General features: G+C 67.2%; 54 protein-coding genes and 1 pseudogene. 36 read left to right on the top strand and 19 right to left on the bottom strand.

What is annotated here, in order from left to right:
- Nucleotides 1–1,821, top strand: a 1,821-nt coding sequence (locus B3547_RS20050) for a tetratricopeptide repeat-containing sulfotransferase family protein (protein ID WP_349676509.1), incomplete at its 5' end; no start/stop codon positions are given.
- Nucleotides 1,822–1,827: 6 nt separating this feature from the next.
- On the opposite strand, the gene B3547_RS20045 is transcribed toward B3547_RS20050, so the two are convergent.
- On the bottom strand, nucleotides 1,828–2,787 hold the full coding sequence (locus B3547_RS20045; protein WP_292966373.1) for an alpha/beta fold hydrolase: 960 nt from the start codon (nucleotides 2,785–2,787) through the stop codon (nucleotides 1,828–1,830).
- Between the two features lie 161 nt (nucleotides 2,788–2,948).
- Here B3547_RS20045 and B3547_RS20040 point away from each other — a divergent pair, with 161 nt between their 5' ends.
- The 8 genes from B3547_RS20040 (at nucleotide 2,949) to fghA (ending at nucleotide 10,681) form a co-directional block, all read left to right on the top strand.
- Nucleotides 2,949–3,224: a hypothetical protein gene (locus B3547_RS20040; RefSeq protein ID WP_292966371.1), complete on the top strand. Its 276-nt coding sequence runs from the start codon at nucleotides 2,949–2,951 to the stop codon at nucleotides 3,222–3,224.
- Between the two features lie 141 nt (nucleotides 3,225–3,365).
- Nucleotides 3,366–4,079: a response regulator transcription factor gene (locus tag B3547_RS20035; RefSeq protein WP_124808394.1), complete on the top strand. Its 714-nt coding sequence runs from the start codon at nucleotides 3,366–3,368 to the stop codon at nucleotides 4,077–4,079.
- Nucleotides 4,076–5,410 carry an ATP-binding protein gene (locus B3547_RS20030; protein WP_233497838.1) on the top strand — a complete coding sequence of 445 codons (1,335 nt, stop codon included), beginning with the start codon at nucleotides 4,076–4,078 and terminating at the stop codon, nucleotides 5,408–5,410. The genes B3547_RS20035 and B3547_RS20030 overlap by 4 nt, the downstream gene beginning before the upstream one ends.
- Before the next feature lie 126 nt (nucleotides 5,411–5,536).
- Nucleotides 5,537–6,232, top strand: a complete 696-nt coding sequence (locus B3547_RS20025; protein WP_124808395.1) for a carbonic anhydrase — start codon at nucleotides 5,537–5,539, stop codon at nucleotides 6,230–6,232.
- Nucleotides 6,229–7,764, top strand: a complete 1,536-nt coding sequence (locus B3547_RS20020; RefSeq protein ID WP_124808396.1) for a SulP family inorganic anion transporter — start codon at nucleotides 6,229–6,231, stop codon at nucleotides 7,762–7,764. The genes B3547_RS20025 and B3547_RS20020 overlap by 4 nt, the downstream gene beginning before the upstream one ends.
- A 132-nt stretch (nucleotides 7,765–7,896) precedes the next feature.
- Entirely contained in the window at nucleotides 7,897–9,363 is a 1,467-nt protein-coding gene (gene dacB / locus B3547_RS20015) for a D-alanyl-D-alanine carboxypeptidase/D-alanyl-D-alanine endopeptidase (RefSeq protein WP_292966355.1), read from the top strand.
- A gap of 90 nt (nucleotides 9,364–9,453) precedes the next feature.
- Nucleotides 9,454–9,825, top strand: coding sequence for a VOC family protein (locus B3547_RS20010; protein WP_124808397.1), 372 nt, complete (start codon nucleotides 9,454–9,456; stop codon nucleotides 9,823–9,825).
- Nucleotides 9,826–9,829: 4 nt separating this feature from the next.
- Nucleotides 9,830–10,681 carry an S-formylglutathione hydrolase gene (gene fghA, locus B3547_RS20005; RefSeq protein WP_292966351.1) on the top strand — a complete coding sequence of 284 codons (852 nt, stop codon included), beginning with the start codon at nucleotides 9,830–9,832 and terminating at the stop codon, nucleotides 10,679–10,681.
- Between the two features lie 54 nt (nucleotides 10,682–10,735).
- On the opposite strand, the gene nusB is transcribed toward fghA, so the two are convergent.
- Genes nusB through hisG form a run of 3 tightly spaced genes read right to left on the bottom strand, consistent with a single transcriptional unit; the run spans nucleotide 10,736 to nucleotide 13,166 of the window.
- Nucleotides 10,736–11,197: a transcription antitermination factor NusB gene (gene nusB, locus B3547_RS20000; RefSeq protein ID WP_124808399.1), complete on the bottom strand. Its 462-nt coding sequence runs from the start codon at nucleotides 11,195–11,197 to the stop codon at nucleotides 10,736–10,738.
- Nucleotides 11,194–12,483, bottom strand: a complete 1,290-nt coding sequence (gene hisD, locus B3547_RS19995; RefSeq protein WP_124808400.1) for a histidinol dehydrogenase — start codon at nucleotides 12,481–12,483, stop codon at nucleotides 11,194–11,196. The genes nusB and hisD overlap by 4 nt, the downstream gene beginning before the upstream one ends.
- Nucleotides 12,483–13,166, bottom strand: coding sequence for an ATP phosphoribosyltransferase (hisG, locus tag B3547_RS19990; RefSeq protein WP_292966348.1), 684 nt, complete (start codon nucleotides 13,164–13,166; stop codon nucleotides 12,483–12,485). Before hisG ends, hisD begins: the two co-directional genes overlap by 1 nt.
- Nucleotides 13,167–13,216: 50 nt before the next feature.
- On the opposite strand from hisG, the gene B3547_RS19985 reads away from it, so the two are divergent.
- Complete coding sequence (locus B3547_RS19985; RefSeq protein ID WP_292966345.1) at nucleotides 13,217–14,299, top strand: DUF2332 domain-containing protein; 1,083 nt, start codon at nucleotides 13,217–13,219, stop codon at nucleotides 14,297–14,299.
- 28 nt (nucleotides 14,300–14,327) lie between these two features.
- On the opposite strand, the gene B3547_RS19980 is transcribed toward B3547_RS19985, so the two are convergent.
- Genes B3547_RS19980 through B3547_RS19960 form a run of 5 tightly spaced genes read right to left on the bottom strand, consistent with a single transcriptional unit; the run spans nucleotide 14,328 to nucleotide 18,079 of the window.
- Nucleotides 14,328–15,551, bottom strand: coding sequence for a low temperature requirement protein A (locus tag B3547_RS19980; RefSeq protein WP_292966342.1), 1,224 nt, complete (start codon nucleotides 15,549–15,551; stop codon nucleotides 14,328–14,330).
- Nucleotides 15,544–16,455 carry an alpha/beta fold hydrolase gene (locus tag B3547_RS19975; protein WP_124808404.1) on the bottom strand — a complete coding sequence of 304 codons (912 nt, stop codon included), beginning with the start codon at nucleotides 16,453–16,455 and terminating at the stop codon, nucleotides 15,544–15,546. The genes B3547_RS19980 and B3547_RS19975 overlap by 8 nt, the downstream gene beginning before the upstream one ends.
- 5 nt (nucleotides 16,456–16,460) lie before the next feature.
- Nucleotides 16,461–17,285 carry an SDR family NAD(P)-dependent oxidoreductase gene (locus B3547_RS19970; protein ID WP_292966338.1) on the bottom strand — a complete coding sequence of 275 codons (825 nt, stop codon included), beginning with the start codon at nucleotides 17,283–17,285 and terminating at the stop codon, nucleotides 16,461–16,463.
- Between the two features lie 54 nt (nucleotides 17,286–17,339).
- On the bottom strand, nucleotides 17,340–17,810 hold the full coding sequence (locus tag B3547_RS19965; protein ID WP_124808406.1) for an NUDIX hydrolase: 471 nt from the start codon (nucleotides 17,808–17,810) through the stop codon (nucleotides 17,340–17,342).
- Nucleotides 17,807–18,079, bottom strand: coding sequence for a BolA family protein (locus B3547_RS19960; RefSeq protein ID WP_124808407.1), 273 nt, complete (start codon nucleotides 18,077–18,079; stop codon nucleotides 17,807–17,809). The genes B3547_RS19965 and B3547_RS19960 overlap by 4 nt, the downstream gene beginning before the upstream one ends.
- 40 nt (nucleotides 18,080–18,119) lie before the next feature.
- Here B3547_RS19960 and B3547_RS19955 point away from each other — a divergent pair.
- Nucleotides 18,120–18,648, top strand: a pseudogene (locus B3547_RS19955) (J domain-containing protein).
- A 6-nt stretch (nucleotides 18,649–18,654) separates the two neighbouring features.
- On the opposite strand, the gene B3547_RS19950 reads toward B3547_RS19955, so the two are convergent.
- From B3547_RS19950 to B3547_RS19940, 3 genes are all read right to left on the bottom strand, one after another.
- Nucleotides 18,655–19,704 carry an MlaA family lipoprotein gene (locus B3547_RS19950; protein ID WP_292966332.1) on the bottom strand — a complete coding sequence of 350 codons (1,050 nt, stop codon included), beginning with the start codon at nucleotides 19,702–19,704 and terminating at the stop codon, nucleotides 18,655–18,657.
- A 147-nt stretch (nucleotides 19,705–19,851) separates the two neighbouring features.
- Complete coding sequence (locus B3547_RS19945; protein ID WP_292966329.1) at nucleotides 19,852–20,298, bottom strand: hypothetical protein; 447 nt, start codon at nucleotides 20,296–20,298, stop codon at nucleotides 19,852–19,854.
- Between the two features lie 84 nt (nucleotides 20,299–20,382).
- Nucleotides 20,383–21,999: a phosphoenolpyruvate carboxykinase gene (locus B3547_RS19940; protein WP_292966325.1), complete on the bottom strand. Its 1,617-nt coding sequence runs from the start codon at nucleotides 21,997–21,999 to the stop codon at nucleotides 20,383–20,385.
- Between the two features lie 293 nt (nucleotides 22,000–22,292).
- Here B3547_RS19940 and B3547_RS19935 point away from each other — a divergent pair, with 293 nt between their 5' ends.
- From B3547_RS19935 to B3547_RS19900, 8 genes are all read left to right on the top strand, one after another.
- On the top strand, nucleotides 22,293–23,036 hold the full coding sequence (locus B3547_RS19935; protein ID WP_190287166.1) for a response regulator transcription factor: 744 nt from the start codon (nucleotides 22,293–22,295) through the stop codon (nucleotides 23,034–23,036).
- On the top strand, nucleotides 23,029–24,627 hold the full coding sequence (locus B3547_RS19930) for an ATP-binding protein (protein ID WP_292966322.1): 1,599 nt from the start codon (nucleotides 23,029–23,031) through the stop codon (nucleotides 24,625–24,627). Before B3547_RS19935 ends, B3547_RS19930 begins: the two co-directional genes overlap by 8 nt.
- Nucleotides 24,624–25,061 (top strand): HPr kinase/phosphorylase, encoded by a 438-nt coding sequence (locus B3547_RS19925; RefSeq protein ID WP_194918086.1) that lies wholly within the window; start codon nucleotides 24,624–24,626, stop codon nucleotides 25,059–25,061. Before B3547_RS19930 ends, B3547_RS19925 begins: the two co-directional genes overlap by 4 nt.
- Nucleotides 25,062–25,118: 57 nt before the next feature.
- The gene (gene rapZ, locus B3547_RS19920) at nucleotides 25,119–26,051 is read left to right on the top strand and encodes an RNase adapter RapZ (RefSeq protein WP_125956652.1); all 933 of its coding nucleotides are present in this window, start codon (nucleotides 25,119–25,121) and stop codon (nucleotides 26,049–26,051) included.
- A 123-nt stretch (nucleotides 26,052–26,174) separates the two neighbouring features.
- Nucleotides 26,175–26,579 carry a PTS sugar transporter subunit IIA gene (locus B3547_RS19915; RefSeq protein ID WP_124808415.1) on the top strand — a complete coding sequence of 135 codons (405 nt, stop codon included), beginning with the start codon at nucleotides 26,175–26,177 and terminating at the stop codon, nucleotides 26,577–26,579.
- 3 nt (nucleotides 26,580–26,582) lie between these two features.
- A complete protein-coding gene (locus B3547_RS19910) occupies nucleotides 26,583–26,879 on the top strand; it encodes an HPr family phosphocarrier protein (protein ID WP_124808416.1) in 297 nt (98 codons plus the stop codon).
- A 7-nt stretch (nucleotides 26,880–26,886) separates the two neighbouring features.
- Nucleotides 26,887–27,687 (top strand): TrmH family RNA methyltransferase, encoded by an 801-nt coding sequence (locus tag B3547_RS19905; protein ID WP_292966309.1) that lies wholly within the window; start codon nucleotides 26,887–26,889, stop codon nucleotides 27,685–27,687.
- A 56-nt stretch (nucleotides 27,688–27,743) separates the two neighbouring features.
- Nucleotides 27,744–28,175, top strand: a complete 432-nt coding sequence (locus B3547_RS19900) for an META domain-containing protein (RefSeq protein WP_124808418.1) — start codon at nucleotides 27,744–27,746, stop codon at nucleotides 28,173–28,175.
- Here the strand turns inward: B3547_RS19900 and B3547_RS19895 are convergent.
- The 4 genes from B3547_RS19895 to recR all read right to left on the bottom strand — a co-directional run bounded on the left by B3547_RS19895 (nucleotide 28,172) and on the right by recR (nucleotide 32,273).
- Nucleotides 28,172–28,948: a hypothetical protein gene (locus tag B3547_RS19895; RefSeq protein WP_292966306.1), complete on the bottom strand. Its 777-nt coding sequence runs from the start codon at nucleotides 28,946–28,948 to the stop codon at nucleotides 28,172–28,174. The two genes, B3547_RS19900 and B3547_RS19895, sit on opposite strands and share 4 nt — an antisense overlap.
- Nucleotide 28,949: 1 nt before the next feature.
- Nucleotides 28,950–30,497 (bottom strand): DNA recombination protein RmuC, encoded by a 1,548-nt coding sequence (gene rmuC, locus B3547_RS19890; RefSeq protein WP_292966303.1) that lies wholly within the window; start codon nucleotides 30,495–30,497, stop codon nucleotides 28,950–28,952.
- 501 nt (nucleotides 30,498–30,998) lie between these two features.
- Entirely contained in the window at nucleotides 30,999–31,568 is a 570-nt protein-coding gene (def, locus tag B3547_RS19885) for a peptide deformylase (protein ID WP_125956642.1), read from the bottom strand.
- Nucleotides 31,569–31,676: 108 nt separating this feature from the next.
- Nucleotides 31,677–32,273: a recombination mediator RecR gene (gene recR, locus B3547_RS19880; protein WP_124808422.1), complete on the bottom strand. Its 597-nt coding sequence runs from the start codon at nucleotides 32,271–32,273 to the stop codon at nucleotides 31,677–31,679.
- A 50-nt stretch (nucleotides 32,274–32,323) separates the two neighbouring features.
- On the opposite strand from recR, the gene fmt reads away from it, so the two are divergent.
- The 3 genes from fmt to B3547_RS19865 are packed head-to-tail and all read left to right on the top strand — an operon-like array spanning nucleotide 32,324 to nucleotide 35,134.
- Entirely contained in the window at nucleotides 32,324–33,229 is a 906-nt protein-coding gene (gene fmt / locus B3547_RS19875) for a methionyl-tRNA formyltransferase (RefSeq protein ID WP_292966297.1), read from the top strand.
- A 34-nt stretch (nucleotides 33,230–33,263) separates the two neighbouring features.
- Nucleotides 33,264–34,016 carry a tRNA pseudouridine(38-40) synthase TruA gene (truA, locus tag B3547_RS19870; RefSeq protein ID WP_125956636.1) on the top strand — a complete coding sequence of 251 codons (753 nt, stop codon included), beginning with the start codon at nucleotides 33,264–33,266 and terminating at the stop codon, nucleotides 34,014–34,016.
- Between the two features lie 2 nt (nucleotides 34,017–34,018).
- Nucleotides 34,019–35,134: a zinc-binding dehydrogenase gene (locus tag B3547_RS19865; RefSeq protein ID WP_292966292.1), complete on the top strand. Its 1,116-nt coding sequence runs from the start codon at nucleotides 34,019–34,021 to the stop codon at nucleotides 35,132–35,134.
- Nucleotides 35,135–35,314: 180 nt separating this feature from the next.
- On the opposite strand, the gene cobS is transcribed toward B3547_RS19865, so the two are convergent.
- On the bottom strand, nucleotides 35,315–36,307 hold the full coding sequence (cobS, locus tag B3547_RS19860; protein WP_124808426.1) for a cobaltochelatase subunit CobS: 993 nt from the start codon (nucleotides 36,305–36,307) through the stop codon (nucleotides 35,315–35,317).
- A 97-nt stretch (nucleotides 36,308–36,404) separates the two neighbouring features.
- Here cobS and B3547_RS19855 point away from each other — a divergent pair, with 97 nt between their 5' ends.
- The 9 genes from B3547_RS19855 (at nucleotide 36,405) to B3547_RS19815 (ending at nucleotide 41,568) form a co-directional block, all read left to right on the top strand.
- Nucleotides 36,405–37,046 carry a glutathione S-transferase family protein gene (locus B3547_RS19855; protein ID WP_124808427.1) on the top strand — a complete coding sequence of 214 codons (642 nt, stop codon included), beginning with the start codon at nucleotides 36,405–36,407 and terminating at the stop codon, nucleotides 37,044–37,046.
- Between the two features lie 119 nt (nucleotides 37,047–37,165).
- Nucleotides 37,166–37,813, top strand: coding sequence for a TetR/AcrR family transcriptional regulator (locus B3547_RS19850; RefSeq protein WP_292966288.1), 648 nt, complete (start codon nucleotides 37,166–37,168; stop codon nucleotides 37,811–37,813).
- Nucleotides 37,810–38,229: a VOC family protein gene (locus B3547_RS19845; RefSeq protein ID WP_194918071.1), complete on the top strand. Its 420-nt coding sequence runs from the start codon at nucleotides 37,810–37,812 to the stop codon at nucleotides 38,227–38,229. Before B3547_RS19850 ends, B3547_RS19845 begins: the two co-directional genes overlap by 4 nt.
- Before the next feature lie 48 nt (nucleotides 38,230–38,277).
- A complete protein-coding gene (locus B3547_RS19840; RefSeq protein WP_292966283.1) occupies nucleotides 38,278–38,646 on the top strand; it encodes a DUF1428 domain-containing protein in 369 nt (122 codons plus the stop codon).
- A gap of 2 nt (nucleotides 38,647–38,648) precedes the next feature.
- On the top strand, nucleotides 38,649–39,437 hold the full coding sequence (locus tag B3547_RS19835; protein ID WP_292966280.1) for a VOC family protein: 789 nt from the start codon (nucleotides 38,649–38,651) through the stop codon (nucleotides 39,435–39,437).
- A 2-nt stretch (nucleotides 39,438–39,439) separates the two neighbouring features.
- Nucleotides 39,440–39,916 (top strand): VOC family protein, encoded by a 477-nt coding sequence (locus B3547_RS19830; RefSeq protein ID WP_292966277.1) that lies wholly within the window; start codon nucleotides 39,440–39,442, stop codon nucleotides 39,914–39,916.
- Nucleotide 39,917: 1 nt separating this feature from the next.
- Nucleotides 39,918–40,580, top strand: coding sequence for a glutathione S-transferase family protein (locus tag B3547_RS19825; RefSeq protein WP_292966274.1), 663 nt, complete (start codon nucleotides 39,918–39,920; stop codon nucleotides 40,578–40,580).
- An 11-nt stretch (nucleotides 40,581–40,591) separates the two neighbouring features.
- Nucleotides 40,592–41,032 carry an SRPBCC family protein gene (locus B3547_RS19820; RefSeq protein WP_292966271.1) on the top strand — a complete coding sequence of 147 codons (441 nt, stop codon included), beginning with the start codon at nucleotides 40,592–40,594 and terminating at the stop codon, nucleotides 41,030–41,032.
- A 53-nt stretch (nucleotides 41,033–41,085) separates the two neighbouring features.
- Nucleotides 41,086–41,568, top strand: a complete 483-nt coding sequence (locus B3547_RS19815) for a GFA family protein (RefSeq protein WP_292966268.1) — start codon at nucleotides 41,086–41,088, stop codon at nucleotides 41,566–41,568.
- A 37-nt stretch (nucleotides 41,569–41,605) separates the two neighbouring features.
- Here the strand turns inward: B3547_RS19815 and B3547_RS19810 are convergent, their stop codons facing one another.
- Entirely contained in the window at nucleotides 41,606–43,444 is a 1,839-nt protein-coding gene (locus tag B3547_RS19810) for a DUF885 domain-containing protein (protein WP_292966265.1), read from the bottom strand.
- Between the two features lie 166 nt (nucleotides 43,445–43,610).
- Here B3547_RS19810 and B3547_RS19805 point away from each other — a divergent pair, with 166 nt between their 5' ends.
- On the top strand, nucleotides 43,611–43,970 hold the full coding sequence (locus tag B3547_RS19805; RefSeq protein WP_124808437.1) for a hypothetical protein: 360 nt from the start codon (nucleotides 43,611–43,613) through the stop codon (nucleotides 43,968–43,970).
- 9 nt (nucleotides 43,971–43,979) lie between these two features.
- A complete protein-coding gene (locus tag B3547_RS19800) occupies nucleotides 43,980–44,180 on the top strand; it encodes a hypothetical protein (protein ID WP_124808438.1) in 201 nt (66 codons plus the stop codon).
- Nucleotides 44,181–44,233: 53 nt separating this feature from the next.
- Here B3547_RS19800 and B3547_RS19795 read toward each other — a convergent pair whose 3' ends face one another.
- Nucleotides 44,234–44,890 carry an alpha/beta hydrolase gene (locus B3547_RS19795; RefSeq protein ID WP_124808439.1) on the bottom strand — a complete coding sequence of 219 codons (657 nt, stop codon included), beginning with the start codon at nucleotides 44,888–44,890 and terminating at the stop codon, nucleotides 44,234–44,236.
- 138 nt (nucleotides 44,891–45,028) lie between these two features.
- On the opposite strand from B3547_RS19795, the gene B3547_RS19790 reads away from it, so the two are divergent.
- Genes B3547_RS19790 through B3547_RS19780 form a run of 3 tightly spaced genes read left to right on the top strand, consistent with a single transcriptional unit; the run spans nucleotide 45,029 to nucleotide 47,510 of the window.
- On the top strand, nucleotides 45,029–46,096 hold the full coding sequence (locus B3547_RS19790) for a cysteine desulfurase family protein (RefSeq protein ID WP_292966261.1): 1,068 nt from the start codon (nucleotides 45,029–45,031) through the stop codon (nucleotides 46,094–46,096).
- Nucleotides 46,093–47,199, top strand: a complete 1,107-nt coding sequence (locus B3547_RS19785; RefSeq protein ID WP_292966258.1) for a cysteine desulfurase family protein — start codon at nucleotides 46,093–46,095, stop codon at nucleotides 47,197–47,199. The genes B3547_RS19790 and B3547_RS19785 overlap by 4 nt, the downstream gene beginning before the upstream one ends.
- On the top strand, nucleotides 47,178–47,510 hold the full coding sequence (locus B3547_RS19780) for a 2Fe-2S iron-sulfur cluster-binding protein (RefSeq protein ID WP_124808442.1): 333 nt from the start codon (nucleotides 47,178–47,180) through the stop codon (nucleotides 47,508–47,510). Before B3547_RS19785 ends, B3547_RS19780 begins: the two co-directional genes overlap by 22 nt.
- The last annotated feature ends 147 nt before the right edge of the window (nucleotides 47,511–47,657 follow it).

The following is a 47,657-nucleotide window of genomic DNA, read 5'->3' as shown; positions in this document are numbered from 1 at the left end:
GCGCCGTCGCTGGCCGCGCGCCAGGCAGCCGAAATCCTGCGTGTCGTGCCGGGCCACGCGGCGACGCTGGCCGTGCTGGGCGAGGCGCTGGCGGCGCAGGGGAAGGTCGGTCCCTCGATCGCGGCGCTGCGGCAAGCGTTGTCGAAAGACCCGCTGAGGCCCGATGTGTGGCGTCTGTTGGCGGCGCAACTGGCGCAGGCCGGGGATTTCGCGGGCGTGGGCATGGCGCAGGCGGCGGAACTGCGCGCCTCGGTCCACCATCCCCGTCTCCAGCAGGCAGCGCAGGCGCTGGTCGCCAATGACATCCCCATCGCCGAACGCCTGCTCAAGGCGCACTTGCGCGAGGATGACCGCGATATAGCGGCGCTGCGGATGCTGGCCGAAGTGGCGGGGCGGATCGGCCGCTACGACGATGCGCGCACGCTTCTGGAACATGCGCTGGAGATCGCCCCCACGTTCGCTCCAGCGCGCTTCAACCTTGCGCTTGTCTACTATCGCCAGCAGCGTTTCGCGCAGGCGCTGGAGCAGATCGAACGTTTGCTGGAAGCCGAGCCGGGGCACCCCGCCTACGGCAACCTCAAGGCCGCCGCGCTGACCATGATCGGAGAGACGGACGCGGCCGTCGATCTATTCGAGGATGTTCTGGCGGCTCGGCCGGACCAGCCGCGCATCTGGACCAGCTATGGGCACAGCCTGAAGACGGTGGGCCGGCAGGACGACAGCGTGGCCGCCTATCGCCGGGCGATCGATCTGGAACCCCGGCTGGGCGAGGCGTGGTGGAGCCTGGCCAACCTCAAGACCGTGCGCTTCGGGGCCGAGGATATCGCCGCGATGGAAGCCGCGCTCGCGCGCGACGACCTATCGGCCGAGGATCGTTTCCATCTGCATTTCGCGCTGGGCAAGGCGCAGGAAGATGCCCGCGCCTACGAACCCTCTTTCGCGCACTATGCCGAGGGCAACCGCCTGCGCCGCAGCGCGATCGAGCACGTGCCGGCGACGCGGCGCGTGGAGCGGATGCGCGCGATGCTGACGCCCGATGTGTTCGCCGCGCGGGTGGGGCAGGGCGATCCGGCGCGCGATCCGATATTCGTGCTGGGCATGCCACGCGCGGGATCGACGCTGATCGAGCAGATCCTGTCATCGCATTCCGCCGTCGAAGGCACGCAGGAACTGCCGGACATCCGCGCCATTGCCGGCAATCATGCCGGCGCGGATCGCGACGATTATCCTGCCGGCCTGCTCGCGCTCGATCCCGCGCGTCTGGCGGCGATGGGGGCCGAATACCTCGAACGTACCCGTGTCCATCGCCGGACTGGGCGGCCATTGTTCATCGACAAGATGCCCAACAACTGGCTGCACGTGCCGCTGATCCACCTGATACTGCCCAATGCCACGATCATCGATGCGCGCCGCCATCCGATGGCCTGCTGCTTTTCCAACTTCAAGCAGCACTTCGCGCGCGGCCAGGCGTTCTCCTACGACCTCGCCGAAATGGGTCGCTATTACGCCGATTACGTCGCGCTGATGGACCATGTCGACGCGGTGCTGCCGGGCCGGGTTCACCGCGTTCACTACGAAGCGATGGTCGCCGATACCGAGGGCGAGGTGCGCCGCCTGCTCGATCATGTGGGGCTGCCGTTCGAGCCGGCGTGCCTGCGCTTTCACGAAAACGCGCGCGCGGTGCGGACGGCCAGTTCCGAACAGGTGCGCCGGCCGATCTTCCGCGAGGGGCTGGACCAGCACCGCCACTACGAAGCCTGGCTCGGGTCGCTCAGGGACGCGTTGGGGCCTGTGCTGGAGCGCTATCCCTACCCGATGTGAAAAAGGTCAGACCGCCGCGCGTTCGCGGATGAAGGCGGCGACGGCGTCTGGCGCGGTGACCGGAATCATGTGGCCGCCGGGGATCAGCCGCAACGTGGCGTCGGGCAGCGCCGCGGCCGTGCGTTCGCCATGCAGCGTGGGATCGAGAATCGCGTCCTGTTGCGCGAACAGGATTCCCGTGGGCGTGCGTGTTTCGGAATAGCGCGCGGCGAGCGCGGCCATCTCGTCGCCAACCCCGCTCGCCTCGCTGGAGGTGCTCCACACCGCCGACGGACGCAGGCCGAGCGCGCCGCCGCCTGCCGTGACGAAATCCGCGGGCGGCGTCTCCGGCGCGAAAACGGCGGCCAATGTCTGTTCGCCGCGAAGCTGACCGATCGGCACCGCCAGCGTCCACGATACGATCCTGCGGGCGACGGGCGAGGGGATGACGAGGCCCTTGAATACGTCCGGCACCTCGCTGATGGGCTGGGTCAGCGGGCATATCAGCACGAGGCCCGAGATCAGATCGGGGAACTCCTGCGCCAGTTGCAGGGCAAGCGCGCCGCCCAGCGAATGCCCGACCACCAGCGGCTTTTCGAGGCCCAGCGTGCGGATGAAGCTGGCGACGATGCGCGCCTGCCTTTGCAGGGTCGGAAGTCCGTCACCGCTGTATTCGGAATAGCCGTAGCCCGGCCGGTCGATCGCGATAACGCGGAAATCGCTTTCCAGCCGCGCGACCAGCGAATGCGTGAAATTGTGCAACTGTCCGCCCAGACCGTGGATCAGCACGATCGGCCGCCCGGTTCCGCGTTCGACGTAATGGAGGCGCGCGCCTTCCACTTCCGCGATTTTTCCCGCCCGCGGAATCATTCGCGAAACGCGTGCGCTGCTGAAAGCGGTCCAGCCGACCAGACCGCCAACGACGGCGGCAACGGCGGCGAGCGAAGCGGTGACGAGCGAGGCCATGGCAAGCAGCCTATCGGCCATGTGTTCCAGCGCAAGCGAAATGGTGAAAGCCCCGAAACAGGCGGTACTGGTGCGATTTCACGCGCCTTTGTGTCGGCAGCAATACTTCCTCACATTCGCGAGCGGATCAGGAAATGGCGCATGCGTTAGCCCGGAATCATCAGTATTTCGGGAGTTTTGAGATGATCGTTATGACTCTGGTTGCCATGGCCTCCGCCGCTGTTTCCTCGCCTTCGGTCCAGCCGGGTTGCGCGGCGCAGGCCGGCGGACGCGCGATAGTCTGCGGTGCGCCTGCTGCGGCGCCTTCCACGAAGCGTATCGCCGACGCGACGCCCACGGTGACGCGGGTGTGCAATCCGCATCCCGGCAAGGACGTGGCCTGCGCCGCGCATCGCGCGCGCGATCTTGATGCCCGCCGTCTGGCCGCAAATGTGCCGGCCGGGCACGCAGCGCACTGACGTTTGCGCCATGTTCCCGCCCGCGCTGTGGCGCGGGAACATGGCTGCCCCGCTGCCGCTATAACTGGCGCACGGCGATGATTGCGGCGTGGACCCGCAATCCCTATTGTCCCCGGCAATGAAGAGTGTTGATACCTTCCGATGACCGCCCCTTCGATCGTACTGGTTGAGGACGATGCGCCGTTGCGCACGTTGACGTCGCGCGCGTTGCGCGAACACGGCTACCACGTCCGCGCCGCCGCGACCGGCGCCGAAATGTGGGTGCTGCTGGAAAACGAGCCGGCTGACCTCGTGGTGCTGGACATCATGTTGCCGGGCACCAGCGGCATCGATTTGCTGCGCCGCCTGCGCAAGACCAGCGAAGTGCCGGTCATCTTCGTCAGCGCGCGCGGCAGCGAAGAGGATCGCGTGCTGGGGCTGGAACTGGGCGCGGACGATTACCTGGCCAAGCCCTTCGGCACGCGCGAACTGATCGCGCGGATCGGCGCGGTGCTGCGCCGTCATGGCGCCCCCACGGATGACGCGGCGGAGCCACGGTCCAGCGAGATCCGCTTCCTGGGCTGGACGCTCTCGGTCGCCCGGCGCGAACTGCGCTCGCCCTCGGGCGCAATCGTCGATCTCACCGGCGCGGAGTTCGATCTGCTTGCGGCTTTCCTCGGCCAGCCGCAGCGCGTGATCGGGCGGGAGCGCTTGATCGAACTGTCGCGCACGCGCCTGGCCGACAGCTCCGACCGCAGCGTGGACGTGCTGGTCAGCCGCCTTCGCCGCAAGCTGTCCGCCGCCGGCGGGCAGGCGCCGATCGTGACCGTGCGGGGCATCGGCTATATGCTGAGCGCCGAGGTGGAGCGCGCTTGAACGGTTTTCGCCGCTTCCTGCAGAAGTTTGGAGGCGGCATGGGATTGCCCGGCCGGTTGCTCGCGATTCTGCTGCTGGTGGCGACGATCGATTTCGTGGCCAATTCGATCGTGCTCGATCGCGCCAACGATTTCGCGCTGCGCGAAGACGATGCCGCGCGCATGGCCGAGCACCTGACCATCGCCTATCGCGTGATCGAACGGACCGAGCCGGCCAACCGCAGCGTTGTGGCGCGCGAACTGAGCACCGAGCGGTTCAGCGTCCGCTGGTCCGCCCAGCCCGACACGCTGCCGACCACGGTCAGCCTGACCCGCCTGCGCGCGCAGGTGCTGGCGTTCGAACCGGACCTGGGCAAGGTTGATCTGCGGATGCACCTGCTGCCCTTGCGCGGGCAAGGGGACATCGGCGGTTCGATGACGCTCTCCGACCGCTCCTACCTCACCTTCCGCACGTTCAGCCGATCCGCCTGGACACTCAACCTGGGGCGGGTGGGGCAGACGGTGCTGCCCACGGCCTTGCTGGCGTTGCTGGCCTGGTTCCTGTTCCGCACCACGCTGCGGCCGCTGGCCACGCTGGTGCAGGCAACGCGCCGGGTCGGCTCGGCGCAGCCGCAGTCGTTGCCCGAGACCGGCCCGGCCGAAGTGCGCGAGCTGATCCACGCGTTCAACGCCATGCAATTGCGCATCCACGAGCTGCTGGCGCGGGGATCGCAGACCCTGCTGGCGATCGGCCACGATCTGCGCACGCCGCTGGCGCGGTTGCAATTGCGGCTGGACAATGCCGGGATCGATCCGGCGGCCCATCAGGAAATGAGCCGCGATATCGACGAGATGCGCGATCTGCTCGCCTCGTTGCAGGTCTTCGTGGAATCGGGGGACGATCGCACCGCGCAGCAGCGGATCGATGTGGCGGCCATGGTGCAGACACTGGTCGATGCCGCATCGGACCGGGGCGCGGATGCGGTCTATGCCGGGCCGGACAGTCTGGACATGGTGGCGCGCCCGGTGGCCGTGCGCCGTTCCGTTTCCAACCTGATCGAGAACGCGCTGCACTATGGCGGCAACGTCCGCGTCGCGGTGCGCGACCGGGGCGATCTTATCGAGATCGAAGTGGCCGATGATGGCCCCGGCATTCCGGACGATCAACTGGAGGAAGTGCTTCAGCCGTTCGTGCGGCTCGACAATGCCCGTTCGCGCGATACGCCAGGGATGGGGTTGGGCTTGCCCATCGTCCACCGCGCAATCCGGTCCGAAAACGGCCGGCTGCATTTGCGCAATGCCCCGCAAGGCGGCCTTCGCGCGACCATCCGTCTGCCACGCGTGCCCGATTGAGCCGCCGTTGCTGCGGAGCAACAATTTCTTACAGTCCTGCGGAACAACGGAAAAACCACCCGCTTAGCTTGGGGACAAGCCCGGAGTGCAAAGAGCCGGGCATCCTCTGTTTTGCAGGAGTTGACCGTGAACGAGCTTATCGGCCGGGTCTTCAGTTTCGAAAAGACCGTGTTCCCCGACAAGGGCGAACTGTTCCACAAGCTGGCGCATCACGGCCAGTCACCCAAGGCCCTGATGATTTCCTGCGCGGATTCGCGCATCGTGCCGGAGCATATTCTTCAGGCGGAGCCGGGCGAACTGTTCGTGTGCCGCAATGCCGGCAACATCGTTCCCCCGTTCGCGACGATGAACGGCGGCGTTTCCTCGACCGTCGAATATGCCGTGGCCGCGCTGGGCGTCAGCGACATCATCGTCTGCGGCCATTCGGACTGCGGCGCGATGAAGGCGCTCTCCGATCCCTCGATGCTCGACGGGATGCCCAACGTCGCGGCCTGGCTGCGGCACGGCGCGGCCGCGGAGCACATTGTCAGCACCGGCTCGCCGCACCTTCACGGGACGGAGCGGGTGCGCGCGCTGAGTCTTGAGAACGTGATCGCGCAGATCAATCACTTGCGCACCCACCCGTCGGTCGCCGCCGCGATCGCGCGGGGCGAAATGGCGCTCCACGGCTGGTTCGTGGACATCCACGCGGGCCAGGTGCTGGGGCTGGACGGCGTGACCGGCCAGTTCGTGCCGATGCGCGAGGATCAGCCGCTTCCCGTCGCCCTGCCGGCCGCGCGCCGCATTTCTGCCGAAGGCCCGCTGGCGGAGGCTGCCGAATGAGCCAGATGGCGGAAAGCCAGACGGTGGGGCGGGGGCCGTTCGCGCACATCGCGCGCGATTTCACCGCGTCGATCGTCGTGTTCCTGGTCGCGATGCCCCTGTGCATGGGCATCGCGATCGCATCCGGCGTGCCGCCCGAAAAGGGACTGGTGACCGGGATCATCGGCGGCATCGTCGTGGGTATGCTGGCGGGGTCGCCCCTGCAGGTAAGTGGCCCGGCGGCGGGCCTTGCCGTGATCGTGTTCGAATTCGTGCGCGATTACGGCATGTCCGCGCTAGGTCCGGTGCTGGTGATCGCGGGTCTGGTCCAATTCTTGGCGGGCGTCGTGCGCATGGGCGGGTTGTTCCGCGCGATTTCGCCGGCGGTGGTCCACGGGATGCTCGCCGGGATCGGCGCGCTGATCGTGGTCGGGCAGTTCCACATCCTGTTCGACGCCAAGCCGCTGTCCAATGGCATGGAGAACCTGGCTGCCATTCCCGGCCGCGTCCTGGGCCTTGAACCGTGGAGCCTGCGCGCCACCGAATTCGCGCTGATGATCGGCCTGCTCACCATCGGCGTGATGATCGCCTGGGAAAAGCTGCGTCCGGCTTCGCTCAATCTGGTGCCGGCGGCGCTGCTGGGCGTGGTCACGGCCACGCTGGTCGCCTACTTCTTCCAGTTGGACGTGGCGCGCATCCAGGTGCCGGAATCGATCGCGGCGGCGTTCGCCTTGCCCGATACCGGCGTCTTCGGCGTGCTGGCCAACCCCGGCCTGATTGTCACCGCGGTGGCCATCGCCTTCATCGCCAGCGCGGAAACGCTGCTGTCGGCGGCGGCGGTCGACCGGATGCACGATGGCGTGCGCACCGATTACAACAAGGAACTGCGCGCACAGGGCGTGGGCAACTTCCTGTGCGGCGTGTTCGGTGCGCTGCCGATGACCGGTGTGATCGTCCGCAGTTCCGCCAACGTGCAGGCCGGCGCGAAGACCCGTATGTCCACCGTATTGCACGGCATCTGGATTCTCGGCTTCGTGGCGCTGCTGCCCTGGCTGCTGCGCGAGGTGCCGATGGCGGCGCTGGGCGCGGTGCTGGTGGTGACCGGCTGGAAGCTGGTGAGCCTCGATCATGTGCGCCACCTGTTCCATGCGCACGGTCTGCTGCCGGCGGCGATCTGGGTCGTCACCTTCGTGCTCGTGGTCGCGACCGACCTGCTGACGGGTGTTCTGGTTGGCCTCGCCATGTCGCTGCTCGAACTGGTGCCCTATCGCCGCAACCTCAAGCTCAAGGTGGACGAGAGCCACGACGAGCATGAATCGCATGTCGCGCTGGAAGGCACGGCCACGTTCCTGAGCCTGACCAAGCTGACGGGCGCGCTGGAGCGCCTGCCGGCCAACCGTCCGGTCCGGCTCGACCTCGATGGCCTGAAGGGCATGGACCACACGACCGCCGAAACGATGAGCGAATGGCTTGCCCGTCGGCGCAAGACCGGCGCGCCGGTTCATGTCGAAGGTTCGGAGGACATCCGCCGCCTTATCGCTGCCGCCGCCTGAAATCCCCGTGGTGGCAGTTGCTTGCGGGGCGTGTTCCGGGAGAACGCGCCCCGTCTTTTTGTCTGTTCCAGCCGCGCGTGCCGCGCTGCATTCAAGGTCATCGACAAGCGGCAGGTCGCGGGGCATCATGGCATGATGATCGCGCGCATGCCGTGTCTTGTCCTCGCGCTGGCCTGCGCCGCTACCCCGGTTCCCGCCGCTTTGGCCGCGCCCCCGCCCGCGCAGGCCGCCAGCTTGCAAGATCAGGTGGAGCAGGTTCTCGCCGCCGCGCCCGCCGGCACGCGCTTCGGCCTGCTGGTCACGACGGCGGATGGGCGCGAGATTGTGGCGATCAACCCGGACGCGCGTTTCATCCCCGCATCCAACACCAAGCTGTTCACCACGATCGCGGCCTATGCCCTGCTGCCGGGCATCGACGCGCCGGATGCGCAAGGTGGCGCGGCGGTGGCGCTGGAAGCGGGCAGCGACGTGGCGCTCTATGGGCACGGCGATGCCCGCCTGTCTTCCGCGCCCGATTGTGCCGAGGATTGCCTCGCCACGTTGGCCGATGCGGTCGCCGCGCGGACGCGCAAGGTCCGTGACGTGATCGGCGACGATCGCTGGTTCCCGGACGAGCGCTGGAGCACCGGCATGAGCTGGAACAACCAGGTGACCGAATCCGGCACCGGTATCTCCGCGCTCTCGCTGGACGACAACGCGCTGGAGCTGGTGGTCCAGGGCGCGGCCGGCGGGCAGACGCCGCAGGCGACGCTGCCCTATTATCGCCTGCGCAACGAAGCCGTGACTCTGGAAGGAGGTACGCGGGCGCTGGCCTTCGACCGCGCGCCGAACGGAGACGAATTGCGGCTGGCTGGCACGATCCCGGCGGGCGCGTCGTGGCGCTATCGCGTCGGAATCGACGATCCCGCGCACTATGCCGCCAGCCGGTTGCGTGCCCTGCTGGAAGCGCGCGGCGTGAAAGTGACCGGCGCCGTCCGCGTGCGCCATCGTCCCGCCACGCCGCTTGACGATCCCCGCCAGCGCGGCACCCGGCCTGTGCCCGTGGCGCCGGAACCCGTGTTCCTGGCACGGCTTTCTCCGCCGGCGCTTGCCTCCGACGTGATGCGGATCAACAAGGACAGCCAGAACCTCCACGCCGAACTGTTGCTGCGGCGGATCGGCCGGCTTTCGGGAAGCGGGTCGGTGGCCGATGGACTTGCCGCGCTGCGCGGCGTGCTGGCGCAGGCCGGGGTGCCGCGCGCCGGCTACGACTTTTTCGATGGCTCGGGCATGTCGACCTACAACCGCGCCAGCCCGCGCGCGACGGTGCTTTTGTTGCGCTGGGCCGCCGGCCAGCCCTGGGGCGCGGTGTGGCGCGCGACGCTGCCGGTGGGCGGCGTGGATGGCACCCTGAAGAACCGTTTCGCCGCAACGCCGCTGCAGGGTGCGATCTTCGCCAAGACCGGTTCGCTCAACGCCAGCAACGCGCTTTCAGGCTTTCTTCGGGCGGCAAGCGGGCAGGAACTGATCTTCTCGATCTATGCCAACGACGTGCCCGATGGCGTATCCGCCTTGCCCGCGCTGGACCGCGCCGTGCAACTGATCGCGGCCCAGAACTGACGCCTGAACTGACCGGCGCAAGAGAGCACTTGACCCTCGGGAGCCGACGCCCTCTAAGCGTTTCCGGCTATCGCGAAGGGAGAGATACGCATGTTCACGCACGTGATGTTGGGCAGCAATGACATTGCCCGCTCCAAGAAGTTCTACGACGCCACGTTCGCCGCGTTCGGCGGGCCGGAAGGCGTGACCGACCCCAAGGGCCGGCTCATCTACCAGCACAACGGGGGCATCTTCATCCTGACCCTTCCGATCGATGGGAAGCCTGCCTGCTTCGCCAACGGCGGGACCGTCGGTTTCGGGATGACGCCGGACCAGGCGAATGCATGGCATGCCGCTGGCGTGGCCAATGGCGGCACGGCGTGCGAAGACCCGCCGGGACCGCGCGAAGGCAGCCCGTACTATCTCGCCTATCTGCGCGATCCGGACGGCAACAAGCTGTGCGCGCTGCACGTTCTGGGCTGACCGGATGACGCTTGAGACGGTTTCGACGAGCAAGGCGCACGGCGGCACGCTGGGTGTCTATGCGCACGCTTCGACCGCGACGGGGACGGGAATGACCTTTTCGGTCTTCCTGCCCCCGCAGGCACAAGCAGGGGCGGGCGCCAAGCTGCCGGTGTTGATCTACCTTTCGGGGCTGACCTGCACGCATGCGAACGTCACCGACAAGGGCGAATACCGCAAGGCCTGCGCCGAACGCGGCATCGTCTTCGTTGCACCCGATACCTCGCCGCGTGGCGAGGGCGTGGCCGACGATCCCGCGGGCGCTTATGATTTCGGGCTGGGTGCGGGCTTCTACGTCAATGCCACGCAGGCGCCGTTCGCGCCGCATTACCGGATGTGGGATTACGTCGCCGAGGAACTGCCGGCGCTGCTGGCGGCGAACTTCCCGGTCGATCTCGATCGCATGGGCGTCACCGGCCATTCGATGGGCGGCCATGGGGCGCTGACGCTGGGCCTGACCTATCCGGACAAGTTCAAGTCGCTGTCGGCCTTCGCGCCGATTGTCGCGCCGGGGCAAGTGCCGTGGGGCCACAAGGCGCTGGGCGGCTATCTGGGTGAGGACAGGGCCGCGTGGCGCGCGCACGATGCGACCGCGCTGGTCGAGGACGGCAGACGTCCGGCTGGCGACATTCTCGTTGATCAGGGCGGTGCGGACCAGTTCCTCGCCGAACAGCTTCGGCCCGAACTGTTCGAGGCGGCCTGCAAGGCGGCGGGCGTGGCGCTCACGCTGCGGATGCAGCCAGGCTACGACCACAGCTACAACTTCATTTCCACCTTCATGGAAGACCACGTGCGCTGGCACGCGGAACGGCTTTAGGTCGCGCTATCCTGTCCCCCTTCCGTAACGGGAGGAGGACAGGGCCATCCGGGTCTATTGGCGCACGTCCTTCGCCACGGCATCCAGCAGGCCGTTGACGAACTTCGCCTCGCGCTCCTCGAAAAAGGCGTGGGCGACATCGACGTATTCGGTGATGACCGTGCCGACGTTCACGTCGCGCCGGGCCAGCAGCTCGTAGGTGCCGGCGCGCAGCACCTGGTGCATCGTGCGATCCAGCCGCGAAAGCGACCAGCCCTGTGCAAGACGCGCGGTGAGCAGGCCGTCGATCTCGTCGCGGCGGGCGTCCACGCCCTTCACGATATCGTCGAAAAAGCTCACGTCGGCAGCGAGATACTCGACGTCCTCGATCTCCGCGCCCAGCCGGTGCTGGTGGAATTCGTCCAGCAGCAGCCGCAGCTCGGGCTTTTCCATCTCAAGCTGGTAGAGCGCCTGCACCGCCGCCAGGCGAGCGGCGGAACGGGCCTGGCCCGGCGCGCGGCCGTTGCGGACGGTCATATGCCGAGCCTCAGTTCGATCGAGCGGGCATGGGCGGTCAGCCCTTCGGCGTTGGCAAGTTGAATGGCGGCGTGGCCGACGGCATCGAGACCGGCGTCACTCACCGCAATGAAGCTGGTGCGTTTCATGAAATCCAGAACAGAAAGGCCCGAGGAGAAGCGCGCGCGGCGCCCGGTGGGCAGGACATGGTTGGGGCCGGCGACGTAATCGCCGATGGCCTCGGGCGTGTTACGTCCGAGGAAGACGGAGCCGGCATGGCGGATCTGGGCGAACAGCGCTTCGGGATCGTCAGTCGCGATCTCGACGTGTTCGGCGGCAAGGCGATTGGCGAGGGCGGGGGCCTCGTCCAGCGAATCGACGACGATGATAACGCCGTGCGCGTCCCAGCTTGCCTTGGCGACCTTGGCCTTGGGTAGCATGGCGATCTCCACCCCCACCATGTCGGCCACCATGTCGGCGAACTTCGCATCGTCGGTAATCAGGATCGATTGCGCGGCAGGGTCGTGCTCGGCCTGGCTGAGCAGATCGGCGGCGATCCACTGCGGATCATTCTTCGCGTCGGCGATCACGAGGATTTCGGATGGGCCGGCCACCATGTCGATCCCGACCACGCCGTAGAGCTGTCGCTTGGCTTCGGCCACCCAGGCATTGCCGGGGCCGGTGATGACGTCCACGGGCCGGATGCGGCCGGTGCCATAAGCGAGCGCGGCGATCGCCTGCGCGCCGCCCACGCGCCAGACCTCGTCCACCCCGGCAAGGTGCGCGGCGGCCAGCACCAGCGGATTGATCTCGCCCTTGGGGGTGGGCGTGGCGATGACTAGCCGCTCCACGCCCGCGACCTTGGCGGGAATGGCGTTCATCAGCAGGGACGATGGATAGGCGGCGCGGCCGCCCGGCACGTAAAGCCCCGCGCCATCGACCGCCCGCCACTTCGCGCCGAGCCGGATGCCGGCATCATCGACGTAGTCGCGATCCTGCGGCCGTTGTGCCTCGTGGTAGGTGCGGATGCGCTGGGCGGCCAGTTCCAGCGCTGCGCGCAAGTCTGGCGCCAGCGTCTCGAACGCGTCGCGGCACGCCTCGGGCGCGATGCGCCAGTCGTCATCGCCGGGCAGGTGGTTGTCGAACCGCTCGGTATATTCGGCCAGCGCCGCATCGCCGCGCAGGCGCACGTCCTCGATGATCGTCTGCACGTCGCGCGCGACGTTCTCGTCGCTTTCGCGCCGGTCCTTGACCAGCCGGGTGAAGGCCCTGCCGAAATCGGGATCGCTGGACTTGAGCCGGAGCATCAGGCCGCCTTCCTTTCCGCCACCAGCGCGCGAAACGCATCGATCAGGCCGCCCAGCCGGGCGCTGTCGGTCTTCAGCGCGGCGCGGTTGACGATCAGCCGCGCCGAAACCGGCATGATCCGGCTGGTTTCTACAAGCCCGTTGTCCTTCAGCGTGCGGCCGGTGGAAACGAGGTCCACGATGCGGCTGGCCAGCCCCAGCGAGGGCGCCAGCTCCATCGCGCCGTTGAGCTTCACCACTTCGGCCTGCACGCCCAGCTTCTCGAAGTGCCGCCGCGTGAGGTTGGGATACTTGGTGGCGACGCGGGCATGGCTTTCGCGGGCCACGTCCGCCGCCCCGTCCACCGCGACCGGCTCGGCCACGGAAAGCCGGCAATGCCCGATGTCGAGATCGACCGGCGCGTAAAGATCGGCATAGTCGAACTCATCGATCACGTCGGACCCGACGATGCCGGCCTGCGCCGCGCCATGCGCCACGAACGTCGCCACGTCGAAGGCGCGGACGCGGATGATCTTCACGTCCGGCTGGTTCGTCGCGAAGCTCAGCGCGCGGGAGTTCTTGTCATGGAACTCCGCCTCGGGCACCAACCCGGCTTGCGCGAGCAGGGGCAACGCTTCATCGAGGATGCGGCCCTTGGGCAGAGCGAAGACGAGCTGCGAAGCGGTCGGTGCGGCTGGAGTCATAACCGGCCGCCCATATGGCGAGCGGGCGCAAAGGGCAAGGAGAGCTGGCGATGACAGGCAAATATGAATTCGTCGATATGCAGGCGACGGGCATGGATGCCATCGCCACCGCCTTCGCCAACCAGGTCGCCTATTGCCTGAATGCCGGCGCGCCGGTGACCGCGCGGGTCTGCGCCGCAGTGGCGCAATTGCTGGAGCGCGGGGAACGCGGGCCGCTGCTCGACCGGATTCGCGGGTGGCATGGCGCGCCGCTGGCCGATGCGCTGCCGTTGCGCGTGGCGGGCGCGCTTCATGGGCTGCACCTGTCCGGCCGCGCGCCTGCGCTGGCCGCACTCTACGCCGGGGCGCAGGACATCGACGACGCGGCGATCATTGCAGGGGTGATCGCCGCGCATGACGCGGACCTTCAGCCCTGGCTCGATGGGCCGCCGCAGACCAACGAGGCAGGGCGCTCCGCCAATTTCGTCGCGGCGATGCTGTGGCTGGCCGACCAGGGCCTGCCGCCGCGCTTCCAGTGCCTGGAAATCGGATCGAGCGGCGGGATCAATCTGATGCTGGCGCGCTACCACTATGCGCTGGGCGGCGTGAACGTGGGGCCGGAGCCGGGCGCGTTGCGGATCGCCCCCGTATGGCAGGGCGCGCCACCGCCGGCGCGCGCCATCGAGATCGCGTCCACGCGCGGCTGCGACGTCGCCCCGGTCGATCTGGCGGACCCGGCGCAGGCGCTGCGGCTCAAGGCGTTCGTCTGGCCGGAAATGACGGAGCGTTTCCAGCGGCTGGAAGCGGCCATCGATGCCGCGCGCGCCGCTCCGCCCGATCTGGTGAAGATGAACGCCGCCGATTTCGTCGAGGCGGAACTGGCCAGGCCGCAAGCAGCGGGCACCACGCGCGTGCTGATGCATTCGATCGTCTGGCAATATGTGCCCGGCGACCAGCAGGAGCGCGTTACCGCCGCCATGGAGGCGGCCGGTGCGCGCGCTTCGGCGGAGAGGGCGCTGGCGTGGATAGCACTCGAGGCCAACCGCGAAATTCACCTGCACGAACTCGCCGTGCGCTATTGGCCGGGCGACGGCGCCCCGCGCATGCTGGCGCGGGCGCATCCGCACGGCACCTCGATCGACTGGCGCGGCTGAACCGGCTGGCGAAAGCCGGTGACCGGGTTCAGCCCTGCGCGAACCGGCTTTTCCAGCCGCCGTGATAGGAGCCCCATTCCCACACCGCCACCACGGCAAGCACGAGGACGCTCACGCCGACGAAGGCCAGCGCCAGGGGATGCATCAGCCACGCCCACAGGCCTGCCACCGCAAGCAGAAAGCAGCCTGCCAGATGCGACGGCGGGAAGACCCTGAGCGGGCTGGAGAAGCGTTTGAACAGGCCGTTGCCGAGCAGATAGACCAGAAGGCCGCCGCATTGCGTCAGCACCAGTCCCGGCTCCGTGTGACCAGCCGGTTCTTCGAGCAGCAGCGCGTCGGCCACGGCGCTGACGACGATTCCGGCCACGATTGGCATGTGCAGGTAGGTGTAGGCCGCGCGCGCGACCTTGCCCGCTTCGGCGTGGTGCTCGATGTGCTCCGCCCCGCGCTGCGCACCCGTGTCGAAATAGATCCACCACATCAGCACGGAACCCACGAAGGCGAGCAGAAACGCCAGCACATGCGCGGGATCATGGGTAGCCTCGGCGAAGTTCGCGCCGGTCACGACAATGCCTTCGCCCAGCGCGATGATGACGATCAGCCCGCCGCGTTCGGCCATGTGGCTGCCCGAGATGTTCCAGTCGCCCGGAGTCGACCGGCCCAGTCCCGGCGTGCGGAACCACAGGATGGGCCCGAGATATTCGATCAGCAGCGCGGCGAACCACAGGGCGATCCGCGTGCCGTGCGGATCGGCCAGCGCCCCCGCGATCCACAGCGGCGCGGGCAGGGCGAACCAGAACGCTATGCGTACCATGTTGCGCGCGGCGCCTCGGTCCTCGCCACGCATGATCGCGATCGTCATCAGCGAGCGCCCGAGCTGGACGGCGACGTAGCTCGCCGCGAACAGCAGGCCGGTTTCGCCGAACGCATCGGGCAGGGCGACCGAAACCAGCAGGCTGCCCAGCATTACCGCGATCAGCATCAACCGCACCGGCCCGCGTTCCGGATCGGTCCAGTTGGTGACCCAGGCGGTGTAGATCCACGCCCACCACACCGCCAGGAACAGGCAGGCCGCTTCCAGCAGCCCCATCCACGAAAGATGGTGCAGCAAGGTGTGCGAAAGCTGCGTGATCGCGAAGACGTAAACGAGATCGAAGAACAGTTCGAGGTTGCTTACCGGGGCGTGCCCACCGCCATGATTGCGCATCAGCGGGCGCTTGCCGGAGGGGGCTTGCTCGTGCTGTTCAGCCATCGGACCTCTTGAATTCGGTACGGGCGAAGAAGCTGTCGATCGCCGCGTTCACTTCCTCGGGCGCTTCCCATGGCACGAAGTGCCCGCAATCGGGAATCCTTTCGATCGTCAGATCGGGGATACCGGACTCCAGCCCTTCGAGATTGGCGGGCGGCAGTGCCAGATCGTCGAGCGCCCAGATCACCAGCGTCGGGATGTTGAGCGGTGGCAGCGGCGGCGGCGTGAAGCCGTCCGGCAGCGCATAGGGCGCGTCGAGCGGGGGCACGTCGATGGGGCTGCCGCGATACCAGTTGAGCATCGCGATGCTCGCGTCGGCATCCTGCCAGTCCCGCATCAATGCATCGCGTTCTTCCGGCTCCATCACCGGCGACCGCTTCCAGTCGAGCGCCTTCATCAGCAGCGCGGCAAGGCCATGTTCGCGCACCAGCGCGTCGTTCGCGCGATCGCGGAAGGCGCGCATGTACTGGCTGGCCGCGCGCTGGACGGGATCGAGATAGAGCAGCTTCTGGAACACACCGGGGTGGGGGGCGTTGGCGATCACCGCGCGCGTCACGCGCGTGCCCTGGCCCATAAGCGCCACGCCCCAGGCGATCGCGCCGCCCCAGTCGTGGCCGAGCACGGTGAACTTGTCGACGCCCAGCGCGTCCGCCAGCAGGAAGATATCGCCGATCAGCTTGTCCGGCGTGTAGTTTTCGACGCCTTCGGGCTTGGACGATCCGCGATAACCGCGCTGGTCGGGCGCGATGCAGCGATAGCGCGCCGAAAGATGCGCAACCTGGTGGCGCCAGGTGCGGTGCGATTCGGGAAAGCCGTGCAGGAAGATCAGGACCGGGGCATCCCTTGGCCCCACGTCCACCACGTCCAGTTCGATTCCGTTGGCAAGCGTGATCCGCTGCTGTTCCATGCTGGTTACCCCTCCCGTTGCATCTTTTCCGCGTACCCGGCGGCCATCATCGCGGCGACCTGGTCAAACAGCGCGTCGGGCGTGCGGCGCAGCTCGCCCATCTGCTGCTCGATCCCGCGCGCGATCACGATTTCGCGTTCATCGCGCAGGATTGCCGCCAGCATCTCGGCAACGGCCTCTTCCGGCGCGATGCCGTTCTCGATCGCGTGATCGCTGGCACCGCGCAGACTGCCATCGGCGGTCATCGCGTTGCGCGATACGTTGGTGCGGACCGAACCCGGCGCAATGACGTGAATCTTCAGCCCCAGGTGCGCGGTTTCGGCGCGCAAGGCGTCGGCATAGCCGATCAGGCCGAACTTGGCGGCACAATAGGCTGTCCGCATCGGCACGCCGACCTTTCCGGCGACGCTCGACATCATGACAAAACGACCTTCGCCCCGCTCCGCCATGCGCGGCAGCAGGGCTTGCGTCAGCGCGATGGGGGCCAGCAGGTCGATGCCCACGATATGTTCATAGACCGAAAACGCGGTATCAACGGCCAGCGAACGCTGGCTGAGCCCGGCATTGTTGACCAGCATGTCCACGCCGCCGCTTCTTGCCAGCGCCCATTCCCACGCGGCGGCCACGGCCGCATCGCGCGCGTCCGCATCGCCGACATCGAAAGGCAGCACCAACGCATTCCCGCAATCGGCCGCCACTTCTTCAAGCGCGGCGGCGTTACGGCCGGACAGGATCAGATGCGCGCCGTCCTTCGCCAGCGCCCGCGCCATCGCGGCGCCGATGCCGGAGGATGCGCCTGTGATCCACACGGTTTGTCCGTTGAACGTCATCCTCTCCGCTTCCTCTCGTTATCCGATCCCGCGATTCTGCATGGCGCGGCTTTGTCAGGCCGATGGTTCCCCGCTGGCGCCGTCGCGGTCAAGCAGATCGAGCAGTTCGGGCGGGAATATGCGTTCGGGCCATGCGGCAAGCTCGGCCCTGTCGAACCAGCGGTGCTCGCACATCAGCCGGCGCTCCAGTTCCGTATGGCCGCTGGTATCGATCGCGGCGGCGGACACGCGGATGCGGAAATAGCGCTCGTCCGCCGTCACGGGTTCGCCGTCGAAGGTCACGAAATCGTTGCCGCGCGCGGCGATCACCGGGCCGGGATCGGCGACGATGCCGGTTTCCTCCAGCAGTTCGCGCCGGGCCGCGTCGGCCCAGTCCTCGCCCGGATCGCATTCGCCGCCCGGCGTGGCCCAGAATGGGCTGCGGCCTTCGGGCGTAAAGCGGAACAGCAGCAGCCGGTCATCGGTATCGAACAGCAGGATGCGCGCCGCCCTGCGGATGCGCCGCGCCGTGGCGCTTGCCGTCATTCGCCGGGCGCCCGCGCCTTGATGGCCAGCGCGTGGACGCGTTGCCCCGGCAGATCGCCCAGCGCGCGATTGACCATGCGTTGGCGCTCCAGCCGGGAAACGCCGGCAAAGGCCGCGCTTTCGATCTCGACGGTGAAATGCGATTCGCCCGACCCGTCGTGTCCGGCATGGCCATGGTGGCTGGCGCTGTCGTTGATCACCGCAAGCCGTAGCGGAAGGAAGGCTTCTTTCAGCCTCTGTTCGATTTCCTGTGCGATCGGTCCTGTCATGTCTTCCGTTTTAGCGCGTCAGACACCATGTGAAAGCCCAATGAGGCAAGACAAGTTTCACGGCCGCGTCCACAATGCAGGGCGCCTTTGCAATGCTCCCGGCTGCGACCAGCCGGGAGAATTCCGCGCGCCCGGCGTGCGTGCTTCGGGCTTCGACGGCCCCGGCGATTACCGCTGGTTCTGCCTCGATCATGTCCGCGCGTTCAACGCNNGGGTGGGACACGCATTCCCGCGCGTTCCGGCCGGATGCGGGCATCGATGCCGCTCCGCGCTGGGCGGACTTCGCCGATCCGCTGGAGGCAATCGCGGCGCGGGCGAAGGCGCGCCGTCAGGATCACCGCAACGCGCAGGAAGCCGCGCAGCGCGGTATCGGCCCTGAAGAACGCGCGGCTTACGAGGTGCTGGGGCTGGCTTTCGATGCCGATCGCCGGGCGCTACGATCGCGCTATTCGGAACTGGTCCGGCGCTATCATCCCGATCGCAACGGTGGCGACCGCAGCCACGAAGGACGCCTGCAGCAGGTGGTAGAAGCCTACAACCGGCTCAAGGCGACGCGGGCCTTCGCCTGAACCGCTTTACGGCTGCGTGGGCGCGGCTGGCGGGGCGGCGGGAGCCTCCGTCGGCGCTGGCACCGTCGCGGCAGGNNCCGCCGGCACTGGCACCATCGCGGCAGGGGCGGCCGGCGCGCTTGCTTCCGGTGCTGGCGCAGGCGCCGGGGCGGGCACTGCCGGGGTCTTGGGCGCGAACGAGGACGGATCGGGAACCGGCGTGATCTTGCCGTGCAGCGCGTCGATCTCCGCCTGCCGCATCGCGAGATAATACGTCCGCGTCGCGGCGTAAGGGTCTTTGGCTTCGATGTTCAGCTTGCGCAGCGTATCGTCGAACTCCACGCGGTAGTCGAGCGAGCGCACCACGCTGGCGCCGATCGAATAGGCGGGATGCTTGAATGGCCCGCGCACCAGCGTGGGGATGAAGGCGCGATCGAAGAACAGGCCGATGCCGTCGCGCAGCGTGGTTGGCCCCACGATCGGCAGGAAGGCATAAGGGCCGGGGCCGATGCCGTAGTAGCCCATCGTGTTGGCGAAGCCGTTGTGGCGATAGGGAAGGTGGAACGGCTTGCGCTTGGCAACGTCGAACAGGCCGCCGATGCCGAGCGTGGAGTTGATCATGAAGCGGCCCAGCGTCTTCAGCGCGCTGTGCGGCTTCAACTGGAGCACGAAGTTCACGAACGCGACCGGTTCGTCCAGGTTGTAAAGCACGTTGTGCAGGCCGTCGCGGAGCGGGCCGGGCAAGCCATCGCGATAGACGCTGGCGACGGGCGCGACGAAGGCCTTGTCCACGCCCTGGACCACTTCGTACGATTTCTCGTTGATGTTCTCGAACGGATCGGTGGGTGAGGGGCGACGCTTTGCCTCCACGGTAATGGCGTTCGGATCGGCCTTGGGGGGTGGGGCGGCGGACGCTTGCGCGGTCGCTCCCTGCGCCGTTGTCGATACGACGACGGGCGCCGTGGCATCGTCCCCTGGCACCTGCGGCGCGGCAGCCTCGACCGATGGGTTCGGGGTTTCAGATGCGAACGAGGCGTTGGCTAGCAGGAGCACGGTAGCGGAAACGGGAACGATCAAAATGCAGTCCTGTCGAGCGTTGGTAGGCGCAAGTATCATCAACGGCTGCCCCCGTCCCGATGATCGACCTGCAAGGTGCCATTCTGACACCAGTTTCATGCCAGCGCAACGAACCTGCGCTGCAAATTCGACCGAACTTGTGCTGACTTAGCCCAAGTGTTGGAGATCGGGCTCCACGAACCGGCGGCGCGCTTCGACGGAAAACAGGCGGTCGCGCGAGTAGAACCGCAGCGGCCAGTCGCGCGCCGCTATCTCGCTTTCCAGCAAGCGGTGAACGGCATCGGCCAGCGGAGTCTCCGGCGGCAGGGCAGCCGCGAACTGGCGGATGGCGGTGACGTAAAGCTGGGTCAGCGTCTCGTGATAGCCGGCGCTGTCCGTATTCTCGCCGCCGACCGCGACGTTGTAAGCACTGATGATCGCGGGAAGATCGCGTTCGGGAGCGATATCAGGGCGTTCGCGCAACAGCCACAGGCACGCTGCGAGGTGCGCTTCGTGCGTCCATTCCGCCTTGGCAAGCGAATGGTCCAGCAAGCCCTGACCGACACGGCGCACGGCCGCGTCGGTGCGGAACGGGGTGGGATAGTCGGTCGGCATGGTCCGGGAAGTGCTGGTGATCCTGGAGCCGGAACCCTGATGGCTCCGGCCCGCGGGTCAGGGCACCAGGGTTCCCGGCAGGTCTCAGGCCGCTTCGGTCGCGGAGACCGGGGCAGCCTGGCGGACGCTTTCATCGACGTGATCGGCGAACTGCGCGAAGTTGTCGATGAACTGGCGGACCAGCGTCTGCGCCGTGCGATCGTATTCCTCCGCATCGGCCCAGCTTGCGCGCGGATCGAGCAGCTTGCTGTCCACGCCCGGCACCGCAACCGGCACTTCGAAGCCGAAGTTCGGGTCCTTGCTGAACTGGGCGTCGTTCAGGCTGCCGTCCAGCGCGGCGTTGAGCAGCGCGCGCGTCGCCTTGATCGGCATGCGCTTGATGCCTTCCATCGTCGCCTTGCCGCCCGACCAGCCGGTGTTGACCAGCCAGCACTTCACGCCGCCCTTGGCGATGCGTTCCTTCAGCAGGTTGCCATAGACCGAGGGGTGGCGCGGCATGAACGGTGCGCCGAAGCAGGTGGAGAAGGTCGCTTCCGGTTCGGTCACGCCGATTTCGGTGCCAGCAACGCGCGCGGTGTAGCCCGACAGGAAGTGATACATCGCCTGGTCCGGGGTGAGGCGCGCGATCGGCGGGAGTACGCCATAGGCATCCGCCGTCAGGAAGATCAGGTTGGCGGGCACCGGCCCCAGGTTTTCTTCCGATGCATTCGGAATGAAATCGATGGGATAGGAACCGCGGCTGTTTTCGGCCAGCGAATTGTCGTCGAGATCGAGCAGCCGGGTGTCGGGATCGATCACCACGTTTTCCAGTACCGTACCGAAGCGCTTGGTGGTGGCGAAGATTTCCGGTTCGGCTTCGGCCGAAAGGCGGATCATCTTGGCATAGCAGCCGCCTTCGAAGTTGAACACCGCGGTATCGGACCAGCCATGTTCGTCATCGCCGATCAGCGTGCGGCTGGCGTCGGCCGAAAGCGTGGTCTTGCCGGTGCCGGAAAGGCCGAAGAACACGGCGGTCTTGCCGTCCTGGCCGATGTTGGCCGAACAGTGCATCGGCATCACGCCCTTCACGGGCAGCAGGTAGTTGAGGATGCCGAACACCGACTTCTTCATTTCGCCGGCATAGGCCGTGCCGCCGATCAGGATGAGCTTTTCGGTGAAGTTGACCGCGATCACGGTTTCGCTGCGGCTGCCGTGGCGCTCGGGGTCGGCACGGAAGCTGGGCAGGTCGATGATCGTGTATTCGGGCGCGAACGTGGCGAGTTCGCTTTTGCTCGGGCGGACCAGCAGCGTGCGGATGAACAGGTTATGCCAGGCCAGTTCGTTGATGACGCGCACGTTGACGCGGTGTTCCGGCTGCGAACCGCCGAACAGGTCGGCCACGTAGAGCCGGTCCTTTTCGGCCAGCGCCTTCAGGAAATCAGCCTTCAGCGCGGCAAAGTGTTCCGGTGTCATGGCAACGTTGGTCTTGCCCCACCACACCGTGTTTTCGGTTTCGGCATCCTTGACGATGAACTTGTCCTTGGCCGAACGCCCGGTGTGCTTGCCGGTGGCGACCACGAACGGGCCTTCGGCGGCGAGCAGGCCCTCGCCATTGCGAACGGCGTGCTCGACCAGCGGTGCCGTGCCCAGGTTGGCGAAGAGTTCGGCCGGTTCGGGGAAGCCCTGCTGCGAAAGGGGCACGTTCAGGCGGCTATCGGACACATTGGGTCTCCCATGCTGCACTGCCTGCGGGACCGGGGTCATTTCCGGGCTGCGCGGGCGGCGCTTTGCGAATACGAATGCGTTGATTCCCGATTGCGCATAGTGCGTGGTCGGCATCGCGTCAAATCCCGCGGAATGTGCAGTTTTTTGCACGATAGTTGCGTTTTTTGCAATAAATGGTGCTGCGATGCACAATTTGTGCGGCGGGCAGGTTGCGTCTGTAACGACCCTGCGATGGGGCTATCGACAGGCGCCGCCTTGCCGGAACTTCGATGGGCGATTATGCGAAGGCGATGTCCGGCAACGAAACCGCGATCCCGCATCGGGCTGCGACCGTGGCCCTGGTCGACGACGACCGCAATATCCTGACGACGGTCTCCATCGGGCTGCAGGCCGAGGGCTTTGTGACGCGGCTTTATTCGGATGGGGCGGCCGCTCTCAAGGCCCTGCTCGACAACCCCCCGGACCTTGCGGTGTTCGACATCAAGATGCCGCGCATGGACGGCCTGGAGCTGTTGCGACGGCTGCGCGAGAAAAGCGATCTGCCGGTCATCTTCCTCACCAGCAAGATCGACGAGGCGGACGAGGCACTGGGCCTCGCCATGGGCGCGGACGATTACATCGCCAAACCTTTCAGCCAGCGGCTGCTGATCGCGCGCATCCGGGCCATCTTGCGGCGCAGCGAAATCGTCCGCCGCGATGCAACCGAGACGGCTCCGGCCGAGCCGCTTCCCGATCCGATCCGGCGCGGAAGGCTGGTGATGGACCCCGCCCGGCACCTGGTGGAATGGAACGGCGCGCCGGTTTCGCTCACGGTTACCGAGTTCCTGATCCTGGAGGCGCTGGCCATGCGGCCGGGCGTGGTGAAGACGCGAAACCAGTTGATGGACGCGGCCTATCACGATGACGTGTTCGTGGACGACCGCACGATCGATAGCCACATCAAGCGCCTTCGCCGCAAGTTCCGCGCCGCCGATCCCGCCTTCGCCGCGATCGAGACGCTTTATGGCGCGGGATACAGTTTTGCCGATGAATGACGGCCTTGCCGAACCGGCGCCCCAGCGCGCCGGACGCCTTGGTCTGACGCGCATCGGCCTGACGCGCACGCGCGGCCCGTCGCTGACGGTGCGCATCCTGGCCGTGAACGTGATCGCGCTGGCGCTGCTGGCGGGCAGTTTCTTCTACCTCGACAGCTATCGCACGCAGCTTCTCAAGGAGCGTTTCAAACTGGCGCGGGCGGAAGCGGAAATTGTCGCCGACGCTGTCGAGCCGGTTGCGCTGCCCGACCGCCGGATGCTGATCGCGCGAATCGGTTCGGAGCAGCGGCTGCGCTTGCGGCTCTATGGCGCGGACAATGCGCTGGTGGCCGACAGCTTTGCCCTGGCGGGTCCGTCGTTCGTGCTGATCGATCCGGAAACCGAGCCGTGGTACCAGAAGGCCGCCCGCTTGCTCGACCGGGGCGTGGACCTGGTCGTGGGGGCGCCCAAGGTGGACAGCTATCGTGAACCCGCCAGCCCCGATGGCGGAAACTGGCCGGAAATCACCGCCGCCCGCGAACACCGGGCAACAGCGGTCTATCTGCGCTATGCGCCCGACCGCACGCCGGTGATCAGCGCGGCGACGCCTGTGGGATCGGACGGGGACATGCTGCTGACCACGCGCAACGCGCTGGATATCACGCAGGCGGTGCGAGACGCGCGACAGACGCTGGTCATCATCATCGGCCTGGCGTTGCTCCTGTCCATCCAGTTGTCGCTGTTTCTGGCGCGGACGATCGTGCAGCCGTTGCGGGCGCTGGTCCGCGCCGCGGTGCGTGTGCGGCTGGGGCGAGAGCGCGAGGTGGTGGTGCCGCGCCTGCCCGATCGGGGGGACGAGATCGGGCTGCTGGCGCGCGCCGTATCCGACATGACGGCCGCCTTGCGGCAGAAGATCGACGCGGTGGAGAGCTTCGCCGCCGATGTGGCGCACGAATTGAAGAATCCGCTGGCGTCGCTCGGCAGCGCGATCGAGGCGATGGAAAGGATCGAGGATCCGGACCTGCGCCGCCAGCTGGCGGCGATCGCCGCGCATGACGTCCAGCGTATCGATCGCCTGATCACGGAAATCGCCGATGCGAGCCGGATCGACGCGGAACTGAGCCGCGCGACCTTCACGCAGCTCGACCTGGCCGATCTGGCGGCGCAGGTGGTGGGCGCGCGCGACGCCAGACCGGACCGGGCGGCGGTGCGCATCCGCTTCGCGCGCGGAGAGGGGGGAACCCTGGTACGGGGCGATGCCGTGCGGCTGGAACGTGTGCTGGAAAACCTGCTGGACAATGCGGTGTCGTTCTCACCGCCCGAAGGCGTGGTCGATGTCGCGGTCGGGGGGGAAGGTGCGAACGTTTGGCTTTCCGTATCCGATCAAGGGCCGGGCATTCCGGAAAGCGAACGGGAAAAAGTGTTCGAGCGGTTCCATTCGGTGCGCCCGGCCGACGAGGCATTCGGTTCGCACAGCGGGTTGGGTTTGGCCATTGCCCGCACGATCGCGGAAGCGCACGATGGCGCCCTGACGATCACCGACAGGCCTGACGGAGCGGCCGGGGCCTGTCTGCTGCTGGAAATGCCGCTCGACCGGGAGGAAACGGCATGAGCGATGCGCAGCCCATCACGCATCAGGGGACATGCGTGATGATCGGAACACAGGGGCTGTTGATCGAAGGGCCGCCGGGGGCAGGCAAATCCAGCCTGGCGCTGGCGCTGATCGATCGCGGCGCGACGCTGGTGGGCGATGACGGCGTGCTGATCGAGGCGCGGAACGGCCGTGTCATCGCCAGCCCGCATCCCCGGATCGCGGGCAAGCTCGAAATCCGCAACCTCGGCCTCGTCGAGATGCCGGCGGTGGGAGGCGTGCCTCTGGCGCTGGTGGTGCGACTCGATGCGGCCGCGCCGCGGTTCGTCGCGGCGGCCGACAGCGCGGTGTTGGCGGGGTGCGCTCTGCCGATGATCCGGCTCTATCCCGATACGCCGGTGCTGGCGCTGCGTGCCGAAGTGGCGCTGCGGCAATTCGGCCTTCCCGATTTCTGAAACAACCGATTTTCGAGAGTTCTTTCCTTAGTGCCCGGGAAAGCGCAGAAGGCTGGCATGGCGCGCGAATCCGAGGATAACCCCCAACGCATCCTGCTGGTGACCGGTGTTCTTGGCGCGGGCAAGACCACGGCGCTGCGCACGCTGGAGGACATGGGCTGGGAAGCGGTGGACAATTTCCCCATCCGCCTGCTCGACCGGCTGCTGGAAACCGAACGCGGTTCGGCGGCGCTCGATTCCGGCACGCCGCTGGCGATCGGTTTCGATACCCGCACGCGCGGGTTCGATCCCGCCAAGACCATCGAACTGGTCAAGGGTCTGTCCGAACGGCCCGGCCTGTCGATCACGACCCTGTTCCTCGATTGCGCCGGCACCGAACTGGAGCGCCGCTACAACGAGACGCGCCGCCGCCATCCGATGAGCGAGGGCAAGCCGGCCGCGACCGGCATCGCGGCCGAACGCGAGTTGCTGGAGCCGCTGCGGCGCTGGGCGGACGTGGTCATTTCCACCACCAGCTTCACCACCAACGACCTGCAACGCACGATCCGCGAACGGTTCGGCGATCAGGGGCCGGCGCGGACCACGGTGACCATTACAAGCTTCGGCTTTTCGCGCGGGATGCCCCCGCTGGCCGACCTGATCTTCGACATGCGCTTTCTGGCCAATCCGCACTGGATCGACGATCTGCGTCCGATGACGGGGCAGGACGCGCCGGTGGGCGACTATATCCGCCAGGACCCGGCGTTCGACGAGGCGTTTGCCCGCATTCGCGACCTGCTGCTGCTGTTGCTTCCGCGCTTCGAGGAGCACGGAAAAGCGTACGTTAACATTGCTTTCGGCTGCACCGGAGGCCGCCATCGTTCGGTGTTCATGGCCGAACAGATCGCTTCCGCCTTGCGCGACGCCGGATTTTCTCCCACATTGCAGCACAGAAATCTGGCGTCACGGGCGGCTGACCTGCTCGAAGACGACCGGCGAGAGACTGGGTGAGGTCGCTCTGGAAGACGTGCAATGGAATTGCCAACGGTTTCGCGTATCGCGTGATCCTGCAAAGCCTGCGTTAAGCATGGGCAGGATAAGATGCTCGGCCGTCTTTCGGAGCCATCCTGTTTCATGATTGGTCTGATTCTCGTAACGCACGGCGCTCTTGCCGAGGAATTCATCCATGCCATGGAGCATGTGGTCGGCAGGCAATCCGATGTCATCGGTGTATGCATCGGCCCCAATGACGACATGGAAAAGCGCCGCAAGGAAATCGCCGATGCGATTCGGCGAGTGGACAGCGGGGATGGCGTGATCATCCTTACCGACCTGTTCGGCGGCACGCCGTCCAACCTGGCCATCTCGCTTATGCAGGCGGGCAAGGTGGAAGTGATTGCCGGCATCAACCTTCCCATGCTGATCCGCCTTGCCAAGGCGCGGGTGTGCATGGGGCTTCGGGAAGCGACGGTGGCCGCGCGGGAAGCGGGCCGCAACTACATAACGATCGCATCCGAATTTCTGGGACAGGACGCGTGAAGCATGGCTGAATCGAGCTACGTCGCCCGAGAAACCGTTACCATCGTCAACCAGCGCGGCCTTCATGCCCGCGCCAGCGCCAAGTTCGTGAACGCGGTGGCCAAGCTGCCCGCCGGGCTGGACGTGAAGGTGGCGAAGGACGGCACCGAGGCGGCAGGCGGCTCGATCCTGGGGCTGATGATGCTGGGTGCGGCCAAGGGCGACACGGTCGACGTGATCGTCTCCGGCCCGGAAGGTGAGGCGGACAACGTGCTGATGAAGCTGTCCGGCCTGATCAAGGACGGCTTCGGCGAGGACTGACCGGCCGGTGCGCAAGGTTATCACCGGGTTCTCCAACCCGACCGTCAAGTTCGTCCGCTCCTTGCGCGACAAGAAGCACCGCAAGCGCGAGCAGCGCTTTCTGGCCGAGGGGTTGCGCCTGCTGACCGACGCGCGCGAGGGCGGCCGCGTGCCGGAAATCCTGCTGATGGCGCAGGGACGCGATCCGCACCCCTTGCTCGATGTGCTGGAACAGACCGTCGCCGCTGCCGGGGGCGATGTTCTCGAACTGCCCGAAGACTTGCTCGCCAAGGTGACGGGCAAGGACAATCCGCAGGCTGTGGCCGGCGTCTTCGCCGAATGGGATACCGGCCTTGCCACGATCGACCGCCACGCCGCGCCGATCTGGCTGGTGGCGCAGGCCATGCGCGATCCGGGCAACCTTGGCACCATGCTGCGCACGGCCGACGCGGTGGGCGCGGGCGGCTTGATCCTGCTCGACGATTGCGCCGATCCCTTCTCGGTCGAAGCGGTGCGCGCCAGCATGGGGGCTATCTTCACCCAGCGGCTTGCCCAGGCGCGTTGGGACGATTTCATCGGCTGGCTGCGCGCGGGCGAGGGGCAACTCGTGGCGGCGTCGCTGCGGGAGGCGGTGCCCTATCGCGGTGCGCCTTACGCTGCGCCTTGCTTCGTAATGGTCGGGAACGAATCGCGCGGGCTGCCCGAGGACTACGAAATGGCCTGCGATCTGCGCGTGACCATGCCGATGAAGGGGCGGGCCGACAGTTTGAACGCGGCGGTGGCCGGGGCAGTGCTGGCCTACGAGGTGTTGGCGTCGCTCGAGGGGTGAAACGGCGCCATCGGCGTTAATCGTATGATCATCGCGCCGTTCTATAAGACGGTATCATGCGCAACGTTCCGATCCTTGCCGCCTTCGCGCTTTCGGCCAGCCTGCTGGCCGGAGGCTGCACGACGCCGGCGGCCGGTGGCGCGCCCGGCCTTGTCGGCACGCAATGGACGATCGCCAGCATCGACGGAAAGGCCCCCGCCGCGCCAGATCGGGCGCGGATGGGCTTTGCGGAAACGCGCCTTTCCGCCAGCGTCGGCTGCAATGGCATCGGTGGCGAATACCGGGTGGAGGGCGATCGGTTGATTGCCGGTCCGCTGATTTCGACGCGGATGTTCTGCGAAGGACTGGTGGGGCAGCAGGAGGAAGCGGTGAACGCTCTCCTGTCCGGTGCCCCGCGCTTCCGGCGCAACGGCGATCGCCTGTGGATCGAATCCGGCGGGCACACGCTGGAACTGCACGGTGCGCCCACGGCCAAATCCAAAGGCTAATCGCCCGAAATAAGCGCGGTGATTTTCCAGCCGCCATCGTGTGGCTCCGCGATCAGGCGATAGGAAATCACGCTGCGCAGCTTCGCTGTTTCGACATAGCCGTTCTGCCCTGAGGCCATCAGCTTGACCCGGGTGAAGCGCGCCTTGGGATCGAAGCTTTCGGACGCGATCGACACCATGGCCCAGTCGAGCGTGGCGCGGGTTTCTCCGGCAGCCGAAGGCGTGGCGCGCAGCGGCACGTCCGGGCCGGTTGCCAGCATCGTGGTATAGGGATCACCGTCGTCGGGCACGTTCCAGAAGTACCAGGGCATCGCCGCCAGCCCGCCTTCGATCGAACAGCCGAGCGGCAGGATACGGTCCAGCTCCTGCCACAGACCCGCCTTGGGATCGGCCAGCCGCTTCTTCAATTCGTCGGCGCCGCTGCCGCCGCCGTAGTCGAGCCGGATGTTGGGATCGGCCAGCGCGGCCAGTGCGCCAGCATCCCGCGCGGTGACCGCTGTCGCCAGCCGGCCGCGAAACGCTTTCCACCCAGGCGCCTTGTCGCAGTCCTCGCGCGGGGCATAGCGCGCCTCTTTCGGTGTCGGGCTGGGCGTGGGGGAAGGCGAGAGGGCGGATGACGGTTCGGGTTCGGGCGTGGCGCTTGCCTCCGCCGGGTCCGACGCGGCTTGGGCGGGAGGCGCGGCCACGGGAGCCTGCTGCTCGGGCGCGGCGCGGTCGCAGCCGGCCAGTACGCTCAGCGCCGCGAATGCCAGCCATCGCCCCCGTACTTTCATTTCACCCCGCCGTCGCTGCGATGTCGTCCTCTGTATCAACCGGTTGCGGCGCGGGAAGTTCCGAAGGCTCTACCGCCATGCTTTCGGCATAACGCGGCGCGGATTCGACGAGCGAGACTTCCTCGATCTCGCGCTTGCCGATCGAAACGCCCTTGTCGCGCAGGCGGCGGCCGGCCGAGAGGACGTTGCGTTCGAAGCTGCCGACGAACTTGTTGTAGTTTTCGACCGCGCTGTTCAGCCCCCCGCCCACGCGCTTGAGATGCTCGGTGGCGGTGGCGAGGCGATCGTAAAGCTCGGTCCCAGCCTTCCCGATTTCCACGGCTTCGCGCGCGATGGTGTCCTGTCGCCATACCATCGCCACGGTGCGCGCGATGGCGACGAGGTTGGTGGGCGTGGCGAGCAGCACCTTGCGTTCGAAGGCGAAGTCCCAAAGCCCCGGATCGTGTTCGAGCGCGGCGGCGACGAAGTGTTCGCCCGGCACGAACATCACCACGTAGTCCGGCGCGTCGTCGAACTGGCTCTGGTAGGATTTCGCGCCAAGCTGCTGGATGTGGTTGCGCATCGAGGTGGCGTGCAGGGTGAGGAAATGTTCCCTGGCTTCGTCCGTGTCGGCCGCGAACGCGTCCTGATAGGCGTTGAGCGAGACCTTGGCGTCCACGATCAGGCTTTTCTGCCCGGGGATGCGCACGATCGCGTCCGGGCGGAGGCGGCCATCCTCGGTGTCGATCGAATGCTCGGTGACGAAATCGGTGTGTTCGGCAAGCCCGCACTGTTCGAGCAGGTTGCGCAATTGCTGTTCGCCCCAGCGTCCGCGCGCTTTGGGCGCGTTGCGCAGCGAATTGCCCAGCCGCGCGGCTTCGGCGCGCACGGCTTCCTGTCCATCACGCATCGACTGGATCAGGCCCGACAACTGCCCGAACGAATCCACCCGCTTGGCTTCGAGCTCCTGCACCTGCTGTTCGTACTTCTGGAGCCGTTCGCCCACCGGCGCCAGCAGCGTGCGCAGGCGTTCGGCGCTGGTCTTCTCGCTCTGTTCGAAGCGATCGGCGGCGCGGCGCAGGAACGCCTCCTGCGCGCCTTCCAGCACCTTGGCGCCGGCAGCCTCGAATTCCTTGCGCAGCGCTTCGCGCGCTTCGATCAGCAGGCGCTCGCGCTCGGCGAAGTTGGTGGCGTCGGCCTTCATCCGCGCGACTTCGGCCCGCAGCGCCTCGCGCTCCTCGCGCGCGGTGCCGAGCTCTGCGGCGAGCGCATCGGCATGGCGCGCGCGTTCCGTGGCCGAGGCCAGTTGCGAGGCGAGCGCGTTGCGTTCCTGGCGGATCGCGGCGAGTTCCCCGGTCACCTGATCGAGCAACTTCACCCGCTCGCTCATCGCCGCGAGATCGACCGTCATCGCCTTGACCGTGGCTTCGTGAGCCTTGGCCGCGCTGTCCCGCTCGGCATGGCGCTGCTGCCAGTCGGCCACGGGCCGCCCGCCCAGAAACCAGCCGATCGCAAGACCCAAAACGAGGGCGACGATCAGGAAAACGAGCAGGAGAAAGGGCGAGTCCATCAGTCAACATCCTCCACAATTGCCGACGGAGCAGAACTCCGCCGGCAACGTGTGCTGCAAGACCCTCAGAGGTGCCTCTGAAGGTCGACGAGTGCTTCTGCGTCAGATGCAAAACCCCTTGCGGAACAAGCCAAAATTGTTCCGCAAGGCGCGATGATCAACCAGTGTACACCGTCGTATAGGCAACACAGCGAATACATACGGTCCATATCGGGGACCTTTCGCTGTGATTTTTGCCAATTCCTGATGCAGATGAGAATAGTGAGGCAGGAGAACAAAGGTTTCTTGATCCGGGCGGCTAGGCATCTGGCTTCTTCTGTCCAGTTCCGGCGTTGCCGTTCTCGCGTTGGTTTGTGCCCATGCGTATAATCTCAGGCGCAGTCAGGAGCGTAAGGTTACGACGCTACCTACAAGCGTTTAGACGAATCGATAGGCACCTCCCTCTCTGGAACAGAGAGAGAACGTACCATCAGCATGAGATTGTGCAACTGATTTGGCTGCTCAAGCAGCCTTGCGCAGCTTTTCCAGCTTCTTGAGCGCCATCTGCCGCTTGAGGCGGGAGAGGTGGTCGATGAACAGGATGCCTTCGAGATGGTCCATCTCGTGCTGGAGGCAGGTGGCGAGCAGGCCTTCCATGTCCTCTTCGTGCACCGTGCCGTCCACGTCCTGCCAGCGGGCGCGGATGCGCGCGGGGCGTTCGACTTCGGCGTAGATCTCCGGCACCGAGAGGCAGCCTTCGTTGTAGATGGCGTGCTCTTCCGAAGGATCGAGAATCTCGGGATTGATGAAGACCCGCGGTTCCCGCTTGGTCGGCTGGTGCGTGTGGTGGTGGCCGCCGTGCGCGGTGCACACTTCCGGCTCCGCGTCCTCGTCATCGGGCTGGAGATCGATCACCAGCACGCGCAGCGGCACGCCCACCTGGATCGCGGCGAGACCGATGCCGGGGGCATCGTACATCGTCTCGAACATATCGGCGACGAGCGTCTTCAACTCGTCGTCGAACGTCGTGACGGGTGCGGACACCTGCTTGAGGCGCGGATCGGGAACTTCGATGATTTCGCGGATAGCCATGGAGCGCAGATAAGCGCGTTGTGGCGGAGTCGCAAGGGACGCTGCGGTTAGGGGGCGAGGCTTGGGACGACGCGGCTTCGTCCGGCTGCAGTTCGTCGCGAATCCCCGCTATCCCACCGGCCGCCGGGCGCGCAGGGCCTGGGCGAGCGTGCCTTCGTCGAGATAATCGAGTTCGCCGCCGACGGGCAGGCCGTGGGCGAGCTGGGTAACGCGGACAGGAAACGCTTCCAGCCTCTCGGCGATGTAGTGCGCGGTGGTCTGGCCTTCGAGCGTGGCGTTCATCGCCAGCACCACTTCGTCGATCCCGCCTGCCGCCACGCGATCAAGCAGGCTGGCAATGGCAAGGTCTTCTGGGCGCACGCCGTCCAGCGCGGACAGGCGCCCGCCGAGAACGTGGTAGCGACCGGTGAACAGATGCGCGCGATCGAGCGCCCACAGGTCGGCCACTTCCTCCACCACGCAGATCGCGCGCGAATCGCGGCGGGGATCGGCGCAGATGCCGCAGGGGTTGCTGGTATCCACGTTGCCGCAGGTGTCGCACTCGACGAGCCGGTCGCGCACGGTGACGAGCGCGTCGACAAGCTGGGTCAGCGCGGTTTCACGGCGCTTGATCAGCCACAGCACGGCGCGCCGCGCCGAGCGCGGGCCAAGTCCGGGAAGGCGGGCGAGCGCGCCGGCCAGCGCCTCGATCTCTTGCGATGCCATGGCCGCACAGATAGGGCCACCGCAGGCAAACGGAAGGCTTTTCGCACACCATGCGCATCATCTTCATGGGCACGCCCGATTTCGCGGTGCCGACGCTGCGCGCGCTGGTGGCGGCGGGGCATACGGTGGTCGCGGCCTATAGCCAGCCACCAAGGCCCGCCGGGCGCGGCAAGAAGCTCCAGCCTTCGCCGGTGCACCTTGCGGCCGAGGCGCTGGGGATCGCGGTGCGCACACCGGCCAGCCTGAAAGGCGCGGAGGAACAGGCGGCGCTGGCCGCGCTGGATGCCGATGTCGCGGTGGTGGCCGCCTATGGCCTGATCCTGCCGCAGGCGGTGCTCGATGCGCCGCGCCGGGGCTGCCTCAACGTCCATGGCTCGATCCTGCCGCGCTGGCGCGGCGCCGCGCCGGTGCAGCGCGCGATCCTGGCGGGGGACGAGGAAACCGGCGTGACGATCATGCAGATGGAGCGCGGGCTGGACACCGGGCCGATGCTGGCGAAAGTGTCGACGCCGGTGGACGGGAAGACAGCGGGCGCGTTGACGGAGGAACTGGCCGCACGCGGCGCGGCGTTGATGGTAGAGGTGCTGGCGGACCTGCCGGGGCACCCGCCGGTGACCCAGCCGGAGCACGGCGTGACCTATGCCCACAAGATCGACAAGGCGGAAAGCCGGCTCGATTTCACCCGGGCGGCGGTGGACGTGGAGCGGCAGGTGCGCGCTTTCGCGCCGGCGCCGGGCGCGTTCTTCGAACTGGATGGCGAACGCTATCGCGTGCTGGCGGCGGAAGTCGTGGCTGGCGCGGGAGTGCCGGGAACTGCGTTGGACGATGCGCTGACGATCGCGTGCGGCACCGGCGCGCTTCGTCCATTGATTGTCCAGCGCGCCGGGCGGCCGGCGATGGACACGGCGGCGCTGTTGCGCGGGCGGGCGGTCCCGGCCGGAACGGTGCTGGGCTGATGGCGGCTTGCTGCCGGTCGGGGAGCCATCCCGCATGACCCGTTTCGCGCTCACGCTCGAATGGAACGGCCAGCCCTACATGGGCTTCCAGCGGCAGGCGCACGGGCCTTCGGTGCAGCAGGCGGTCGAGGAGGCGGCCTTCGCGGTCACCGGGCAGGTGGTGACGCTCCACGCCGCGGGGCGGACCGATACCGGCGTCCACGCGCTCGCGATGCGCGCGCATTTCGATCTGGCGCGCGATTTCGATGCGTTCCGTCTGTCCGAAGCGCTCAACGCGCGGCTGCGGCTGGCCCGGCACGCGGTGGCGGTGCTGGACGTGCGGGTGGTCGATGCGGACTGGCACGCGCGCTTTTCGTGCCTGGGGCGGGCCTATGAATACCGCATCGCCAACCGCCGCGCGCCGCTGACGCTGGAGGCGGGGCTGGCTTGGCGCATCGCCCGGCCGCTCGATGCCGCCGCGATGCACGCGGCGGCGCAGGAACTGGTCGGTCACCACGATTTCACCACGTTCCGGTCGGTCCACTGCCAGGCGGCGAGTCCGCTCAAGACGCTCGACCGGCTGGACGTGCGGCGCGAGGGCGATCACGTGATCGTCGAGGCGGCCGCGCGCAGCTTCCTGCACCACCAGGTGCGCTCGATGGTGGGTTGCCTGGCGCTGGTGGGGCAGGGGATGTGGACCCGTGCCGACCTCGCCGCCGCGCTCGCCGCGAAAGACCGTTGCAAATTAGGACTTAACGCGCCCCCGGAAGGGCTCTACTTCGTGAAGGCGATCTATCCGGGAGAATGAAGATGTCCGATGTCAAAGGCCTGCAACTGCTGTCCACCCTGGGCGAGGATGGCTTGCTGACGGTGGAACTGGTCGAACAGACCGTATCGGCCCCCAAGGGGCGCGAAGTGCTGATTCGCATGGAAGCGGCGCCGATCAATCCGTCGGACCTGGGGCTGCTGTTCGGCCCGGCCGATGTCGAGAACGCGGAATATTCCGAAGGCCGGCTCGTCGCGCGGATGCCTGAAGGCGCGGTGCGCGCGATGAAGGCGCGGATCGGCGAGGCGATGCCGGTGGGCAACGAAGGCGCGGGCACGGTGATCGCCGCCGGCGATGCGCCCGAGGCGCAGGCGCTGCTGAACCGGCGCGTGACCTGCCTGCCGGGCGGCGCCTATGCGCAGTATCGCGTGGTCGATGCGGGGGCCTGCATCGCGCTGCCCGATCACGTCTCGGCCGAGCAGGGGGCTTCCGCGTTCGTCAACCCGCTGACCTCGCTGGGCTTTACCGAGACGATGAAGCTGGAGGGCTTCACCGGACTGGTCCACACGGCGGCCGCTTCGAACCTGGGGCAGATGCTGGTGAAGATCTGCCAGGAAGACGGCATTCCGCTGGTCAACATCGTGCGCAGCGCGGCGCAGGAGAAGATCCTGCGCGATCTGGGCGCGCAATATGTGCTCGATTCCACCGCGCCCGATTTCCTGCCGAAGCTGATCGACGCCATTGCCGAAACCGGGGCGATGCTGGGCTTTGACGCGATCGGCGGCGGCACGCTGGCCGGGCAGATCCTGACCGCGATGGAAGCCGCGGCGAGCCGGGGGGCGGCCTACAGCCGCTATGGTTCGTCCACGCCCAAGAAAGTCTATATCTACGGCGCGCTCGATCTGGGGCCGACGGTGCTGAACCGCGCGTTCGGGCTGACCTGGGATCTTGCCGGCTGGCTGCTGACCCCGTTCATGGCCAAGGCCGGTCCGGAAATCGTCGGCCGAATGCGCGCGCGGGTGATGGACAACATCACCACCACGTTCGCCAGCCACTACAAGGCGCGGGTGCCGCTCAAGGACATCCTCAGCCGCGAGGCCGTGCTGGAATACAACGCGCGGCGCACGGGTGAAAAGTACCTGATCCTGCCCAACGGCTGAAGCGGGGCTGATTTCGGCACGCAACTGGAAAGGATGAGAAGCGTCACCCCGGCGAAAGCCGGGGTCTCAGGCGGTTGCGGGAAAGCCCCGGCACAGTGCCGCCGAGCCGCACGAGACCCCGGCTTTCGCCGGGGTGACGGGGCGGGGGGAGCACAGGGACCAGAGGCCCCCGCGCCGGCCTTACGCCTTGTGCGCGACGCTTTCGGGCAGGTCCTTGCCGAACACGCGCTGGTAGTATTCGGCCACCAGCACGCGCTCCGCTTCGTCGCACTTGTTGAGGAACGAGAGGCGGAAGGCGAAGCCCACGTCGCGGAAGATCTGGCTGTTGTGCGCCCAGGCGATGACGGTGCGCGGGCTCATCACCGTGGATATGTCGCCGTTGACGAAGCCCTTGCGCGTCAGGTCGGCGACGCGGACCATGTCGGCGATGGTCTGCTTGTCCAGCCCTTCCACCTTGTTGGCCACGACCGCGATCTCGGTCTCGGCCGGCAGGTAGTTGAGCGCGACGACGAGGCTCCAGCGGTCCATCTGGCCCTGGTTGATCGCCTGCGTGCCGTGGTAAAGACCGCTGGTATCGCCCAGGCCCACCGTGTTGGCGGTGGCGAACAGGCGGAACCACGGGTTCGGGCGAATCACCCGGTTCTGGTCGAGCAGCGTGAGCTTGCCTTCGGTTTCCAGCACGCGCTGGATCACGAACATCACGTCCGGCCGGCCGGCGTCGTATTCGTCGAACACCAGAGCGGTGGGCGTCTGCAGCGCCCAGGGCAGCAGGCCTTCGCGGAATTCGGTGACCTGCAGGCCATCGCGCAGCACGATCGCGTCACGCCCGATCAGGTCGATACGGCTGATGTGCGCGTCCAGGTTGATGCGGATGCACGGCCACTTCAGCCGCGCCGCGATCTGTTCGATATGCGTGGACTTGCCCGTGCCGTGATAGCCCTGGACCATCACGCGGCGGTTGTAGGCAAAGCCCGCCAGGATCGCCAGCGTGGTGTCCGGATCGAAGACGTAGCCTTCGTCCAGATCGGGCACGCGTTCGTCCGCTTCGGAGAAGGCGGGCACCTTCATGTCGATATCGATGCCAAAGACTTCGCGCGCGTCGATCGTGGTGTCCGGCGCGGGAAGCACGGTGGTGGCTCGGCTGTCGGGCTGGATGTTCGGAATATCGGTCATCGCGACATCGCCTATACGCCCGCGCGCGCGGCTGCAACTAGGTTTGCCACTTGGCGCGATTGCGGCATCATCGGGCAACGATTCAGGGAGAGGTCGAATGCAGGTCTATGGTTTTCCGCTGTCGCCGTTCGTGCGCAAGGTGCTGCTGGTGGCGGCGGTGAAGGGGATCGCGGTGGAATCGGTGATCGGCCGTCCGGGAGCGCCATCGCCTGAATTTCTGGAGGCGAGTCCGTTCCGCAAGATCCCGGCGCTGCGTGACGGCGATTTCACCCTGTCCGATTCGACGGCGATCGCCACCTACATGGACGCCTTGCACCCCGAGCCGGCTATCTTTCCGGCGGAGGCGCGGGCACGCGGCAAGGCGATCTGGTTCGAGGAGTTCGCCGATACGATCATCGTGCCGGCCGGCGCCAAGATCGTGTTCAACCGCTTCGTCGCGCCGCGCGTGCTGGGGCGGCCCGGCGACGAGGCGGCGGCCGAGCAGGGCATGGCCGAGATCGCACCCATGCTCGACTATCTGGAAGGCGCGGTTCCGGCGGAAGGCTGGCTGACCGGCGATACGTTCAGCATCGGCGACATCGCGGTGGCGAGCGTCTTGCGCACGTTGGCTTATGCGATGCCATCGCCCGATCCGGACAGGCATCCGGCAACGGCGGCATGGTACGCGCGCGTCGGCGAGCAGCCGTGCTGGCGCGCCGTGGCGGAGCGCGAGGCGGCAGCGGTCGCGACGCTCGGATAGGGCGGAACTGGGGCGGTCGCCTGCAACGACGGCCGCCCAGACCGGAAGACTCTGCGGTTTTTGTCCAGAGAGGACGGATATTCGTTTGCGCCATACCAACCGGTCGGTATGGTCGGGTCATGGTTCCGAATCGCCCCTTCCGACCGACGCCCACCAACGCGAAGGGGAAGCTGCTGGAAGCGGCAGTGCAGCTGGTGCGCGGCAACGGCTTCGCGGCCACGTCCGTGGACCAGCTTTGCGCGCACGCAGGGGTGACCAAGGGTGCGTTCTTCCATCACTTCGCCTCCAAGGAAGCGCTGGGCGTGGCTGCGGCGGATTACTGGAGCGAATGCACCGGCGCGTTCTTCGCGGAAGCGCCGTTCCATCATCATGCCGATCCGGTCGACCGGGTGCTGGGCTATATCGACCTGCGGCTGGCGCTGATCGGCGGGCCGGTGGAATCGTTCAGTTGCGTGGCGGGAACGATGGTGCAGGAAGCGTTCCGCTCCAGCGCGGCGATCCGCATCGCCTGCGAGGCCAGCATCATGGGCAACGCCAGGGCGCTGGAGGCCGACATCGCCGAGGCCATGGTCCAGCGCGGCGTGACGGGCACGACCGCCGAAAGCCTGTCGCGCCATGTGCAGGTAGTGATCCAGGGCGCGTTCGTCGTGGCCAAGACGCAGGAGGAAAGCGCCGCACCGGACATGGCGCGCGATGCGCTGCGGCACTTGCGGCGCTATTTCGAGTTCCTGTTCCGGGTCCCGCAAGAGAGGAGCGCAGACCAGTGACACGCATGATATTCGTCAACCTGCCCGTGGCCGACCTTGGCCGCGCGCGCCGCTTCTACGAGGCGGTCGGTTTCACCAACGAACCCCGCTTCACCGACGAGACCGCCGCCGCGATGGTGTGGAGCGAGGCGATCTACGTGATGCTGCTGACGCACCAGAAGTGGGCATCGTTCACCGACCGTCCGATCCCCGCCGCCGGATCGAGCGAGGTGGCGCTCGCGCTGGCGCTCGATGGGCGTGATGCGGTGGACGCCTTTGTCGAGCTGGCGGGCGCCAACGGCGGTCTGGTTGATGTCAATCCGGTGCAGGACCACGGCTTCATGTACGGGCGCGACGTGACCGATCCGGACGGGCACGTTTGGGGGCCGTTCTGGATGGACCCGATGGTTGCCAGCGGAGACACGCCCCCAATCTGAAACGACGCATGACAAAAGGCTTCAAGCCGGCCGAAATGGGAGAGAGATATGGCCTATGTCGATGGTTTTGTGATCGCGGTGCCTACGGGCAATCGCGAACGCTTTATCGAACATGCCCGCAAGGCGGACGCGCTGTTCATCAAACACGGCGCGACACGAATCTGGGAATGCTGGGGCGATGACGTTTCCGACGGGAAGGTCACGGATTTCCGCCGCGCTGTGCAGGCCACGGAAGACGAGACGGTCGTGTTCAGCTGGATCGAATGGCCCGACAAGGAAACACGCGACAGCGTGTTCGCGCGGATGGAAGACCTGATGCGCGACGATGCCTGGAACCCCGAACTCAACCCGGTGCCCTTCGATGGCAAGCGGATGATTTACGGTGGCTTCACGCCGGTGGTGCGGATGGGAGAATGACGATGGCTGGCGGATTTATCTGGTACGAGCTTATGACGCCCGATGCCGATGCGGCCAGCGCGTTCTACCGCGCGGTGATCGGCTGGGCCGTGGAAGGTGGCGGAGAGGCGGCAGGGCCGGTCGATTACCGCCACATCCTCCGGGCTGATGGCGGCAGCGCCGGCGGGATGCTGGCCCTGTCGGCCGATATGGTCGCGCACGGGGCCAAGCCGGCGTGGCTGCCCTATCTCCACGTGACCGATCTCGATGCCGCGCTGGCGGCGGTGACGGCCGAAGGCGGCAAGGTGCTGATGCCGGTGTCGGAACTGCCGGTCGGCCGTATCGCGATGGTCTCGGACCCGCAGGGCGTTCCGGTGTACCTGATGACGCCGGTGCCCGCGCCGGGCCAGGAAAACGCGAAGAGCGACGTGTTCTCGCCAACGGCGGAACAGCGCGTGGGCTGGAACGAGCTGGCCAGCCCCGATCTGGAAGCGTCCAAGGCGTTCTATGCGCGCCATTTCGGCTTCCAGTTCAACGAGAAGATGCCGATGGGCGAGATGGGCGATTACTGCTTCATCGATCACGACGGCCAGCGCGTGGGCGCGATGCTGCCGCTGTTCGAGCCAGGGCGCGCCGCGCTGTGGCGGCTCTATTTCCGCGTTCCCTCCGTCACGGCCGCCAAGGCCGCGATCGAGAACGCCGGCGGCAAGGTGATGCACGGCCCGCATCAGGTTCCGGGCGACGACTGGATCGTGATCGCCACGGACCCGCAAGGGGCGGAGTTCGGCATCGTCGGCGCGCTGCGAGGCTGACCATGACCGGAGCAACGATCTGCCTGTGGTATGACAAGGAAGCGGAAGCCGCGGCGCGGTTCTATGCCGAAACCTTTCCCGACAGCCGCGTGAGCGCCGTTCACCGCGCGCCGACCGACTATCCGGCGGGCAAGGCGGGCGATGTGCTGACCGTGGAGTTCACGGTGCTCGGCATTCCGTGCATGGGCCTGAACGGCGGGCCGAACGTGACGCACAGCTGGGCGTTCTCGTTCCAGGTGGCGACCGAGACGCAGGAAGAGACCGACCGCTACTGGAACGCCATCGTCGGCAACGGCGGGGCGGAAAGCGCGTGCGGCTGGTGCAGCGATCGCTGGGGCCTGTCGTGGCAGATCACGCCGCGCCAGTTGACGGAGGCGCTGGCCAATCCCGATGCGGGCGTGCGCGAGCGGGCGTTCCAGGCGATGATGACCATGGGCAAGATCGACATCGCGGCAATCGAAGCGGCGGTGCGAGGGTAGCATGGCGCTGGAACTCTACGGCCACGTGTTCTCCTCCTATACGTGGAAGGCGTTGATCGCGCTTTACGCCAACGGCACGCCGTTCACCTTCCGGGGCGTGGACGGGGAGCATCCTGAAAACGCCGAGCGGGTTCAGGCGGCCAGTCCGGCGGGCAAGTTTCCGCTGCTGGTTGATGACGGAGTGGAAATCTTCGAATCCACCGCGATAATCGAATGGCTGGCGCTGCGGCATCCCGGCCCCGCGCCGCTGCTGCCGACCGACCCGGCGGAAGCGGTGAGAACGCGGATGCTCGACCGTGTGTTCGACAACTACGTGATGAACGTGATGCAGGAGAGCGTGGCCGAAGTGCTGCGCGACGGTGCCCTTTCGCCCGCGACCCGCGCGCGGGTGGAGGCCCAGCTGGACCGCAGCTATCGCTGGATCGATGCCTGGCTGGAAACCTATGCGGCCAGTGACCCGGCCAGCGATGCGGTCTCGCTGATCGAATGCGCGGCCGCGCCTTCGCTGTTCTATGCCGACTGGGTCTATCCGATTCCTGACGCCTGCCAGCGCCTGCAGGCCTGGCGCGCGCACCTGCTGGCGCTGCCGGCGGTGGCGCGCTGCGTGGAGGATGCGCGGCCCTTTCGCGCCTATTTCCCGCTGGGCGCGCCGGATCGCGATTGAGGAGAGAGAGGATGCACGAACTGTCGATTACCCGCCATATCGCCGCGCCGGTGGAGCGGGTGTGGGATGTGCTGGTCAACCGCCAGGAGGAATGGTGGTGTCCGAAGCCGTGGTACGCCAAGATCGTGGAGCAGGATCGCAGGCCGGGCGGGCGGTGCGCGATGGTGATGTACGGCCCCGATGGCGAGGAAATGCCCCAGGAAGGCGTGTTTCTGGCCTGGGACGAGGGGCGGCGCTTCGTTTCGACGGATGCGGTGACGGCGGATTTTCAGCCGGCCGGGCCGTTCATGATCGGCATCTGGGAAGTAGCCCCCGAGGGCGATGGCACGCGCTATACCGCTTCGGCGCGGCACTGGACCGAGGAAGCCATGCGCCAGCATGCGGAGATGGGCTTCGAGGCGGGCTGGAACGCTTGCACCGATCAGTTGCAGGCACTGTGCGAAAGCGCTTGAGGCGTTGACGGCCGCCGGCGGGCTGCGCATCCTGTCCCGAGAGGGAGAGGATCATGACCGTCTTTGCTGAAGGCCGCTGTGCATGCGGCGATGTCCGTTACCGGCTGCTGGATGCGCCGATCGTCACGCATTGCTGCCATTGCCGCTGGTGCCAGCGCGAATCGGGCAGCGCCTTCGCGCTGAACACGGTGATCGAAACCGATCGCGTGGAAGTGGCGCAGGGCTCGCCCGAACACGTCATGACGCCATCGCAGAGCGGGCGTGGTCAGGAAATCGTGCGGTGTCCGGCGTGCAAGGTGGCGCTGTGGAGCCACTATGGCGGGGCGGGCGATAAGGCCGCCTTCGTGCGCGTCGGAACGCTGGACAATCCCGACCTGTGCCCGCCGGACGTGCACATCTTCACCGAAAGCAAGCAGCCGTGGGTGCTGTTGCCTGACGACGCGGAAGTGTTCGCGCAGTTTTATCGCGGGCCGGACGTGCCGCGCCTCTATGGCGAAGATGGCGCGGCCCGCTGGGGCGCGTTGCGCGGACGATAAGGCGAAGGCGGATCGTCCGCGTTCGAGTGTGGCGGCGCTATTTTCCGGCCGTGCGGATATATTCGTCGATGTTGAGCCCCAGCACGTCGAGCGGAACGTTGCCGCCGCCGACCACCGCATCGTCGAAATCGCGCAGGTCGAAGCGAGCGCCCAACGCCGCCTTTGCGCGGGCGCGCTGGCGCAGGATCTCGCTATGGCCGATCTTGTAGCCGCAGGCTTGCCCCGGCCAGCTGCAATAGCGATCCACCTCGCTCGTCACCTCGTCGATCCCCGAGCCATTGGTCTCCGCGAACCAGCGGATCGCCTGCTCGCGCGACCAGCGGCGGGAATGCAGCCCGGTATCGACCACCAGGCGGCAAGCGCGGAAGGCGATTGACTGGAGATAGCCGAGCTGGCCGACCGGATCGCCATCGTAGGCGCCCAGTTCGTCGCCCAGCGTTTCGGCATAGAGCGCCCAGCCTTCGGTGTAGGCGTTGAATGCCAGAATCGCGCGGATCACCGGCAGTTGCTGCGCGTATTCGCCCTGCCAGACATGGCCGGGCAGGGCTTCGTGATGGACTAGCGTGGGCAGGCTGTACTTGCTGTGCAGGCGCGTGGTGTGAAGATTGATCCACATGCGACCGGGCACCGAGCCGTCGATCGATCCGGGGCCGCCATAGGCGCCTGGCGCGCCCGGTTCCTCGGCCAGCGGCAGGCGGCGGACTTCGACATTGCCGCGCGCCAGCTTGCGGAAGGCCAGCGGCAGCTTCCCGCGGATGAAGTCCAGCCGCTTCTGGATGAACGCGACGATCTGGGCGCGTCCTTCGTCGTTGTCGGGAAACTGGAAGCGCGGGTCGTTGCCCAGCGCGGTCATGCGTTCGCCAACAGTGCCCTTGGTGTACCCGAGCCCGCGCAGGATCGGGTCCATCCGCGCCTGCAAGGCCTTCAGTTCCTCCTGTCCGAGCTGGTGGATCTCGTCCGGCGTCATGCGCGTGGTGGTGCTGGCGCGCAGCGCCCAGGCGTACCACGCTTCGCCGTCGGGGCGGGTGCTCATGCCCGCGTCGGAGGTCGCGCTGGCGCGCTGGCGTCGCAGTTCGGCGATCTGGCGTTCGAGCGCCGGGACGACCTTGCCGGTGGCGATGGAGCGCGCCCGCCCGGCCCAGTCGCCCGCGATGCCTTTCGCCTTCGTGCGCCGATCGATCGAATCGACCAGTCCGCCTCCCTGGCGCGCGTCGGCCAGCGAGGCTTCGAGCTGCGCCAGCGCCTTGTCGAGCAGGAAATCGGGCGCGATCACTCTCTGCGCTGCCGTATCGCGCAGGCGGTCCGTTTCGGCGTCGAGCGTTCCGGGATAGGCGGCGAGGCGGGCGAGATAGGCTTCGGCATCCGCCGCATCGGCGATGGGATGATCCGAATCGAGAAACTTCGGCACGTCGAGATAGGCGCCGACGTTCTGGATCACGACATAGGGCGTGTTGCGGTAATTGCCGACGGTGATGTCGCCATAGGGCAGGGCGAACCCATCGAGCGCGGTCTGGTAGGCGCTTTTGACCACGGCCAGGCTGGTGCGCGTGGAATGGTCGAGGCCGGAGGCATCGGTAGCGGCCATCCGGGCCAGATCGGCGCGCAGCAGGGCGGCGATGGCACGTTGCGCGGCGGCCGACTTGTCCCCCAGCTTCGCACGCAGCGCGGCGTGGGCGCCCGTGTCGATGCCAAGGCTTGTGGCGGTTTCGGGGAAGAAATCCAGCAGACGCCACGCGATGCCGTCCAGCAGGGCGTTGGCGTCCGCCGCCGAGGCGGGGACTGCGCGGGCCGGGATCGCGAAGGCGGCGGCAGCGGTGGCGCCCAGGCCGCCCAAGGCGGCGCGGCGGGTGATTCCGTTCGTTTCGTGCGTAACCATGCCGCAACCCTGTCCGCGCGGCGGTGGGAAGTCAAACAGGGCTTGCCGGCTCCGGCTTTTTGGCTTTGTCCAGCACAACTTACGCTGCGCTGGCGAATGTTGCACTGGAACTGTCGCGTGGTCCCGCTAGGCTGTGGTTCGGAGCCCAATCGCAGGAGTCTTCCTCATGAGCATTTTCGATTCGATTCTCGGCCAGATCAGCAGCAACGTTGATGTGAAGAACCTTGCCGCCAAGGTTGGCATCGATCCCGCGACGGCCGAAACCGCCATCGCCGCATTGGCCGCCGGCCACCAGGCCAAGGGTGACACGATCGAGACCGCTGCCGCCAATTCGGGCGTCGACGCTGGCGTGCTTCAGCAGATCGTGGGCCATATCGGTGGCGAGGGATCGCTCGGTCAGTTCGCCTCGATGATCGGCAGCCATCCGGAAGCGCTGGGCAAGGTTACCAGCTTTCTCGACAAGGATCAGGATGGCAGCGTGATCGATGATATCGCGGGGATGGCGCAGGGCTTCCTCAAGAGCTAACGCCTATCGATGCTCGATGCTGTCCTGTCCCTGCTCATGCTCGCCGCCATCGCGTTGGCAGGGGGCGCGTTCGTCCTGTTCCGGCGCGGGGAGCGCAAGCGCCCCGTGCTGATGCTGGTGCTGGCGGCGGTGATGCTGGTGAACCTCGGCATCTGGACGCTGCCCGATGCCGGCGGCAATACGCTGGCGCAGAATACGCAGCCGCAATAGGGCTTTGCCCAGCGGACCGGCGGGCCGTGCCTAAGCAGGCCCACCGGTTCCGGTCACTTGATCGGACAGTCCGGCGAAAGCCGCATGTCCAGATAATTGTCGACCGACTTCATCAGATCGTCGAGTTCGTTCTCGAAGAAGTGATTGGCGCGCGGAATCTCGTCATGGTGGATCGTGATGTGCTTTTGCGTGCGCAGCTTGTCGACCAGCTTCTGCACCGCGTTGGGCGTCACCACCGTATCGGCGTTGCCCTGCACGATGATGCCCGAGGCGGGGCAGGGGGCGAGGAAGCTGAAGTCATACATGTTGGCCGGCGGCGCGACCGAGATGAAGCCCCGGATTTCCGGACGGCGCATCAGCAACTGCATGCCGATCAGCGCGCCGAAGCTGTAGCCGGCGATCCACGTGGTCGAGGCTTCGGGGTGGATGGACTGCACCCAGTCGAGCGCGGCGGCCGCGTCCGACAGTTCGCCGATGCCGTTGTCGAAGCTGCCCTGGCTGCGCCCGACGCCGCGGAAGTTGAAGCGCAGCGTCGCGAAACCGCGCGCCACGAAGGTCTTGTACAGGGCCTGCGTGATGCGATCGTTCATCGTGCCGCCGGCTTGCGGGTGCGGATGCAGGATCATGGCCACTGGCGCGCGCGGCCGGGTGGCGGGCTGGAAGCGGCCTTCAAGGCGGCCTTCGGGACCGGGGAAGATGACTGCGGGCATCGTGTGACCTGGTTATCCTGCTTGCAAATCCGCGCCGGCGGAAAATGCCGGGGCTGGGAATTGGAACGAAGGGCTATATAGAAACGCCGCCCCCGAAAGCAATGTTTCCGGCGCGATCATAACGGGACACGTGATTCCTTGCCTGCCGAACCGCTCTATCTCGACCATGCCGCCACCACCCCGCTGCTGCCGCAGGCGCGCGCCGCGCTGGCGCAGGGCTTCGATGCCTGGGCCAACCCGTCCAGCCCGCACAAACCCGGCCGCGCCGCGCGCGCCTTGCTGGAAGGCGCACGGGCGCGGGTGAAGGCCGCGCTGGGGTGGGAGCGCGAGGCGGTGTTCACCAGCGGGGCGAGCGAGGCGCTGGCGCTGGCGATCCGTCGTGCCAAAGCGGAGCGGGTTGTTGTTTCGGCGGTGGAGCACGAGGCGGTGTTGCGCCCGGCGGGGGTGGATGCGGCGCGCCTGCCGGTCGATGCGGACGGGCGGGTGGATCTTGCCGTGCTGCAAGCGCTGCTGGCCGATGGTCCACGCGCGCTGGTCTGCGTGCAACAGGTCAACAGCGAGACCGGCGTGATCCAGCCGCTGGCGGAGATCGCCGCGCTGGTGCGCGCCGCCGGCGGCATCCTGCTGGCGGACGCGGCGCAGGGCGCGGGCAAGATCGCCTTGCCCGAGGCGGACCTGATCGCGCTTTCGGCACACAAGTTCGGCGGGCCGATCGGCATCGGCGCGCTGCTCATTCGCGATTTCGCGCTGCTGGAAGCGCCCGGCGGGCAGGAACGCGGCTATCGCGGCGGCACCGAGAACCTGCCCGGAGCGCTGGCCATGGCGGCGGCGCTGGAAGCCGGCGATGGCTGGATGGCCGAAGCGGGCCGGCTGCGCGGCCTGCTGGACGCCCAGTTGCAGGCGGCGGGGGCGGAGATCATCGCGTCCGCCGCGCCGCGCTGTCCCACGATCGGCGGCTACCGGATGCCCGGCATTTCATCGGCCGCGCAGCTGATTCGCTTCGACAGCATGGGGATCGCGGTATCGGCCGGCAGCGCCTGTTCCTCGGGCAGCCTGCGGCCCAGCCATGTGCTGTCCGCGATGGGCCTCGATGTGAAGGCGGCCGGCGAGGTGCTGCGCGTGAGCATCGGGCGCGAGACGGACGAGGCCGCGATCGTGCGGTTCGTGGCGGTTTGGCGGGACATCGCCGGGAGCATGCGGGCGTGATCTATCTCGACTATCAGGCGACCACGCCCCTCGCGCCCGAAGCGCGAGAGGCGATGATGCCTTGGCTGGCGGGGCCTGAAGCGCCGGGCTTCGCCAATCCGCACAGCCCGCACCGTGCCGGGCGCGCTGCGGCGGCGGCCGTGGAGGTGGCGCGCGAGCAGGTGGCGGCCTTGCTGCCGGCGGGCGGGCGCGTGATCTTCACCTCGGGCGCGACCGAGGCGCTCAACCTTGCCATTTTCGGCAGCGGCGCGCGGCGGCTGGCGGTTTCCGCGATCGAACACGCGGCGGTGCTGGATACCGCGCGCGCCGCCGATCCCGGCGTGGCGCTGCTGCCGGTCGATCCGCAGGGGCTGGTCGCTGCCGACGTGCCATTGCCGGCCGGGGCCGATCTGGTTGCGGTGATGCAGGTCAACAACGAGATCGGCACGATCCAGCCGGTCGCCGAACTGGCGCGGCGCGCCCATGCGCAAGGCGCGCTGTTCCTGTGCGATGCGGTGCAGGGCGCGGGCAAGATCGCGCCGCCGCCGGACGCGGACCTGATCGCCATCTCGGCGCACAAGCTTTACGGCCCCAAGGGCATCGGCGCGCTGTGGGTGCGCGACGGGATCGACCTGAAGCCGCTGATCCATGGCGGCGGGCAGGAAGGCGGGCTGCGATCCGGCACGCTTTCGCCTGCGCTCTGCGCCGGCTTCGGCGCGGCGGCGGCCCTGTGCGCAACGCTGCGGGAAAGTGATGCGGCGCATGTGGACAACTTGTGGAAAAGGGCGCGCGGGGCGCTGGCCGGCTGGACGCTGAACGGCAGCGCGACGGCGCGCTGGCACGGCAACCTGAACCTGCGGCTGGCCGGGCTGGACGTGGCGCGGCTGTTGTCGGAATGCCGGAACGTGGCGTTTTCGGCGGGTTCGGCCTGCGCTAGCGGTTCCGGCAGGCCAAGCCATGTCTTGCGCGCGATCGGACTTTCGGACAGGGATACCAAAACCGCGATCCGGCTAGGCTTCGGGCGCTATACGAGGGAAGAGGATCTGGATGAGGGTGTCGCGGCGATCATCGCCGCGGCTGGGTCGCAGGGAGTTGCATTGCCATGGTCCGAGTCACCTTCGTAACGCCCGAAAACGAGCGCGTCGTGGTCGACGGCGCGGAAGGACAGCGCCTGCTGGAACTGGGCCAGAACGCCGGAATGCCGCTGGAAGGCACGTGCGAGGGGCAGATGGCCTGTTCCACCTGCCATGTCATCGTCGCGCCGGACTGGTTCGACCGGTTGCCCGCCGCCGTGGACGACGAGGAAGACATGCTCGATCTGGCCGCCGGCGTCAGCCGCACCAGCCGGCTGTCGTGCCAGATCCTGCTGACCGCCGATCTCGATGGGCTGGAAGTGCGTATCCCGGCCGAGGCGCGGGACATGCAGCGCGTCTGAAACCGCCCGGAAAGCGGGGGATTTCGGCATCCACAGAGTTCCCCTGTCCGCTTCGCGTTGCTAGGACGTTCACATGGCGACCGATACCACCGATACTGGCGAGCCCGATCCGTTCGACGCGATCGTCGATGCGCCTTTCGATTCCGC

The organism is Novosphingobium sp. UBA1939 (genome assembly GCF_002336885.1).
Lineage (GTDB): Bacteria > Pseudomonadota > Alphaproteobacteria > Sphingomonadales > Sphingomonadaceae > Novosphingobium.
Note: the sequence above shows the minus strand (reverse complement) of the source record. Positions and strands in the feature narration are given on the sequence as shown.

Excerpts from the sequence above, each read along its gene's own strand:
- B3547_RS20045 (WP_292966373.1), bottom strand. The coding sequence starts at position 2,787 with ATGGCCGATAGGCTGCTTGCCATGGCCTCGCTCGTCACCGCTTCGCTC.
- B3547_RS20040 (WP_292966371.1), top strand. The coding sequence starts at position 2,949 with ATGATCGTTATGACTCTGGTTGCCATGGCCTCCGCCGCTGTTTCCTCG.
- B3547_RS20035 (WP_124808394.1), top strand. The coding sequence starts at position 3,366 with ATGACCGCCCCTTCGATCGTACTGGTTGAGGACGATGCGCCGTTGCGC.
- B3547_RS20020 (WP_124808396.1), top strand. The coding sequence starts at position 6,229 with ATGAGCCAGATGGCGGAAAGCCAGACGGTGGGGCGGGGGCCGTTCGCG.
- dacB (WP_292966355.1), top strand. The coding sequence starts at position 7,897 with ATGATGATCGCGCGCATGCCGTGTCTTGTCCTCGCGCTGGCCTGCGCC.
- B3547_RS20010 (WP_124808397.1), top strand. The coding sequence starts at position 9,454 with ATGTTCACGCACGTGATGTTGGGCAGCAATGACATTGCCCGCTCCAAG.
- fghA (WP_292966351.1), top strand. The coding sequence starts at position 9,830 with ATGACGCTTGAGACGGTTTCGACGAGCAAGGCGCACGGCGGCACGCTG.
- nusB (WP_124808399.1), bottom strand. The coding sequence starts at position 11,197 with ATGACCGTCCGCAACGGCCGCGCGCCGGGCCAGGCCCGTTCCGCCGCT.
- hisD (WP_124808400.1), bottom strand. The coding sequence starts at position 12,483 with ATGCTCCGGCTCAAGTCCAGCGATCCCGATTTCGGCAGGGCCTTCACC.
- hisG (WP_292966348.1), bottom strand. The coding sequence starts at position 13,166 with ATGACTCCAGCCGCACCGACCGCTTCGCAGCTCGTCTTCGCTCTGCCC.
- B3547_RS19985 (WP_292966345.1), top strand. The coding sequence starts at position 13,217 with ATGACAGGCAAATATGAATTCGTCGATATGCAGGCGACGGGCATGGAT.
- B3547_RS19980 (WP_292966342.1), bottom strand. The coding sequence starts at position 15,551 with ATGGCTGAACAGCACGAGCAAGCCCCCTCCGGCAAGCGCCCGCTGATG.
- B3547_RS19975 (WP_124808404.1), bottom strand. The coding sequence starts at position 16,455 with ATGGAACAGCAGCGGATCACGCTTGCCAACGGAATCGAACTGGACGTG.
- B3547_RS19970 (WP_292966338.1), bottom strand. The coding sequence starts at position 17,285 with ATGACGTTCAACGGACAAACCGTGTGGATCACAGGCGCATCCTCCGGC.
- B3547_RS19965 (WP_124808406.1), bottom strand. The coding sequence starts at position 17,810 with ATGACGGCAAGCGCCACGGCGCGGCGCATCCGCAGGGCGGCGCGCATC.
- B3547_RS19960 (WP_124808407.1), bottom strand. The coding sequence starts at position 18,079 with ATGACAGGACCGATCGCACAGGAAATCGAACAGAGGCTGAAAGAAGCC.
- B3547_RS19945 (WP_292966329.1), bottom strand. The coding sequence starts at position 20,298 with ATGCCGACCGACTATCCCACCCCGTTCCGCACCGACGCGGCCGTGCGC.
- B3547_RS19935 (WP_190287166.1), top strand. The coding sequence starts at position 22,293 with ATGTCCGGCAACGAAACCGCGATCCCGCATCGGGCTGCGACCGTGGCC.
- B3547_RS19930 (WP_292966322.1), top strand. The coding sequence starts at position 23,029 with ATGAATGACGGCCTTGCCGAACCGGCGCCCCAGCGCGCCGGACGCCTT.
- B3547_RS19925 (WP_194918086.1), top strand. The coding sequence starts at position 24,624 with ATGAGCGATGCGCAGCCCATCACGCATCAGGGGACATGCGTGATGATC.
- rapZ (WP_125956652.1), top strand. The coding sequence starts at position 25,119 with ATGGCGCGCGAATCCGAGGATAACCCCCAACGCATCCTGCTGGTGACC.
- B3547_RS19915 (WP_124808415.1), top strand. The coding sequence starts at position 26,175 with ATGATTGGTCTGATTCTCGTAACGCACGGCGCTCTTGCCGAGGAATTC.
- B3547_RS19910 (WP_124808416.1), top strand. The coding sequence starts at position 26,583 with ATGGCTGAATCGAGCTACGTCGCCCGAGAAACCGTTACCATCGTCAAC.
- B3547_RS19900 (WP_124808418.1), top strand. The coding sequence starts at position 27,744 with ATGCGCAACGTTCCGATCCTTGCCGCCTTCGCGCTTTCGGCCAGCCTG.
- B3547_RS19895 (WP_292966306.1), bottom strand. The coding sequence starts at position 28,948 with ATGAAAGTACGGGGGCGATGGCTGGCATTCGCGGCGCTGAGCGTACTG.
- rmuC (WP_292966303.1), bottom strand. The coding sequence starts at position 30,497 with ATGGACTCGCCCTTTCTCCTGCTCGTTTTCCTGATCGTCGCCCTCGTT.
- def (WP_125956642.1), bottom strand. The coding sequence starts at position 31,568 with ATGGCTATCCGCGAAATCATCGAAGTTCCCGATCCGCGCCTCAAGCAG.
- recR (WP_124808422.1), bottom strand. The coding sequence starts at position 32,273 with ATGGCATCGCAAGAGATCGAGGCGCTGGCCGGCGCGCTCGCCCGCCTT.
- fmt (WP_292966297.1), top strand. The coding sequence starts at position 32,324 with ATGCGCATCATCTTCATGGGCACGCCCGATTTCGCGGTGCCGACGCTG.
- truA (WP_125956636.1), top strand. The coding sequence starts at position 33,264 with ATGACCCGTTTCGCGCTCACGCTCGAATGGAACGGCCAGCCCTACATG.
- B3547_RS19865 (WP_292966292.1), top strand. The coding sequence starts at position 34,019 with ATGTCCGATGTCAAAGGCCTGCAACTGCTGTCCACCCTGGGCGAGGAT.
- cobS (WP_124808426.1), bottom strand. The coding sequence starts at position 36,307 with ATGACCGATATTCCGAACATCCAGCCCGACAGCCGAGCCACCACCGTG.
- B3547_RS19855 (WP_124808427.1), top strand. The coding sequence starts at position 36,405 with ATGCAGGTCTATGGTTTTCCGCTGTCGCCGTTCGTGCGCAAGGTGCTG.
- B3547_RS19850 (WP_292966288.1), top strand. The coding sequence starts at position 37,166 with ATGGTTCCGAATCGCCCCTTCCGACCGACGCCCACCAACGCGAAGGGG.
- B3547_RS19840 (WP_292966283.1), top strand. The coding sequence starts at position 38,278 with ATGGCCTATGTCGATGGTTTTGTGATCGCGGTGCCTACGGGCAATCGC.
- B3547_RS19835 (WP_292966280.1), top strand. The coding sequence starts at position 38,649 with ATGGCTGGCGGATTTATCTGGTACGAGCTTATGACGCCCGATGCCGAT.
- B3547_RS19830 (WP_292966277.1), top strand. The coding sequence starts at position 39,440 with ATGACCGGAGCAACGATCTGCCTGTGGTATGACAAGGAAGCGGAAGCC.
- B3547_RS19825 (WP_292966274.1), top strand. The coding sequence starts at position 39,918 with ATGGCGCTGGAACTCTACGGCCACGTGTTCTCCTCCTATACGTGGAAG.
- B3547_RS19820 (WP_292966271.1), top strand. The coding sequence starts at position 40,592 with ATGCACGAACTGTCGATTACCCGCCATATCGCCGCGCCGGTGGAGCGG.
- B3547_RS19815 (WP_292966268.1), top strand. The coding sequence starts at position 41,086 with ATGACCGTCTTTGCTGAAGGCCGCTGTGCATGCGGCGATGTCCGTTAC.
- B3547_RS19810 (WP_292966265.1), bottom strand. The coding sequence starts at position 43,444 with ATGGTTACGCACGAAACGAACGGAATCACCCGCCGCGCCGCCTTGGGC.
- B3547_RS19805 (WP_124808437.1), top strand. The coding sequence starts at position 43,611 with ATGAGCATTTTCGATTCGATTCTCGGCCAGATCAGCAGCAACGTTGAT.
- B3547_RS19800 (WP_124808438.1), top strand. The coding sequence starts at position 43,980 with ATGCTCGATGCTGTCCTGTCCCTGCTCATGCTCGCCGCCATCGCGTTG.
- B3547_RS19795 (WP_124808439.1), bottom strand. The coding sequence starts at position 44,890 with ATGCCCGCAGTCATCTTCCCCGGTCCCGAAGGCCGCCTTGAAGGCCGC.
- B3547_RS19780 (WP_124808442.1), top strand. The coding sequence starts at position 47,178 with ATGGTCCGAGTCACCTTCGTAACGCCCGAAAACGAGCGCGTCGTGGTC.